General features: G+C 57.2%; 34 protein-coding genes, 4 tRNA genes and 1 riboswitch. Of the genes, 27 read left to right on the top strand and 11 right to left on the bottom strand.

The genetic code is table 11. The features are described 5' to 3' along the window. From VGC62_RS14335 to VGC62_RS14365, 7 genes are all read left to right on the top strand, one after another. Positions 1–429, top strand: a 429-nt coding sequence (locus tag VGC62_RS14335; protein ID WP_331187746.1) for a LysR substrate-binding domain-containing protein, incomplete at its 5' end; no start/stop codon positions are given. Between the two features lie 282 nt (positions 430–711). Continuing rightward, positions 712–2,247 carry an ABC transporter substrate-binding protein gene (locus tag VGC62_RS14340; RefSeq protein WP_331187747.1) on the top strand — a complete coding sequence of 512 codons (1,536 nt, stop codon included), beginning with the start codon at positions 712–714 and terminating at the stop codon, positions 2,245–2,247. Between the two features lie 98 nt (positions 2,248–2,345). Beyond that, a complete protein-coding gene (locus tag VGC62_RS14345; protein WP_331187748.1) occupies positions 2,346–3,287 on the top strand; it encodes an ABC transporter permease in 942 nt (313 codons plus the stop codon). Beyond that, positions 3,284–4,159 (top strand): ABC transporter permease, encoded by an 876-nt coding sequence (locus VGC62_RS14350; RefSeq protein ID WP_331187749.1) that lies wholly within the window; start codon positions 3,284–3,286, stop codon positions 4,157–4,159. Before VGC62_RS14345 ends, VGC62_RS14350 begins: the two co-directional genes overlap by 4 nt. Continuing rightward, the gene (locus VGC62_RS14355) at positions 4,156–5,160 is read left to right on the top strand and encodes an ABC transporter ATP-binding protein (RefSeq protein ID WP_331187750.1); all 1,005 of its coding nucleotides are present in this window, start codon (positions 4,156–4,158) and stop codon (positions 5,158–5,160) included. The genes VGC62_RS14350 and VGC62_RS14355 overlap by 4 nt, the downstream gene beginning before the upstream one ends. An 11-nt stretch (positions 5,161–5,171) precedes the next feature. Continuing rightward, entirely contained in the window at positions 5,172–6,185 is a 1,014-nt protein-coding gene (locus VGC62_RS14360; protein WP_414705802.1) for an ABC transporter ATP-binding protein, read from the top strand. 1 nt (position 6,186) lies between these two features. Then, a complete protein-coding gene (locus tag VGC62_RS14365) occupies positions 6,187–7,143 on the top strand; it encodes a serine hydrolase (RefSeq protein ID WP_331187752.1) in 957 nt (318 codons plus the stop codon). 309 nt (positions 7,144–7,452) lie between these two features. On the opposite strand, the gene dsbG is transcribed toward VGC62_RS14365, so the two are convergent. Both dsbG and VGC62_RS14375 read right to left on the bottom strand, forming a co-directional pair. Continuing rightward, on the bottom strand, positions 7,453–8,220 hold the full coding sequence (dsbG, locus tag VGC62_RS14370) for a thiol:disulfide interchange protein DsbG (protein ID WP_331187753.1): 768 nt from the start codon (positions 8,218–8,220) through the stop codon (positions 7,453–7,455). Next, positions 8,217–9,056 (bottom strand): TlpA disulfide reductase family protein, encoded by an 840-nt coding sequence (locus VGC62_RS14375; RefSeq protein WP_331187754.1) that lies wholly within the window; start codon positions 9,054–9,056, stop codon positions 8,217–8,219. The genes dsbG and VGC62_RS14375 overlap by 4 nt, the downstream gene beginning before the upstream one ends. Before the next feature lie 323 nt (positions 9,057–9,379). On the opposite strand from VGC62_RS14375, the gene VGC62_RS14380 reads away from it, so the two are divergent. Together VGC62_RS14380 and VGC62_RS14385 are read left to right on the top strand one after the other, a co-directional pair. Then, positions 9,380–10,066, top strand: coding sequence for a response regulator (locus VGC62_RS14380; protein WP_331187755.1), 687 nt, complete (start codon positions 9,380–9,382; stop codon positions 10,064–10,066). Next, on the top strand, positions 10,063–11,418 hold the full coding sequence (locus VGC62_RS14385; protein WP_331187756.1) for an ATP-binding protein: 1,356 nt from the start codon (positions 10,063–10,065) through the stop codon (positions 11,416–11,418). Before VGC62_RS14380 ends, VGC62_RS14385 begins: the two co-directional genes overlap by 4 nt. A gap of 93 nt (positions 11,419–11,511) precedes the next feature. Here the strand turns inward: VGC62_RS14385 and VGC62_RS14390 are convergent, their stop codons facing one another. Then, entirely contained in the window at positions 11,512–14,640 is a 3,129-nt protein-coding gene (locus tag VGC62_RS14390) for a multidrug efflux RND transporter permease subunit (protein WP_331187757.1), read from the bottom strand. 8 nt (positions 14,641–14,648) lie between these two features. After that, complete coding sequence (locus VGC62_RS14395; protein ID WP_331187758.1) at positions 14,649–15,797, bottom strand: efflux RND transporter periplasmic adaptor subunit; 1,149 nt, start codon at positions 15,795–15,797, stop codon at positions 14,649–14,651. Positions 15,798–16,332: 535 nt separating this feature from the next. Here VGC62_RS14395 and VGC62_RS14400 point away from each other — a divergent pair. Continuing rightward, positions 16,333–17,004: an ATPase gene (locus tag VGC62_RS14400; protein WP_331187759.1), complete on the top strand. Its 672-nt coding sequence runs from the start codon at positions 16,333–16,335 to the stop codon at positions 17,002–17,004. Between the two features lie 124 nt (positions 17,005–17,128). On the opposite strand, the gene VGC62_RS14405 is transcribed toward VGC62_RS14400, so the two are convergent. Both VGC62_RS14405 and VGC62_RS14410 read right to left on the bottom strand, forming a co-directional pair. Beyond that, complete coding sequence (locus VGC62_RS14405; protein WP_331187760.1) at positions 17,129–17,266, bottom strand: hypothetical protein; 138 nt, start codon at positions 17,264–17,266, stop codon at positions 17,129–17,131. A gap of 27 nt (positions 17,267–17,293) precedes the next feature. Then, complete coding sequence (locus VGC62_RS14410; protein WP_331187761.1) at positions 17,294–18,769, bottom strand: sensor domain-containing diguanylate cyclase; 1,476 nt, start codon at positions 18,767–18,769, stop codon at positions 17,294–17,296. A gap of 421 nt (positions 18,770–19,190) precedes the next feature. Here VGC62_RS14410 and VGC62_RS14415 point away from each other — a divergent pair, with 421 nt between their 5' ends. From VGC62_RS14415 to astE, 7 genes are all read left to right on the top strand, one after another. Then, positions 19,191–20,411: an aspartate aminotransferase family protein gene (locus VGC62_RS14415; RefSeq protein ID WP_331187762.1), complete on the top strand. Its 1,221-nt coding sequence runs from the start codon at positions 19,191–19,193 to the stop codon at positions 20,409–20,411. A 195-nt stretch (positions 20,412–20,606) separates the two neighbouring features. Beyond that, on the top strand, positions 20,607–21,638 hold the full coding sequence (aruF, locus tag VGC62_RS14420; RefSeq protein ID WP_331187763.1) for an arginine/ornithine succinyltransferase subunit alpha: 1,032 nt from the start codon (positions 20,607–20,609) through the stop codon (positions 21,636–21,638). A gap of 104 nt (positions 21,639–21,742) precedes the next feature. Next, complete coding sequence (gene astA / locus VGC62_RS14425; protein WP_331187764.1) at positions 21,743–22,768, top strand: arginine N-succinyltransferase; 1,026 nt, start codon at positions 21,743–21,745, stop codon at positions 22,766–22,768. Continuing rightward, the gene (gene astD, locus VGC62_RS14430) at positions 22,765–24,231 is read left to right on the top strand and encodes a succinylglutamate-semialdehyde dehydrogenase (protein WP_331187765.1); all 1,467 of its coding nucleotides are present in this window, start codon (positions 22,765–22,767) and stop codon (positions 24,229–24,231) included. Before astA ends, astD begins: the two co-directional genes overlap by 4 nt. 216 nt (positions 24,232–24,447) lie before the next feature. Further along, complete coding sequence (gene astB / locus VGC62_RS14435; protein WP_331187766.1) at positions 24,448–25,794, top strand: N-succinylarginine dihydrolase; 1,347 nt, start codon at positions 24,448–24,450, stop codon at positions 25,792–25,794. A gap of 56 nt (positions 25,795–25,850) precedes the next feature. Next, complete coding sequence (locus VGC62_RS14440; RefSeq protein ID WP_331187767.1) at positions 25,851–26,138, top strand: topoisomerase II; 288 nt, start codon at positions 25,851–25,853, stop codon at positions 26,136–26,138. 14 nt (positions 26,139–26,152) lie between these two features. Continuing rightward, positions 26,153–27,160 carry a succinylglutamate desuccinylase gene (gene astE / locus VGC62_RS14445; RefSeq protein WP_331187768.1) on the top strand — a complete coding sequence of 336 codons (1,008 nt, stop codon included), beginning with the start codon at positions 26,153–26,155 and terminating at the stop codon, positions 27,158–27,160. A gap of 151 nt (positions 27,161–27,311) precedes the next feature. On the opposite strand, the gene VGC62_RS14450 is transcribed toward astE, so the two are convergent. Then, on the bottom strand, positions 27,312–27,824 hold the full coding sequence (locus VGC62_RS14450) for a 6,7-dimethyl-8-ribityllumazine synthase (RefSeq protein WP_331187769.1): 513 nt from the start codon (positions 27,822–27,824) through the stop codon (positions 27,312–27,314). A 130-nt stretch (positions 27,825–27,954) separates the two neighbouring features. After that, positions 27,955–28,112: riboswitch (FMN riboswitch) on the bottom strand. Between the two features lie 183 nt (positions 28,113–28,295). On the opposite strand from VGC62_RS14450, the gene ltaE reads away from it, so the two are divergent. The 7 genes from ltaE (at position 28,296) to VGC62_RS14485 (ending at position 34,294) form a co-directional block, all read left to right on the top strand. Continuing rightward, entirely contained in the window at positions 28,296–29,300 is a 1,005-nt protein-coding gene (gene ltaE / locus VGC62_RS14455) for a low-specificity L-threonine aldolase (protein WP_331187770.1), read from the top strand. 149 nt (positions 29,301–29,449) lie between these two features. Next, the gene (gene alaS / locus VGC62_RS14460; protein ID WP_331187771.1) at positions 29,450–32,071 is read left to right on the top strand and encodes an alanine--tRNA ligase; all 2,622 of its coding nucleotides are present in this window, start codon (positions 29,450–29,452) and stop codon (positions 32,069–32,071) included. A 92-nt stretch (positions 32,072–32,163) separates the two neighbouring features. Beyond that, the gene (locus VGC62_RS14465) at positions 32,164–33,396 is read left to right on the top strand and encodes an aspartate kinase (protein ID WP_331187772.1); all 1,233 of its coding nucleotides are present in this window, start codon (positions 32,164–32,166) and stop codon (positions 33,394–33,396) included. 179 nt (positions 33,397–33,575) lie between these two features. Next, the gene (gene csrA / locus VGC62_RS14470; RefSeq protein ID WP_020290522.1) at positions 33,576–33,764 is read left to right on the top strand and encodes a carbon storage regulator CsrA; all 189 of its coding nucleotides are present in this window, start codon (positions 33,576–33,578) and stop codon (positions 33,762–33,764) included. Between the two features lie 62 nt (positions 33,765–33,826). Next, positions 33,827–33,917: transfer RNA gene (locus tag VGC62_RS14475), tRNA-Ser, on the top strand. Positions 33,918–34,023: 106 nt separating this feature from the next. Next, positions 34,024–34,100 (top strand) — tRNA-Arg (locus VGC62_RS14480). A 117-nt stretch (positions 34,101–34,217) separates the two neighbouring features. Further along, positions 34,218–34,294, top strand: a tRNA-Arg gene (locus VGC62_RS14485). A 41-nt stretch (positions 34,295–34,335) separates the two neighbouring features. On the opposite strand, the gene VGC62_RS14490 is transcribed toward VGC62_RS14485, so the two are convergent. Continuing rightward, positions 34,336–34,830: a cell envelope protein SmpA gene (locus VGC62_RS14490; protein ID WP_331187773.1), complete on the bottom strand. Its 495-nt coding sequence runs from the start codon at positions 34,828–34,830 to the stop codon at positions 34,336–34,338. A gap of 321 nt (positions 34,831–35,151) precedes the next feature. On the opposite strand from VGC62_RS14490, the gene mgtE reads away from it, so the two are divergent. Beyond that, positions 35,152–36,594, top strand: a complete 1,443-nt coding sequence (gene mgtE / locus VGC62_RS14495; protein WP_331187774.1) for a magnesium transporter — start codon at positions 35,152–35,154, stop codon at positions 36,592–36,594. A gap of 129 nt (positions 36,595–36,723) precedes the next feature. On the opposite strand, the gene VGC62_RS14500 is transcribed toward mgtE, so the two are convergent. The 3 genes from VGC62_RS14500 to VGC62_RS14510 form a co-directional block, all read right to left on the bottom strand. After that, positions 36,724–37,050, bottom strand: coding sequence for an Arc family DNA-binding protein (locus tag VGC62_RS14500; RefSeq protein WP_093464019.1), 327 nt, complete (start codon positions 37,048–37,050; stop codon positions 36,724–36,726). 434 nt (positions 37,051–37,484) lie between these two features. Further along, on the bottom strand, positions 37,485–37,670 hold the full coding sequence (locus VGC62_RS14505; protein WP_331187775.1) for a PA3371 family protein: 186 nt from the start codon (positions 37,668–37,670) through the stop codon (positions 37,485–37,487). Between the two features lie 43 nt (positions 37,671–37,713). Next, on the bottom strand, positions 37,714–37,941 hold the full coding sequence (locus VGC62_RS14510) for a hypothetical protein (RefSeq protein WP_331187776.1): 228 nt from the start codon (positions 37,939–37,941) through the stop codon (positions 37,714–37,716). Between the two features lie 317 nt (positions 37,942–38,258). On the opposite strand from VGC62_RS14510, the gene VGC62_RS14515 reads away from it, so the two are divergent. Beyond that, positions 38,259–38,335 (top strand) — tRNA-Arg (locus VGC62_RS14515). A gap of 268 nt (positions 38,336–38,603) precedes the next feature. Further along, the gene (locus VGC62_RS14520; RefSeq protein ID WP_331187777.1) at positions 38,604–39,164 is read left to right on the top strand and encodes a hypothetical protein; all 561 of its coding nucleotides are present in this window, start codon (positions 38,604–38,606) and stop codon (positions 39,162–39,164) included. Positions 39,165–40,389: the final 1,225 nt, after the last annotated feature.

The raw sequence follows: 40,389 nt of genomic DNA on the forward strand, positions 1-40,389 counted from the left end.
CATGAAGCGATGCGTCACTCCTTGTCGATGGCAGAGTTGAGCGATGTTTCCCTGATAGGCCTAGACAGTCGCGACGCCCTTGGCGGGCTGTTGACGCATCATCTGTCGGAAGCCAGCGCGGCGCCGAATATCGATATCAGCGTGCAAACCTACCATTTGGCACGTTCGCTGGTGGAGGCAGGGCTGGGACTGGCGATTGTCGATCCTTTCACTGCGTATTCGGCGATTGGCGGGGCGTTGCAGGTACGCGAGTTGCACCCGGCGGTATCGGTAACGTTGTTCGCCCTGTCGCGCATCGATGATCAGTTGTCGGCCTCGGCAAAGTGGCTGTTGCGTCAGGCCACGTTGTGCGCAGAGGGCTTCGTCGAGCAGCACCGCGCTCGTATGGCCCACACCGCAGGGCCGCAACAGGCGATGGAAACGCCATAACCTTTGGTTATCCATGATGTCGTTATAACTATTGGCGAGGACAAGCAGCCTGACCCATAAATAACCGAACTCCTCAGTCGAGGCGATGATTCTTCTGATACGCCAATAATTAAGTTGCCGGCTCTCCGGTTACCGGGGAATCGGCCAAAAAAAGCAAGAATACCGTTAGGGTCTGTACGAAAAGTCGGCGAGCCTGTTTTTAAACCAGCATGACCGAGCGCAGCCACTTTACGTACAGAACCCAGATTGCATCTGCCGTCAAAAAAACTGGAGAGAGCCTTTATGACATCCCATCACTGTCGACGCTTGGGCGTGCCGACCTTGTTGCGTACCACGTTGTTGGCCAGCGCTATTGCTTCTTTGTTTTCAGCGGGATTGGTCGACGCAGCCACTCTGCGTTTGGGGATCGCTACCGATGCCCTGACCCTTGACCCCATCGCATCGAGCGACAACCCATCGATCTGGACTGAGCTGCTGATTTTCGATCAACTGGTCAGGCCAAGCACCGATGGTCTCAAATTGGAACCGGGAATCGCGCAAAAGTGGGAAGTCGCCGCCGATGGCAAGACCTACACCTTCCACTTGCGGGAAAACGCGCAATTCTCTAACGGCGATCCAGTGACCGCCGACGATGTTGTGTTTTCACTGAAGCGGGCGGCCGGCGAGAAATCCGATTGGGCGCGTTTCTTCAAGCCGATCACGGGGTTTGAAGTCATCGATAGCCATACGGTCAAGATGACCCTGGATACGCCTTTCACGCCGTTGCTCAATAATCTGGCGCTGTTCAGCGCCTCTATCGTCCCGCAAAAAGCGTTGACTGCCCAAGGCGACGATTTCTTCAAGAAACCCATCGGCAGCGGCCCGTTCGTGCTTGAACAGTGGAACCGTGGCGAAAAAATGCTGTTGGGCAAGAACCCGCATTACTGGCAAAGCGGCAAGCCAATGATCGACAAGGCCGAGATCCAGATCATCGGCGAAGACAACTCTCGCGTGCTGAAACTCAAGGCGGGCGAACTGGATGCGATTGTCGGTCTGCCCTTCAACCAGATCGCTGCGCTCAAGGCTGATGCGAACTTCCGGGTCGGTGTCGCCAAGGTGTTTCGCAGCGAACTGGTGCAGTTGAATACGCGGGTCAAGGCGCTTAGCGATGTGCGGGTGCGTCAGGCCCTGAACTATGCCATCGATAAAGAGGGCATCATTAAAAGCGTGCTGCGTGGCAATGGCGAAGCGGCGGCCTCGTCACTGCCGATCATGGCCTACCACAACACCAGCATCAGCCCGTATCCGCTGGACATCGCTAAAGCCAAGGCGTTGCTGGCCGAAGCAGGTGTGTCGGGGTTGCAGTTGAAAATGCTGGTGCCGTCGGGCGACATGACGTTGCGTCAGGTGGCTAGCGTGATCCAGAGCAACCTGACGAAAGTCGGGGTCAAGCTCGAGTTGCAAACCATCGAAGACAGCTCCCAATACAGCACCACCAAGGCCGGCAATTACGAGATGTCGCTGAGCTACACCACCAGCGACACTATCGACCCCGATCAACTGGTCGGCTTTACCGCGATCAACCCGGAGCGGGCCAACGCCTTTCACACTGAATGGAAGGACGAACGCGTCAACGAGCTGTATGCGCTGGAACGCCAGACCCTCGACGGGCCGGAGCGTGGCAAGCAATTCCAGGAGATCGAAGCGCGTGTGCATGATGGCGCGCCGTTCATCTTCCTGTATCACCAGGGCTCGCCGTATGCATCGAGCAAGAAGGTCGAAGGCTTCAGCGTGTTGCCGACGTCCAACTACCGTCTGGAAGACGTCAAGATGAACTGATCCACGCGGCACTCGAGCCTTTTATTCACCTGGGGCGCAGACCGTTTGACCGGCGATGCCAGGTCCAGCGGTCTGCCGGGATGCTTTGTGGAGTGTGCATGCAGATCTTGCGTTTTTGCCTGTCGCGGCTGATTCAACTGATCCCGGTATTACTCGGGATCACTTTGATCGCCTTTTTGTTATTGCGGGTCATGCCGGGCGATCCGGCGACCCTGATTCTCGGTAATCGTGGTACGGCTGATGATATCGCCCGCCTGACCACGCAGTTAGGGCTGGACCTGCCGCTGTGGCAGCAATATTTGATCTTCCTCGGTGACAGCGTGCGTGGCAGTTTCGGCCATTCAATCGCCTACAAAACCGATGTCGGCCCGCTGATCTGGGAACGTTTGTGGGCGACGCTCAGCCTCGTGGGTTTGAGTACCGTGCTGGCGGTGCTGATGACGGTCCCGCTGGCGATGCTATCGGCGCTGCGTCGAGGCAAGGCCACGGACCAAGGCATCAAGTTGTTGTTCATCGTTGCCATGTCGATGCCGGCGTTCTGGCTGGGCGTCTTGCTGGTGTTGCTGCTGAGCATCTGGTGGCCGATCTTTCCGGTGTCGGGTTATGGCGACGGCTTCTTCGAGCGCCTTCATCACCTGTTTCTACCGGCATTGGTCATCGCGCTGGGCACCTCGGCGGTGACTATCCGCTCGATGCGCAGCTCGGTGATTTCGGTGCTCAGCGCAGAATACATCGACACCGCTCTGGCCAAGGGTTTGCGCCGTGGCGCGGTGTTGCGTCGGCATGTGCTGCGCAACTCGTTGCTGTCGACGATCTCGGTGCTGGGCGTACACACCAGTTGGGTGATCGGCAGCACGGTGGTCATCGAATCGGTATTCGCCATTCCGGGGCTCGGCAACCTGTTGGTGTCGTCCATCAGCGCTCGCGATTACCCGATGGTCCAGGGCTTGACCGTGACCTTCGCGGTGTTGGTGGTGTTTATCAACCTGTTGACCGACCTGGCCTACCAGCTCGCCGACCCGCGGATGAAACTGTCATGAGCCTGAACTTGAACCCGCATTTGAAACTGAGCCTGGCGATGCTATTCACCCACGAAACCCGCCAGCGTTTGGCGCGCAATCGGTCGCTGCAAACGGGTGTGGTGCTGCTGTGCATTTTGTTGGTGGCGGCTTATCTCGGGCCGTTGCTGATCACGGTCGATCCGCTGGTGGTGGATTTCGATCAGATCCTGCTACCACCTGGTCCGGGCCATTGGTTCGGCACCGACGATCTGGGCCGCGACGTGTTGGCGCGGGTCATCAGCTCGGCTGCGCTGGACCTGCAAATCGCTGTGGTCTGTGTGGTACTGCCGTTTTTGATCGGCACCAGTGTTGGCCTGTTGTCGGGATACATCGGTGGTTGGGTGGATGCGCTGCTGATGCGTCTGGTGGACATTCTTTGGGCGTTCCCGTTTTACGTGCTGGTGATCGCTATCGTCGGTTCGATGGGGCCGAGCGTCGGCAACATGTACCTGGCGTTCACCCTGGTGATTTGGATTTCCTTTGCGCGTATCGTCCGTGGCGAGGTGTTGCTGGTGAAGAACGCCGAGTACGTTCAGGCCGCCAGAGTGCTGGGTTACAGCCACCTGCGCATCGTCTTGCGCCATGTGCTGCCCAACGTCATCACCCCGGCCATCGTGTTCATGATGGCTGACGTTGTGTTGACGATTCTGGCGGTGACCTCGCTGGGCTTTCTCGGTCTGGGCATCCAGCCGCCTACGCCTGAGTGGGGCGTGATGATTTCCGAGGGGCGTAATTTCATTCTCGACGGCTGGTGGATTTCGTTGTTTCCCGGCCTCGCTATCGTGTACGTCGGCGTGACGTTTGCCTTGCTGGGTGACGGGCTGGACGACTTTCTGAGGCCCAAATCATGAATATGCCGATGTCTCAGGTCAGCGCCCGAGTGCTGCTGGAAGTCCGCGGCCTGCGCACGCAGTTTCACAGTCAGCAGCAGCCGGTGACGGCTGTGGATAACGTCAGTTTCGAGATTCGTCAGGGCGAGGTGTTTGGCCTGGTCGGCGAGTCCGGTTGTGGTAAGAGCGCCACCTGTCGCTCGTTGCTGCGCTTATTCGGCGGCGCCACGGCGAAGGTGAGTGCCGAGCGCATGCAATTCGATGGTCTGGAACTGGCGGGGCTCAGCGAGGCGCAGTTGAGCGAGGTACGTGGCCGGCAGATTTCCATGGTGTTTCAGGACCCGATGACCTCGCTCAATCCGACCATGCGCATCGGTGAACAGATCGCCGAGGGCTTGCGTCGGCATGACAATCTGTCTGGTGCTGCGTTGCGTGAGGCGACCATTGCGATGCTCAAGTCGGTTGGCGTGACGTCGCCCGAACAACGCCTGCGCGCCTGGCCCCACGAGTTTAGCGGCGGCATGCGCCAACGTGTACTGATCGCTATCGCCCTGGCCTGCAAACCGCGGCTGTTGATCGCTGATGAACCGACCACTGCGTTGGATGTGACAATTCAGGATCAGATTCTCAAATTGTTGTTGCGCTTGCGTCGCGAGAACGGTTTGAGCGTGTTGTTGGTGACCCACGATCTGGGCGTGGTGGCGCAAACTTGTGATCGGGTGGCGGTGATGTATGCCGGGCGCATTGTCGAAAGTGGCGACACCCGACAGTTGTTTCGTCGCCCATCGCACCCCTACACCCGCGCATTGCTCAATGCTCTGCCCAGTCTGACTGGTCCGCGTCAGACCCTGAGACCCATTGGCGGCGAGCCGCCGAATCTCGCCAATCCGCCCGGTGGCTGTCGCTTCCATCCACGCTGTCCGAACGCCATTGAGCGCTGTCGGCAGATTGATCCGCAATTGCGCGAAGTCGAGCCGGGGCATTTCAGCGCCTGCATTCGACTGGAGGAATTGGCATGTTGAACGAGTGCGATTTGACCGAGCCGCCGTTGCTGGAAGTGCGCAATCTGTCGATGACGTTTGCTGCACCGCGCAGTCTGTTCGAATGGACAACCGGTGCGCCGCGTCGTGAGTTGAGGGCCGTGCGTGACGTATCGTTCAGCATTGGTGCGGGCGAAACGTTGGGCGTTGTGGGTGAGTCGGGATGCGGCAAGAGTACGCTGGGCCGCTGTCTGGTCGGGCTTTACGAACCGGCCGCCGGCGAGATTCTTTGGCGTGGCAAACCTCTCCATGAATTAGGCGATCGACAAGCCATCAGTCGCAAGATCCAGATGATCTTTCAGGACCCGTATTCCTCGCTTAACCCTCGCATGACGCTGGCGCAAACCCTGGACGAAACCTTGCGCGTGCATGGCATTGGCAGCACTCGCGCCGAACGCCATGAGCGGATCGACGAGCTATTGCTTACGGTTGGCCTGGCGCCGCGCCTCAAAGATCGCTTGCCCCACGCGTTCAGCGGCGGACAGCGCCAGCGTATCTCCATCGCTCGCGCCCTGGCGGTCGGCCCGGAACTGATCGTTGCCGACGAGCCGGTGTCAGCGCTGGATGCCTCGGTGCAGGCACAGATCATCAACCTGTTCGAAGACATTCGCGAAAAACTCGGCGTGGCATTTTTATTCATCGCCCATGACTTGAGTGTGGTCCGCCACATCAGTCAGCGCATTGCGGTGATGTACCTGGGGCAAAGCATGGAGCTGGCCGACGCCGACACGTTGTTTGCCACGCCGCGCCATCCTTACACCCGAGCCTTGCTCTCGGCGATTCCGCTGCCGGACCCCGACCAGCGCAACACCCATGAGAGCCTCGACGGCGAGTTGCCCGACCCGTTCAATCCGCCACAGGGCTGCGCATTTTCGACCCGCTGCCCATGGGTGACTGAGGACTGCCTTCAGGCGATTCCGCCGCTGTACCAACTGGAAGCAGGGCATCAGGCGCGCTGCCTGCCGTCGCTTCTGCAACGCTCTGAATCCGATCATCAAAGGAGCTGACATGTTTTATCAGTCCACCGAAACAGCGAAACGCATCGGTTCACAGGTGCTGGCCGAGGTGCAGCGGCAATTGACGCAGGTCGGCGTGGCGAACGAGGACATGGCGTTGACCTTGTTATTGCATCCATCACGTTTGACCGACAGCGAGGGTGTCGGCACGGATTGGCCAGAGGGCTTCAGTTATCAAGGCAGCAAGCCGTTTTACCCGGCCAGCGTGGTCAAGAGTTTTTACCTGGCCGCCGTCGAAGACGCGCTCGATGCCGGGCGAGTGACGATGCACGAAGAGCTTGAGCGAGCGATGCGCGACATGATCCTTTGGTCGAGCAACAACGCCACCAACTACATCATCGATCTGATCAGCGAAACCACCGGTGACACGTTGTTGCAGGGGGCAGAGTTGACCGAGTGGCAGACGCGACGGCAGGTCGCCAACCGTTATTTCCAAGGCTTGGGTTGGCCGCAAACACAGGGTATTAATGTCTGCCAGAAGCTCATGGATGATGACCGCTACGGGCGCGAAAGGCTGTTCGCGACGCTGGGCGGCAACAACCACAATCGCCTGACCAGCGACGCCACGGCGCGCCTTTTTTTCGAGATATTCAACGCAAGTCTGGGCAGCCCAGCGCGCAGCAAACGCATGCAGAACCGCTTTCATCGGCCCTTGACGCCTGAGTTTGCCGAACAGGAGCATGCGCAAGTTCGCTCGTTTCTGGGCGGCGGATTGCCACAGGCCGCGACGCTGTACTCCAAAGCCGGCTGGAACGGTTGGACCGGCGATCCACTGTCCAGCTACAACCGCCACGACGCGGCGTATGTCGAGATGGCCCAGGATTCGTCGAGTGTTTATGGCGCGTTCACCCTGGTGCTGTTCAGTCACGGGAAGGCGGTTTCGACCGATGAGCAGGTATTTCCCGAAATCGGCCGCGCGGCGTATGGGTTGATTGATGGGGCGCGCTGACAGTCGCCATGCTTTTGATTCTTAGGCTTGCCCCGCGATCTGGCGCGCCCTGTAGCGAACTTGTTCGCGAGGCGGTGTCTCAGGAGCATCGTGTTGGTCGCCTCGCCAACAAGTTGGCTCCTACAGATTGAACGGCGTTCTGTAGTAAACCCGGTGTGCGCGGCCTGTCTGTCACACCCTGTGCGCAGGTTTACGACGGGTTCCTCGCCGGTCGTGGGACAAGCCAGACTCCTACATAAAATTCATTTTATTCAGATAGTTACAGTGTATTTGATAAGAGCGGATACAGAGTGTGCCCGCTTTACAGTGTCACTTAGCCCCCATCATTTTTGCCAACGCCTCGGGCCTTGGCGCGCCTTGTTGCTGTTGGATATTTCCGTCGTCGTCCTTGTAGAAGATCGACGGCGTGGCTGAAAGCCCCATGTCTTCCATCAGTTTCATGTTGGCGTCGAGTTTGGCCTGGATGTCTTTAGGGATGCTGTCCAACGGTTTCAGGGTGCTGCTTTTGCCCGCTTGCTCGTGCTTTTGCAGGGCCAGTTCCGGGTTTTTGTCTGTCAGCAATGCGGCAGCCTTGGCGGCGCTGTCTTCGCGGATGATGCCGACCATGATGTGCCGCAATTGCACTTTGCCGGACGTAACCCAAGGCCGCGCCTGTTCCCAGAACAGGTTGCAATACGGGCAGTTGGCGTCGCTGAACAGATAGATCACCTTCGGTGCAGTCTTGGCCCCGTCGGCAATCCAGGTGCTGCTTTGCATCTGGTTCCACATGGCTTTGGTCATCGGTTCGTAGACCAGTTTTTGCAGTGGCGCCTGGCTGAGGTCCTGGCCTTTTTCATCGAACAGATTGCCCGCCAGCACATGCTTGCCATCGGCAGTCAGGTACAGCGCCATGCCTTGATTCTGATATTGCGCGGCATACCCTTTAAGGCCACCGGGCGCGTCGAAGCTGCCTTTGATGGTTGCGCCTTTGGCCTCCAGCGCTTTGATCGCGGCCGGTAACTCTTCGGCCCGCAGCAATGCGCTCTGCAAGGACAGCAGACTGACTGCTGCCACTAACGAATAACGGGTCAGGCTCATTGAGCGCTCCTTGAAAGCGAAATAGATGAGGGCGCCGCTGGACTGAAGCTGTCGAGCGTGTGCTTGAGGCTGGCGGCGGAAAGCTCGCCAAGATGAGTGGCCAACAGACGACCCTCCTGGGTATAGAAAAGGGTGGTGGGCAAGGCGGCAGATCCGACCTGTTGCGCCAATTGCCCGCTACTATCGAACAGCAGGTTGTTCAGATGCAGACCTTGCGCCGCAAGAAAAGTCGCGACGGTACGCGGGCTTTCGGCCTGATTGACGAACAGAAACACCACATCCTCATGGGCCTGCTGCGCCGCTTGCAGCACTGGCATTTCGCGACGGCAGGGCGGGCACCAGGTTGCCCACAGGTTGATCACCAGCTTTTTGCCCTGATAGTCGCTCAAGCGTACTGGCTCACCGGACACATTGCGCAAGGTCGGGTCCGGTAATCGTGCATCCTCCTGATAGCTGATGCCGATGTTCGCCAATAGCCAGAACGCCAGACCCAAGCCGACGCCCGACCCCAATGGCCCGCGTAGCGACGGACGTTTCCAGCCATACAGCGCGCCCCCCAACAGCACCGTGATCACGCCCGGCCAGGTCAAAAAGCCGCCGTCGCGGATGTCGATGATGGCAGTCAGGTTATCGTGATACTGCGCCCAGTAAACGATCACAAAACTCAGTCGGGCGATCAGTACGCCTGACAGAAACAGACTGAAAATGACCTTCTCTGGATTGATCTTCTGTTTACGCCCAACCAGCCAACCCACCAGCGTTGCCAGTACCAGCGCGATCAACAGCAGTAGATGAGTGATCGACAGCGCCAACGGCCCGAGGGAAAAGCTCAGCATCGGCTGCGCTCCCGTGTAGCTTGCAGATTGAGCCCAGGCTCGGCGTGGACCAGGACCAGCATAATCAACAGCAGCACACACTTATGCATACACCATCCTTGTGGGTTAACGGCTGCGGGCAGGGTGTGAGGTAGTGATTAAGGCGGTGTTAACGAAAATACATGCGGTAGAAATACCAACAAATGCTGGCGCTGACGAAGGGCGCGATTGTGGTGTGTCAGACCCATTGCATTGCAGCCTTCGGCAGCTATTGTCTGAAACCCGGTGGCATAATCGCGCCTTAATCCACCCGCGTTTCAATAGCCCTTTTTTCGAGCCCGGCCATGCATGTATTGCTTTGCGAAGACGATGATCTGATTGCCAGCGGTATTGTCGCGGGCCTTGAGGCGCAGGGGCTCACGGTTGATCGGGTGGCGACTGCGTCGGCGGCGCGGGCGATGTTGTCGGCAGCGCATTTCGATGTGATGGTGCTGGACCTCGGCCTGCCGGATGAAGATGGCCTCAAATTGCTTCGCCAACAGCGTCAGCAAGGCATTGAATTGCCAGTGCTGATTCTCACTGCCCGCGACAGCGTGACAGATCGTGTCGAGGGGCTGCAGGCGGGCGCCGATGATTATCTGCTCAAGCCGTTCGATCTGCGCGAACTCAGTGCGCGCCTGCACACACTGATCCGGCGCATGGCCGGGCGCAGCGTCAATGTCATCGAACACGGTTGTCTGACCTACGACCCCAGCAGTCGCGAGACTCGCCTCGCCGGTCAAACCGTCGATCTGTCCCGCCGCGAGCAGGCTTTGCTGCATGCCCTGCTGCATAACCACGGCCGGGTATTGTCCGGCGAGCAACTGAAGGATTGTGTCTACGGCTTTGGCGATGAAGTCGAAAGCAACGCCCTCAATGTCCACATTCACCATCTGCGACGCAAACTGGGTGGCGGCATCATCGAGACGGTGCGCGGTTCGGGTTATCGTCTTGGCCCGGCCGGGTGCGCCACGCAGGGCGAAACACCATGATGAGCCTGAGAGTGCGACTGAGCCTGACCCTGGGTGGCGCGTTCGTGTTGATTTGGCTACTTGCAGCCGCCTGGATGCTCTGCGACCTGCGCATGCAGATGATGGACTCTCTCGACCAGCGTCTGGCGGCGTCGGCGCGGATGGTGGCGGGCTTGATGGACCAGATGCAGATGCGCGAACAGCAAGACGGCAGCGTCGACGCAGAGCGTTTGTTGGTCTCCAGCCCCATGGCCTGTCAGGTCAGTTCCCTGCGAGGTGAGGTCCTCGCCCGCAGCCACAACACGCCGGATGGCGCGCTGACCGCAGACGAAAGCGGCTATCGCGACCAGCTCATCAATGGCGAGCGCTGGCGCAGTTTCACCCTGACCCACAGTGACGTACGCATCACCACCGCTGACCGCCAGGAGGAGCGTGATGTACTCAGCCATTCGGTGTTGCTCGCCGCGTCGGTGCCGGTAGTGGTGGCGTTGTTGGGTAGTCTGGCCTTGCTCTGGGTGGTCATCGGTCGGGGGCTGGCGCCGCTGCATCGAATGCGCGATGCATTGAAGCGCCGCAGTGCCGACTCGGTCGAGCCGCTGGATGTACCCGGCTTGCCCAACGAGTTGCAGCCGCTGCTGAAAACCCAGAATCAACTGTTCCAGCGCATCGCCCAGACCTTGGAGCGCGAGCGTCGGCTGACCGGCGATGCCGCGCACGAACTGCGCAGCCCATTGACTGCGATCAAGACCCACCTGCAAGTGGCCCAAATGACGGGTGGCGAGGTTCGAGACAAGGCGCTGGCCCATGCCGAAGAGGGCGCCGACCGCATGCACCACACGCTTGAGCAGTTGCTGTTGTTGGCGCGGGTTGAAGGCAGCCTGTCGTTTGATGATGGTGTGCAGTGCGACGCCGAGAAAGTGGCCCGGCTGGCGATCCACGATGCGGTCAGTGGCAATGAACAGCGTATTGAGCTGATCATCGCCCCAGAGGTGTCTGCTGCGCCTGTGCAGATGCCTGCTGTGCTGGCCATTGCCGCGCTGCGCAATCTGTTGGACAACGCTTTGCGTCACACCGCAGTCAATACGCAGGTCGAACTGACCTTGCTGACCACCTCAGGCCAGGCGCACTTTCACGTGCGCGATTATGGCCCGGGCATTCCCGAGCCGGATCTAGACAAACTCACTCAACGCTTCTGGCGCAACGGCAAAAGCCCCGGCGCCGGTCTTGGCTTGGCCATCGTGCAGGCCATTGTCCAGCGGTGTGCCTGTTCGTTGCGTTTCGACAGCCAGCCCGATGGTTTGCGAGTCGAGCTGCACATGCCCTTGCGAAGCACCACTTCGACTTCCCCCGACATCGGATTTAACGGTCTATGAGTTCTTGCTTCTGTCCGCAGGGCAAGGAGCGCGGCTTGTCCAGCGATGGGGGCGAAGCTGCCCTGAATAAGCACTGCGATCAAATGACCGCCGTTATCCTTCGGTGGCCTTGGGCTCCAGTGACGGTTCGACAATCACCTTGTGTCGGCGTAAACGCATCACCAGCCCATAAAGCAGCGGTACGAAAAACAAGGTCAGTACCGTAGCGCTTAACATGCCGCCAAACACGCTGGTGCCAATCGCCCGCTGGCTGGCGGAGCCGGGCCCGCTGGCGAGCATCAAGGGCAGTACGCCAAAAATAAACGCCAGTGAGGTCATGACGATTGGACGCAAGCGCATGCGCGCCGCCTCAAGCGCCGAATGCAGCACCGAAGCCCCTTGCCGGTGAAGGGTTTCGGCCACTTCGATGATCAAAATGGCGTTCTTGGCTGACAGTCCGATCACTGTGATCAGGCCAACTTTGAAGTACAGGTCATCCGGTAGGCCGCGCACAGTGGTCGCCAGTAATGCACCGATGGCGCCCAGCGGGATCGCCAGGATCACCGCCAGTGGGATTGACCAGCTTTCATACAGCGCCGCCAGACAGAAGAAAATCGCCAGGATCGACAGACCGAACAGCAACGGCATCTGATTACTCGACACCCGCTCCTGATAGGACTGCCCCGACCACTCCAGGCCGAAGCCGCCGGGCAGTTGTTCGACCAGCCGGGTCAAGGCGTCCATCGCTTGTCGGGTGCTGTAACCCTTGGCCGGCGCGCCGCTGATCTGGAGCGCCGCGAAGCCGTTGAAGTGCTCGATCTCCAGCGCATCGACGGTCCAGCGCATGCTGACGAAGGCGCTCAGAGGCACCATGTCGCCAGCCTTGTTGCGTACGCGCGCCTGAAGCAGGCTCTCCGGTTGTTGGCGGTCCTTGCCCTCTGCCTGGACGATGATCCGCCGTACCTGGTTGTTGTAGATGAAATCCCCGAGGTAGTCCGAACCATACAAGGTGGCCATGGTTTCGTTGATCTCGCTCAGCGACACGCCCATGCTCTGGGCCTTGAGGCGGTCTATAGACACCCGCAGTTGCGGCGCGTCGTCTTGGCCCGAAAAGGACAGGTCGACCAGGGCCGGGTCTTTGGCCGCCATCGCCAGCAGTTGATTCTTGGCGTCGATCAACGCGTCGTGCCCCAGTCCGCTGCGATCCTGCAACCGCAGATCAATGCCTTCGATGCGCCCCATTGACGGCAGCGGCGGTGTATTGAGCGCTTTGATCTGCGCCTTGGGGTGGCGTGCGGTGCCTTGTTCAAAGCGCTGATTGACCCTGGCGAGGATAGCGTCTAGCTGTTGGTCGGGCTGTTTGCGCAACGACCAGTCGATCAGTGTCGGCCAGATCATCCCGGCGTTCTGCCCGTCACCGAAATAGCTGAAACCCTGCATGGCGAACAGGCTGGAAACGTTCGGGTCGGTCCTCATGAAGGCCTGCACCTCGTCCAGTACTTCCCGGGTATCGGCTTGGGTAGAACCTGTGGGGAGCAAGACTACAGTGGCGAAACCGCCTTTGTCTTCGCTCGGCAAAAATGCGCCGGGCAGACGCGCCATCAACAAGGCCATGACCGCGAACAGCGCGATGTACAACAGCAGGAAACGGACCGGGCGACGTAGAAAACCGGTCAGGCTGTGGGAATAGAGCCGAGCCAGTACCGGGCTGAGCCTGGCCAGATGGCCTTGGCTTCCCTTGTGGCCCACAGGTTTGAGCAAGGTGGCGCACAGCGCGGGGGTGAAGGTCAGCGCAAGAAACGCCGACAACACCATGGGCACCGCCAGGGCCACCGAGAATTGGCGATAGATTTGCCCGACCGCCCCCTGAAACAGCGCCATGGGGATGAACACGGCGGTTAGCACCAGCGTGATCGCGACAATCGCGCCGCTGATCTGGCCCATCGCCTTGAGTGTTGCCTGGCGTGCGGGTAATCCTTCCTCGCGCATGATGCGCTCGACGTTTTCCACGACCACGATGGCATCGTCCACCAGAATACCGATGGCCAGGACCATGCCGAACAACGTCAGCACGTTTAGAGAAAACCCCAGCATCCACATCACGGCGCAGGTCCCGGCCAGGGCGACCGGCACTACCAGCCCCGGAATCAAGGTCGCGCGCCAACTGCCGAGAAAGGCCCACATCACCAGGAACACCAGAACCATGGCCTCGATCAGTGTGTAACCGACCTTGATGATGGACAGTTGTACAAACACCGATGTATCGAACGCGGTCTGGTAGTGCATGCCCGGTGGGAACTGCGCGGACAGTGTTTGCAGGGTCTGCTTGACCGCTTGGGCAGTGCTCAGCGCGTTGGCGCCGGCTGCCAGTTTGATCGAGAGTGCGCCCGCGTATTTGCCGTCGACGAAGGCCGGGTAGTCGTAATTGTTGCCGCCCAGTTCAACCCGTGCGACGTCTGCCACACGTAGCGCCGAGCCGTCGTTGTTGACCCGCAAGGCAATCGCGCCGAAGGCATGGGGTGTATCGAGGTCTTCCTGAACGGTCAGTGGTGCGGTAATGGCGGTGTCACTGGGGGAGGGCGACGCGCCGATGGCACCCAGTGTGATGCGCTGGTTTTGCAGGCTGATCGCACTGACCAACTCGTTGGTGGTAATGCCGGTAGCTGTGAGCTTATGCACATCGGGCCAGATGCGCATGGCGTATTCGGGGCTGTAGGCTTCGACCTGGCCTACGCCGGGCAACCGCAACAGCGCCGGACGCACGATGCTGGTAGCGAAATCGCCGAGTTGGATGTCATCGACGCTGGTGTTGTCGGCGGTGAGAGTGACGAACAACAGCTGGTTTTCACCGCTTTGTTCCACCTCGATCCCTTGGCGACGCACGCTTTCAGGCAGCCGTTGCTCGACCCGACGAATACGATTTTGCACTTCTACCGCAGCCAGTTTGGTGTTGGTGCCGGTTTCGAAATACAGGCTCAGTTCCACCAGGCCTTCGGAGCTGGTCGAGTTGAAATAGAGCAGGCCGGGAATGCCGTTGAGCTCGCGCTCGATTACCGAGGTCACTGTGCGTTCGGCGACTTCCGGCGAGGCGCCAGGGTAGCTGGCGGAGATGCTGACCCGAGGTGGCGCAACGTTGGGGTATTGCTCGACCGACAATTTTGATGCGGCAAAGCCGCCGCCAAGGAAGATGAAAATCGCGATCACCCAGGCCATGACTGGGCGATCGATGAAGAACGTGGACATGAATTTCCCTATTGGCGATCGGCCACATTGCTGTTGCTGGTTATCGGCTTCGCTTGCACTGCTTGTCCATTACTCAACGCGCCACCATCCAGAATCACCCGTTCACCGCCAGACAAGCCGGAGGTAACACGCCATTGCTTGCCTTCCAGGGTGTCGGCGGTGATCGCTACCTGCCGCGCATGACCGTTATCCTCAAGCATGACGAACGTGCCAGTGCGGGTTCGGGTCAGCGCATGTTGCGGAATCAGCACCGCCGCCTTGGCCTGGGGATGTTCGAACTCCACTTGCACATACATGCCGGGCAGCAGCAAATGATCGGGATTGTTGAACAGTGCGCGCATGGCAACGGTGTCGGTCATCGGATCGACGGCGGTGTCGGAAAACAACAGCTGGCCCGGCATGTCATACAGCGAGCCATCGCTCAAACGCACGTTCACCGGCATCGGTTCGTGGCTTTTTTCCTGTGCGACGGTGGCCTTGCGCAGTGCCAGAAACTCAGCAGCCGGTTGCGAGAAATTGACGTAGATCGGATCGATCTGTTCCACCGTGGTCAGTTTCGTGCCCTCGTCCTGGCCGACCATTGCGCCTTCAGTAATCATTGCCCGACGCGCGCGTCCGGCAATGGGCGACGTGACGCTGGCGTAATCGAGTTGCAGTCGGGCGCTGCGCACCTTGGCGGCCGCCAGTTTCTCGGCGGCACGCAGCTGTTTCTCCAGAAACAGGTCCTTGCGGTACTGCTGAATACTGATCGAATCGTAGTCGCGCAACTGTTTGGAGCGCTGTGCCACATCGGTCGCGGCATCTGCAGTGGCGCCTGCCTGGGCAAGTTCCGCCTCAGCGGCGGCAAGACTGGCTTTGAGCGGGGCCGGGTCGATCAGGAACAACAGTGCCCCGGCTTTGACTTCTGCGCCTTCTATATAGGTGCGCTTTTCGACGATCCCCGCCACCCGTGCGCGGATTTCCGCGGTGCGATAGGCCTCAAGACGCCCCGTCAGTACCGTTGTCGGCGCATGACTGGAACGCGCGGCGATAACCACATCGACCCACGTCTTTTGCTCGGCAAGCGCGACGGGCGCAGCCTTGTCACAGCCGCTCAACAACGTGCTGGCCACGATCAGAAGGGCGAGGGTGATGCGCAAAAACTTGAAGCCGGGCATTCGCCAACTCGGATGAATAAGAAGGGTTCTCAATCGTACACGTCCATGTAGAGGATGTAGGAATATTTATTGGCCAAGCGTGTCATGTGAGCAAATGTCGGGCCACGTTAAGAGTGCCATTGAGTTCAGTCGCTCACTCTGAGTGTTACTGCACACCATCGCTGTAGGTTTGGTGCAGTGTTGCCGTCAGATTACTCTGCAATTGTCAGCTCCGATGGACTACATTCTGGCTCTAATTCCTTGCCCCCGACTTTCAGCTATTGTGCTGACTATCATCCCTGGCGAAGACGCTGTGCGATTGCCCTTCGTCGAGCAAGTTGACGGCTTGCTGTATCAAGCACCGTCGCAATCTAAGGTTTTGGCAGCTTATCGACGCGCCAAGCGGGCGATGGATCGATTGTGCAGTGGCTTGATCGATAACGGCTTGCCACTATTCATTTAGTCGATAGTTACCATCATAAATCGCAAGTTCTGTTTTCCTGCCAAAGGAGGAGGATGGCCCCCATACCGAACTGGCTCCACGAGGAGATACGCGATGAGAATTTCTGTGCTGTTGGCTCTTGTCGCCGTATTGACCGGCGGCGTCGGCGCCACTGCGTCAGCCTCAGCCGCCGACGAACAGGCGTGTCACTTGGCTCCCGTTGCCGACAGCGACATCAGCTTGCAGCCTACTCAGTCAGTCGGTGTGATCTACAGTGAAAATACGGTCAGCAACCTTCAATACCTTGAGCGTTACCATTCTGTCGCTCTCAAAGGTGTAAAGAACGGCGCTCTCGATTCGCGCATCCGTGAAGCTTTCATCAACAGTTCAGACCCTAAATTGGCCATCGACTGGTTGAAGGGGTCGCTGGAAAAACAATTCGCATCGGTCACTGTGTACGACAACCTGGATGCTGTGGTGCAAGCGCATCCTGACGTGGTGGTCATGCTCGACACCTATAACCGCTTGGTCACTCAACGTAATACTCAGGTCGAAGCACGCTTTGTCGCCAAGTTTTACGACGCCAACCTGCAATACATCGGTAAGGCCGAAGGTTATGGCGGCAAGGAAATGTCTTCGGTGTGGGTACATGACAAAGCAGCCCCTGAAATTGCCGCGCAAATCGACCAGCAACGTGAGCTGCAACTGAACGCGCTGAAACAATTCGATGCATCACTCAAAGCGCTGGTGACTGCAGGTGAAGTAGCACAGGTGGCCGGGAACTGATTTCATCGCAGCAAACTTCATCTGCTCATTTCCCGATCCCTCCATCTAGCCAACGCCAAATACCAGATGCTGATGCTGGGCGCTTATGCACTGCATCCAGAATCCTTGACCTGCAGCACTGGCATCAAGCAATGGTATCGACCACGCCGCCATCCACCCGCAGTGCCGCGGACATTACGGTGACGTCGAAAAAGTGCTGCCAGACGTCGTCCGGGGTGTCGAAGAAATCCTGCGGGCCATAGATGCCGACGTTGTTGATCAAAAAGCCTCGTCGGCTCCCCTCATTGCGTTACCGAACCACCGTCCTGTTGCGACCTTGGTGCTTGGCGGTGTACAGGGCTGTATCGGCGCGTTCGATGAAGGCGTCCAGGGTGGGGCATTCATGGGGCAGGCAGGCATACACGCCCAGGCTGATGCTGACGATCCCCAGGGGGTTGCCCATGTGTTCGAGGTCGAGTGCGAGAACGGCCAGACGGATTTTTTCCGCCAGGGCAAACGCGCCCCGTGCATCGTTGTACGGCAGGAAAATCGCCATTTCCTCCCCTCCATAACGCACCGCGAGATCACCTGTTCGGTTCAGGCTGTTGCGGATACAGAGCGCGACCGCAATGATGCATTTATCGCCGGAGACATGCCCGTAGGCGTCGTTGTAGCTTTTGAAGAGGTCGATGTCGATCATGATTAGGCTCAGTGGATGCAGGTTTGCACCACCGTCATTGAATTCAAGACTTAGGATTTTCTGAAAGTGACGACGGTTGGCGAGCCCCGTCAGGCTGTCTTGCAGTGCGAGCTTTTCCAACGAGTGGCTGGCGATGCGCAGTTGCGACTCGGCCTTGAGCCCGAAACGGATTTGTTGAAACAACAACAATCCGAACAGCAGGTTGGCGATCAACACGCAGATGATCACCAATAGCGAGCGCCAGGCATTTTGCCGCCAACTGTCCAGCACCTCATACTCTGACAATCCCACCAGCACTACCAGCGGGTAGCTGTCCAGACGCTTATAGCCATAGATACGCTTGATTTGGTCGAGCATCGAAATTACCGTTGCGGTGCCTTCGTAGCGCTCCTTCAAGTAGCGGCTGAACAACTCGCCTTCAGCGAGTGAGGTACCGGTGGTGGTTGTGATCTCAGGGCGACGTGCGAGTAGCGTACCGTCGGCCAGTGCCAGCGAAATAACGCCCTGATTGCCAATGTCGAAACGGTCGAAGAAGCGGTCGAAGTACGCCAGTTCGATGGTGGCCAGGACCACCCCTGAAAAGTTGCCATCGGCATCATTGATGCGGCGTGACAGCGGAATGACCTGGTCGCCAGTGGTTCGGCTGCGAATAGCGCTGCCAATGCGCGGCAGAGAGCTGTCGATAGCTTTGTGAAACTGAAAGTATTCGCGATCGGCGTTATTCGCGTTGTCTGGCGTATGGCCCAGTGAGGTCGCGACCCAGTTGCCGTCCTTGTCGTAAATGAACAGGCCCTGGATTTGTTCAACGCTGGCGGCGACCGCTCTCAGGTAATCATGCATACGTGGGCTGCGCGCCGACTCGAAACCGTCATAGGCCAATCGTTCGATAATGCCAGCCACTGGAATATCGGCCTGGTCGAAGGCGTCATCGGCTTGTTGCGCCATCGAGCGTGACAGGTTGGCGACAGAGGTATTGGCCATTGCCAGTTCGTGGGTGCGCTCCTCCCGTAGTTGCCAAAGTGTGATACTGATAATCGACACGCACACCAAGACGGTGAAGACACCGGCAAGCCACAGAACAGGCATGCGCTTCAATCGCCGGTGTCGTGGGTTGAAATACAGACCATCGTTTCGATTCAAACCCCATTACCTTCACATCTACTGGTGCAATAAGAGTAAGACAACTCATGCGCAAGAAATACAAAAAAAGGTAGTGGCCTGAAGTTCTCGGTAAAACGGGTGCATGGGGTCAGCCACACGGGACCCAGGCGTCTGGTTTCAAGACCGTGCGCAAATCAAATCAACCCGCCCCTGCTACAACCTTGCTGCAATCTATAAACTGCGCCATTGCGATGCTATTTGTCGCATTACCGAAAACTGTGGAAAAAGCCGGGTTGGCGCTATAAGAAGTTGTCGCTTGGCGGCAAGGCTCGGCTGAAAACTGTCCTTACAATCCATTCCATCGCCTCGCCAGTTCCAGGCAGGCGTTCCTCTTCAGGAGACTCCGATGTCCGTTGAGCAAGCCCCGGTGCAACGCGCCGATTTCGACCAAGTGATGGTCCCCAACTACGCCCCGGCTGCTTTCATTCCTGTGCGCGGTGCAGGTTCCCGAGTCTGGGATCAATCGGGTCGTGAACTGGTCGATTTCTCCGGTGGTATCGCAGTCAACGTGTTGGGCCACTGCCATCCAGCTTTGGTCAACGCCTTGACCGAGCAGGGCAACAAGCTGTGGCACGTGTCCAATGTCTTCACCAATGAGCCCGCGTTGCAACTGGCGCGCAAGTTGGTCGACTCGACTTTTGCCGAACGCGTATTCTTTTGTAACTCCGGTGCCGAAGCCAACGAAGCCGCTTTCAAACTCGCACGTCGCGTCTCCTACGACCTGTACGGCTCGGAAAAGTACGAGATCGTCGCCGCGCTCAACAGCTTCCACGGTCGTACACTGTTCACGGTCAGCGTCGGTGGTCAGCCGAAGTACTCCGACGGCTTCGGCCCGAAAATCACCGGCATCTCGCACGTTCCTTACAACGACCTTGAAGCATTGAAGGCCGCTGTGACCGACAAAACCTGCGCGGTGGTGCTTGAGCCGATCCAGGGCGAAGGCGGCGTATTGCCTGCGGACCTGTCTTACCTGCAAGGCGCCCGCGAACTGTGCGACAAACACAACGCGCTGCTGGTTTTCGACGAAGTGCAGAGTGGCATGGGCCGCAGCGGTCATCTGTTCGCTTACATGCATTACGGCGTGACCCCGGACATCCTTTCCAGCGCCAAGAGCATTGGCGGCGGTTTCCCGATGGCGGCGATGCTGACTACTGAGAAACTCGCCAAACACCTGTCAGTCGGCGTTCACGGCACCACTTACGGCGGCAACCCGTTGGCGTGCGCGGTCGGTAATGCGGTAATGGATGTGGTCAACACCCCAGAAGTGCTGGCAGGTGTGAACACCAAACACCAGCAATTCAAGACGCGCCTGGACAAAATCGGCCAGCAATACGGCATCTTCAGCGAAGTTCGTGGCTTGGGCCTACTGATTGGCTGCGTGTTGACCGACGCCTGGAAAGGCAAGGCCAAAGACATCTTCAACGCTGCTGAACATGAAGGCTTGATGATTCTTCAGGCCGGCCCCGATGTGATTCGTTTCGCGCCGAGTCTGGTGATTGAAGACGCCGACATCGAAGAAGGACTGAACCGCTTCGAGCGCGCCATTGCCAAGTTGACTCAAGCCTGAGAAACCTGATGGCCTGTCTCAGGCCGCGAGTATGGCCGTCTGTAGGAGTGAACGTGTTCGCGAGACAGCGTAACTGAGTCGCCGCGTGGAGCCTCCTCGCCAACAAGTGGGCTCCTACAGGTGGTATGTGTTTTAGCTGATTTACTTTTTTCGTGTGCCGGTTTCATATCGGCCCGTTTTTCAAGGAGTGACACCATGTTGGTGATGCGCCCCGCGCAAATGGCTGATCTGGCCGAGGTTCAACGCCTCGCCGCCGACAGCCCGATTGGTGTCACGTCCTTGCCGGATGACGCTGGCCGTTTGAGCGACAAGATTGCCGCTTCGCAAGCATCATTTGCAGCAGAAGTCAGTTTCAATGGCGAGGAAACCTATTTCTTCGTGCTGGAGGATCTGGACACAGGTCGTCTGGTGGGGTGTTCCGGGATCGTCGCATCGGCGGGCTACTCCGAACCCTTTTATAGCTTTCGCAACGAAACCTTCGTTCATGCCTCCCGCGAGCTGAAGATCCACAACAAGATTCACGTCTTGTCGCAGTGTCATGACCTGACCGGCAACAGCCTGCTGACCAGTTTCTACGTGGTGCGTGAGTTGGTGGGCACCGTCTGGTCGGAGCTTAATTCCCGTGGTCGTCTGTTGTTCGTCGCCAATCATCCAGAGCGTTTTGCCGATTCGGTGGTGACCGAAATCGTGGGTTACAGCGACGAAAACGGCGATTCACCGTTCTGGGATGCCATCGGTCGTAATTTCTTCGACCTGAACTATGCCGAAGCCGAGCGCTTGTGCGGGCTGAAGAGCCGGACTTTTCTCGCCGAACTGATGCCGCATTACCCGATTTACGTGCCGTTGCTGCCCGACACTGCGCAGGAAGCCATGGGCCAGGTACACCCTCGGGCGCAAATTACCTTCGACATCCTGATGCGCGAAGGCTTCGAGACCGATCACTACATCGACATCTTCGACGGTGGCCCGACCTTGCATGCGCGTGTTTCGAGTATTCGTTCGATCTCTCAGAGCCGCGTTGTGCCGGTCAAAATCGACACCGTGAACAACGGTGATGCGGTCAAAGGCGGGCGTCCTTATCTGGTAGCCAACGGGCAGTTACAGGACTACCGCGCGGTGTTGCTGGAACTCGATTGGGTTCCTGGCAAACCGGTGACGTTGAGTGTGGCGGCCGCAGCAGCGCTGGAGGTCGGTGAGGGCGTCAGCGTACGCATCGTCGCAGTTTGACAGGTTCGTTTTCGCTGTTGGTGGCTCAATGATTAGCATCGGCTGCGGATCGCAGGTTAGTGAGTTTCGCCGGTTTCCAAAGGAAACCGGGTTGAGGAGAAAGCATGATCGTTCGTCCCGTACGCATCAGTGATCTGACGGCACTGATTGAGCTGGCGCACAGCACAGGCCCAGGCCTGACCACCTTGCCCGCCAATGAAGAGCGTCTGGCGCATCGCGTGGGGTGGGCCGAGAAGACCTTCCGTGGCGAAGCCGGTCGCGGCGATGCGGATTACCTGTTCGTGCTCGAAGACGATGCTGAACGCGTTGTCGGCATTTCGGCCATTGCCGGCGCAGTCGGTCTGCGCGAGCCCTGGTACAACTACCGGGTAGGCTTGACCGTCAGCGCATCGCAAGAGCTGAACATCTACCGCGAGATACCGACACTGTTTCTCGCCAACGACCTGACCGGCAATTCGGAACTGTGCTCGCTGTTTCTGCGCGACGATGCCCGCACCGGCTTGAATGGGCGCTTGTTGTCCAAGGCGCGTCTGCTGTTCATCGCCGAGTTCCCGGAGCTGTTCGGCAACAAGATCATTGCCGAGATGCGTGGCATGTCTGACGAGCATGGTCATTCGCCGTTCTGGGAAAGCCTGGGCCGGCATTTCTTCAAAATGGAATTCAGCCAGGCTGATTACCTGACTGGGGTGGGCAACAAAGCCTTCATCGCCGAACTGATGCCGAAGTTTCCGTTGTACTCCTGCTTCCTTTCGGAAGCGGCGCGCAACGTCATCGGCCGCGTGCATCCAAGCACTGAGCCTGCGCTGACCATGCTCAAAGCCGAGGGCTTCAGTTATCAGGGCTACGTCGATATTTTCGATGCGGGGCCGGCCATCGAATGTGAGACCAGCAAGATCCGTGCGGTACGCGACAGCCAGCCGTTGGTGCTGGCGGTAGGCACGCCGGGTGACGACGCCACGCCGTTCCTGATTCACAACCGCAAACGCGAAGACTGTCGGGTGACCGCCGCGCCTGCGCGGTTTGCCGCTGGCACGCTGGTGGTCGATCCACAGACGGCCAAACGCTTGCGTTTGAGCGCGGGTGATCACGTGCGCGCGGTGCCACTGTCTCCGGCTCGGGAGGGCATTTGATGAACACGCTTTATATCGCGGGGGCCTGGCAGGGCGGGCAGGGTGAGTCGTTTGAATCGTTGAACCCGGTCACGCAACAGGTGATCTGGTCGGGTCAGGGAGCAAGCGCCGCTCAAGTCGACGCCGCCGTAGCTGCTGCGCGTCACGCGTTCGTATCATGGGCCACACGTCCGTTGGACCAGCGCATTGGCATCCTGCAAGCCTTTGCTGTCAGCCTGAGGAATCACGCTGACGAACTGGCGTATTGCATCGGTGAGGAAACTGGCAAACCGTTGTGGGAATCGGCGACGGAAGTGACCAGCATGGTCAACAAAGTCGCGATTTCGATTCAAAGCTACCGCGAGCGCACGGGCGAGAAGAGTGGCCCATTGGGTGACGCCACCGCTGTGTTGCGGCACAAGCCGCATGGTGTGGTCGCGGTATTTGGTCCGTACAACTTTCCGGGGCACTTGCCCAACGGGCATATCGTTCCGGCGTTGCTGGCAGGTAACGCCGTGGTGTTCAAGCCCAGCGAACTGACGCCCAAAGTCGCCGAGTTGACTGTGAAGTGCTGGATCGAAGCGGGCCTGCCAGTGGGGGTGCTCAACCTGCTGCAAGGCGCGCGTGAGACCGGCATCGAGCTGGCGGCTCACACGGGCATCGACGGTCTGTTTTTCACTGGGTCCAGTCGCACCGGTAACTCGCTGCATCAGCAGTTCGCGGGGCGGCCGGACAAGATCCTCGCGCTGGAAATGGGCGGCAACAATCCCCTGATCGTCGATCAGGTGCGGGACGTCGAGGCCGCGGTGTATACGGTTATTCAGTCGGCGTTCATCTCAGCAGGTCAGCGCTGTACCTGTGCTCGTCGTTTGCTGGTGCCGGAAGGTGCTTGGGGCGATGCGTTCATGGCGCGGCTGGTTGAGGTAGCAACGACGATTCAAGTGGGTGCTTTCGACCAACAGCCCGCGCCATTCATGGGCTCGGTGATTTCCCTTGGCGCTGCGCGCGCATTGCTCGATGCTCAGCAGCAGTTACTGGCCAATGGCGCGGTGGCGTTGCTGGAGATGACTCAGCCTCAGGGGCAGTCCGCGTTGCTCACGCCGGGTATTCTGGATGTCAGCGACGTCAGTGAGCGCGCCGATGAAGAGCTGTTCGGGCCGTTGTTGCAGGTTATCCGCTACGCTGATTTCGATGCCGCCATCGCCGAGGCCAACGCCACGCAATACGGGCTAGCGGCAGGTTTGCTGTCTGATTCGCAGGCGCGTTATCAGGCGTTCTGGCTGCAAAGCCGGGCCGGGATTGTCAACTGGAACAAGCAACTGACCGGGGCTGCCAGCAGCGCACCGTTCGGTGGTGTGGGGGCCTCGGGCAATCACCGGGCAAGTGCCTATTACGCCGCGGATTACTGCGCGTATCCGGTGGCTTCGCTGGAGGCTGAGCAGTTGACGTTGCCCGCGAGCTTGACGCCGGGCATCACGCTGTAGGTCCTGCATGGCAAGCGCGCTGATCAAACATGGGTAAATTGTTGACTCAAGACCCCGATGGATCATCTGTAGGAGCGAATTCATTCGCGAGCGGCCGGTACAGTCGATACACCTTCATCACCTGGAGAACTGCATCGCGAATGAATTCGCTCCTACAGGTGGTTATGTTTGCCCAAATATTGATGTTTATAAAAACAGATCCACGGAGCCTTTCCGATGAAATCCTGCGAAGTCAACTTTGACGGTCTAGTGGGCCCGACCCATAACTACGGCGGGCTGTCCTACGGCAACGTCGCTTCCCAAAGCAACTGCCAACAATCGTCCAACCCGCGCGAAGCTGCCTTGCAAGGCCTGGCAAAAATGAAGGCGTTGATGGACCTGGGTTTCACTCAAGGCGTGCTCGCACCACAGGAACGCCCAGATGTCGCCGGCCTGCGCAAACTGGGTTTCAGCGGCACCGACGCGCAAGTCATCGAAGGGGCCGCCAGGCAAGACATGCCCCTGCTGGTCGCCAGTTGCTCGGCATCGAGCATGTGGGTGGCCAATGCGGCCACCGTCAGCCCGAGCGCTGACACTGCAGATGGCCGCGTGCATTTCACTGCCGCCAACCTCAACTGCAAATGCCACCGCAGCATCGAACACCCAACCACTAGCCGTGTTTTAGGCGCGATGTTCGCTGATCCGCAGCATTTCGCTCATCACGCAGCCTTGCCCGCCGTTGCCCAGTTCGGTGACGAAGGCGCCGCCAATCACACGCGTTTGTGCCGTGACTACGGTGAAGCGGGCGTGGAGTTTTTCGTCTTTGGTCGTAGTGCGTTCCACACCCATTACCCGGCGCCGCAGAAATACCCGGCGCGCCAGACGCTGGAAGCCTCTCAGGCGGTTGCGCGTTTGCACGGCTTGAGCGACGACGGTGTGGTGTACGCGCAGCAGAATCCGGCCATGATTGATCAGGGCGTGTTCCATAACGATGTGATTGCAGTGGGTAATGGCGAGGTGCTGTTCTATCACGAGGATGCGTTTCTCAACACCGAGCACATGCTGGCTCAATTGCACGACAAGCTCGGTCGTCGTGGCGGGCGTTTTCAAGCGATTTGTGTGCCGCGCAGCGAAGTCGGCGTGGAGGATGCGGTACGTTCCTACTTGTTCAATAGCCAGTTGCTGTCGCGCAAGGACGGTTCGATGCTGCTGATCGTGCCGGAAGAATGCCGTGGCAATGCACGCGTCTGGAGTTTTCTACAGCGCTTGATCGCTGACGAAAGCCCCATTCGCGAAGTAAAAGTCTTCGACCTCAAGCAGAGCATGCAGAACGGCGGTGGTCCGGCTTGCCTGCGACTGCGCGTCGCACTGAATGAAACTGAACTGGCGGCGGTCAATCCAGGCGTTATCATGACGGCCCCGTTGTACGGCACTCTGACGCAGTGGGTGGACAAGCACTATCGCGATCGCATGAGCGAGAGCGATCTGGCCGACCCGCAACTGCTGCTCGAATGCCGCACGGCGCTGGATGAACTGACGCAGCACCTGAAGCTGGGCGCTGTCTATCCTTTCCAAATCAATTGAAAGACCGCAGACATCGCGCAGGCCGTTGATGTCCTGGATTAAAGAGAGAGTAAAAAATGACTGACGTCCTGCGTTTGATCCTTGAAGACACTGATGGCACCCAACTGGAAACTTCCTGCACGCGCGTTGCCGTGATCTGGCAGGGCAAGGAGCTGTGGATTCAGCAAGACGGTCGTGGACAGCTGTTGATCGGTGTCGATGTCGAGGAGGGCGACGCTGAGTACGCCAACCTGTTGTTGCGCCCATTGGCCACTAACCTGGTCAGCCTGCAGCTGGAAATGGAACCGGCGGACATCGGCGACGACGAGGACCACGTTCACGGCCCTGATTGCAACCACGACTAAGCAGGAATTAGCCAATGCTTGCCCTCGGCAAACTGCTTGAACTGACGCTCGCGGGTCGTGAACCCGCCGAGAAAACTCAACTGACCGTCGAAGGCGTGCGCATGCGTTGGCTGGCTGAAGGCGCGCTGGAAGTAAAACCGTCCGACGCCCGTGACAACGGCATTGATCTGTTGTTGTCGGCCGGTATCCATGGCAACGAAACAGCCCCTATCGAGTTGCTGGACGAATTGATCCAGGCCATTGCCCGCGGCGAACTCAAACCGCGCGCACGTATTCTGTTCCTGTTCGGCAACCCCGAGGCCATGCGCCGTGGCGAGCGTTATATCGAGCAAGATCTAAACCGTTTTTTTAACGGAGGACATGAGCAAAGCAGCGGCGCGGAAGCCCTGCGTGCTTGCGAATTGGAGCGGCTGGCAGCCACGTTTTTCAGCCTGCCGGATCGCGATCGCCTACATTACGACCTGCACACGGCCATCCGTGGTTCGAAGATCGAGCAGTTTGCGCTGTATCCCTGGAAAGAAGGCCGTCAGCATTCGCGCCGCGAACTGGTTCGGTTGCATGGCGCCGGGATGGAGGCGGTGTTGTTGCAGAACAAGCCCTCCATTGTTTTCAGCGCTTACACCTACGACAAGCTGGGGGCGGAATCCTTCACGCTTGAATTGGGCAAGGCGCGACCGTTTGGGCAGAACCAGCAGGTCAATCTCTCGCCTCTTAAAGCGTGTCTGAAAAACTTGATCCAGGGCACTGAGTCATTGGTGGGAGATCAACTCGACGGTCTGAAGCTGTTCAGCGTGGCCCGGGAAATCATCAAGCAAAGCGATTCCTTCAAGCTCAATCTGCCTGACGATACCGAGAACTTCACGGTGTTGGAGAAGGGCTTTGTACTGGCCGAAGATGTGGCCAGTTCACGCTGGATTGTCGAAGAGGAAGGTGCGCGAATCATCTTCCCCAATCCCAGGGTCAAGAACGGGCTGCGGGCAGGGATAGTGATTGTGCCGACGACGGATGAGCAGTTGGCCTGAGCTGCCAATTTTACTGGCCAGACCGGGGGCTTTGTGTGGGGCCGCCGAGGCACGAAGGCTGCGATTACGGTTTGCCTGGCACACCGCTATCGCAGCTTTCATGAACTTGTTAGCACCTAAAAATGACTGCATGCATCTATGGGGAGCTGTTTCAGCTCGCCACTTTCTTCTGCACTTCCTGCCGACGGATACTGCGCAACGTGTTCAGAGTGTCAGCGCAGGTTTTTGCCGCTTCTTGCCCCTTGACCACGAAATGGTCGTAGAAGAATTTCTGATGCTCTTCACCTGCATGGAAGTGGTGCGGGGTCAGGACGACCGAGAATACGGGCACTTCAGTTTCCAGTTGAACTTGCATAAGCGCGCTGACTACTGACTGTGCGACGAAGTCGTGACGATAGATGCCGCCATCTACCACCAGACCGGCAGCGACGATGCCAGCATAATGGCCGGTGTTTGCCAGTAGCTTGGCGTGCAGAGGGATTTCAAAAGCGCCGCCGACTTCAAAAAAGTCGATGTCGCTCTCGGCATAACCATGTTTGGTGATTTCAGCGATGAACCCTTTGCGGCTCTGATCGACAATATCCTTGTGCCAGCAGGCCTGGATAAAGGCGATACGTTCGTTGGGATGACTTTTGCTCTTGCTATCGATTGCGGTGGGTTGCATCTGTTCTGACTCCTGTTTAATAAAAAAACAGGGCGCTTTGGATCGAAGGGGATGCCAGGGTACGGTCGAACCCACCGTGCGAACATCTTGCACTCGTGGCTGTGCTTTCGACACGATCCTGTGGTGCCAATCCCGTTCTCTCTTCATCCGGACTATGACCGTCGGCCTCGGGATCACACCGAGTCTGCTGACCTTGCCTGGGCACTGAACCCTGCAAGCGCTCGCGGGCTAGACGCGTTGTGCGTCATTACCGCCGGTGGGGAATCGCACCCCGCCCTGAGAACGTCGCCGACGCTAATCGTCGTCGGCGGGCAGTTTTTATCACAGTTTTTGCGAATGTGCATGGACACTTTCATGCTGTGATCCTGACTTTTTCTTATAAGGAATCCTTGGAATTGCCGGGCGAAGCCTTGATTATTCCTATCTGCGGCCTCAAAACTGAGGTTCGTATTTTTTCAACGGAGCTTCATCGTGACGGTTATCGATCTGCGCAGTGACACAGTGACCCAGCCCACCGTCGCCATGCGTGAAGCCATGGCGCGCGCGCCACTGGGCGACGACGTCTATGGTGAGGACCCGACGGTCAACCGTCTGGAGTCCTGGCTGGCTGCGCGATTGGGTTTTTGCGCGGCGCTGTTCGTACCTTCCGGCACGATGAGCAATCTGTTGGGCTTGATGGCGCATTGCGAGCGCGGCGACGAGTACATCGTCGGTCAGCAGGCCCACACCTACAAATATGAAGGTGGTGGCGCGGCGGTGCTGGGTTCGGTTCAGCCACAGCCGCTGGATAATCAGGCCGATGGCTCGCTGGACCTGGATCAGGTGGTGGCGGCGATCAAAGCCGACGATTTCCACTTCGCCCGCACCCGGCTGCTGGCATTGGAAAATACGATGCAGGGCAAAGTGCTGTCGCTGGAATACCTGGCGGCGGCACGCAAACTGACCGCTGAAAGGGGGCTGACGCTGCATTTGGACGGTGCTCGCCTGTACAACGCGGCCGTCAAGTTGGGCGTCGATGCTCGTGAGATCACGCAACACTTCGACTCGGTGTCGGTGTGCTTGTCCAAGGGCCTGGGCGCTCCGATTGGCTCGGTGCTGTGCGGTTCTCAGGCGTTGATCGGCAAAGCCCGACGCCTGCGCAAGATGGTGGGTGGCGGCATGCGGCAGGCTGGTTTTTTGGCGGCAGCGGGTCTTTATGCGCTGGAGCACCATGTCGAACGTCTGGTTGAAGATCACGACAATGCCGCTTTCCTGGGCAAAAGCCTGAGTGAGTTGGGGTATGACATTGAGCCGGTGCAAACCAATATGGTTTACGTACACATCGGTGATCGCGCCCAACAGCTCAAGGCGTTCTGCGCCGCGCGTGGTATTACCCTGAGCGCCGCGTCGCGTTTGCGCATGGTCACGCACCTGGATGTCAGTCGTGCTCAGTTGCAGCAGGTTGTCACGGCATTCGCTGAGTTTGGGCGGGCTTGAGCTTTGAGCTACCGATAATCCAATTGCTTGTTTCTATCGAATAAACACGCTGTACCGTTAACCCAACGCCTATATAATGCGGCCCTTTGTCGTCGCTACGTCGATTGACGTTATGCACTTGCCAGGCCGCAGTTCCCGTGGAAGAACCTATGAAAAGCGCAGAAATCCGTGAAGCCTTCCTTCGCTTCTTCGAAGAGCAAGGCCATACCCGTGTAGCCTCCAGCTCATTGATTCCGGGCAATGACCCAACCCTGCTGTTCACCAACGCAGGTATGAACCAGTTCAAGGACTGCTTCCTGGGCCAGGAAAAGCGAGCCTACACCCGTGCCGTCAGCAGTCAGAAGTGCGTGCGCGCCGGTGGTAAGCACAACGACCTCGAAAACGTCGGCTACACCGCTCGCCATCACACCTTCTTTGAAATGCTGGGCAACTTCAGCTTCGGTGACTACTTCAAGCGCGACGCAATCACCTACGCCTGGACCTTCCTGACCTCCGACAAATGGCTGAACCTGCCCAAGGACAAACTCTGGGTCACGGTCTACGCCTCGGACGATGAGGCTTACGATATTTGGACCAAAGAGATCGGTGTCCCGGCCGAACGTATGGTTCGCATCGGCGACAACAAAGGCGCGCCGTATGCCTCCGACAACTTCTGGACCATGGGCGATACAGGCCCATGTGGCCCATGCACCGAGATTTTCTACGATCATGGCGCTGACATTTGGGGTGGCCCGCCGGGCTCGCCGGAAGAAGACGGCGACCGCTACATCGAAATCTGGAACAACGTGTTCATGCAGTTCAATCGCACTGCCGACGGCGTGTTGCACCCGTTGCCTGCGCCTTCGGTAGACACCGGCATGGGCCTGGAGCGGGTCAGCGCCGTATTGCAGCATGTGAACTCGAACTACGAGATTGATCTGTTTCAGAGCCTGCTTGTCGCCTCCGCCAAAGCCATCGGTTGCAGCAACGACAATCAGGCCTCGTTGAAGGTTGTGGCGGACCACATTCGTTCGTGCGGTTTCCTGATCGCCGACGGCGTGTTGCCTTCCAACGAAGGCCGAGGCTACGTGCTGCGGCGCATCATTCGTCGTGCTTGCCGTCACGGTAACAAACTGGGAGCTACCGGCAGTTTCTTCTACCGGATCGTTGCCGCCCTGGTTGCCGAAATGGGCGACGCTTTCCCTGAGTTGAAAACCCAGCAGGCGCACATTGAGCGTGTACTGAAGGGTGAAGAAGAGCAATTTGCCAAGACCCTGGAGCAGGGCCTGAAAATCCTCGAGCAGGATCTGGCTGAGCTCAAAGGCACCGTGGTGCCGGGCGATGTGGTGTTCAAACTCTACGACACCTACGGTTTCCCGATGGACCTGACCGGCGACATTGCCCGCGAGCGCAACCTGACCCTCGACGAGGAAGGTTTTGAGCGTGAAATGGATGCACAACGTGTTCGCGCCCGTTCCGCCAGCGCGTTTGGCATGGACTACAACAGCCTGGTTAAGGTCGACGTTGCAACCGAGTTCACCGGCTACACCGCGACCAGTGGCGAGGCTAAAATCGTTGCGCTCTATAAAGAAGGCGTTTCGGTCGAGCATCTGAACGAAGGCGAGGAGGGTGTAGTCGTCCTTGATCGGACCCCGTTCTATGCTGAATCTGGTGGACAGATTGGCGACAGCGGTTATCTCTCTGCGGGCAATATCCGTTTTGACGTAAGCGACACCACCAAAACCGGTGGTGCTTTCTTGCACCATGGCATTCAGGTGTCAGGCAGCTTGAAAGTCGGCGCAGAGGTGACGACTCAGGTTGCCGCTGAGGTGCGTCAAGCCACTTCGTTGAACCACTCGGCCACGCACTTGCTGCATGCTGCATTGCGCCAGGTGCTGGGTGAGCACGTCCAGCAGAAGGGCTCGTTGGTCGACAGTCAGCGCCTGCGTTTTGACTTTAGCCATTTTGAAGCGATCAAGCCTGAGCAGATCAAGGCTCTGGAAGAGATCGTCAACGCCCAAGTGCGCAAGAACACTCCAGTCGAAACCGAAGAAACCGACATCGAGACCGCTAAAAAGAAAGGCGCCATGGCGCTGTTTGGCGAGAAGTACGGTGACAGCGTTCGTGTGCTGAGCATGGGCGGTGGTTTTTCCGTCGAACTGTGTGGCGGTATTCATGCCAGCCGCACTGGCGATATCGCACTGTTCAAAATCATCAGCGAAAGTGGCGTCGCCGCTGGCGTGCGTCGTATCGAAGCCGTTACGGGCGAGGTGGCATTGGCTTACCTGAACAGCGCCGAAGAACAGCTCAAGGAAGCCGCCACGCTGGTCAAAGGCAATCGCGACAACGTGCTGGACAAGTTGTCGGCGGTACTTGAGCGCAATCGTCTATTGGAAAAACAGCTCGAACAACTACAGGCCAAGGCGGCCAGTGCTGCGGGCGACGATCTGTCGTCGGCAGTGGATGTCAAAGGCGTCAAAGTCCTCGCTGCCCGTCTCGACGGTCAGGATGGCAAGGCGTTGTTGGCTCTCGTCGACCAGTTGAAGAACAAACTCGGCCGCGCAGTGATCCTGCTTGGCAGTGTCCATGAAGATAAGGTCGTCCTCGTTGCCGGGGTAACCAAAGACCTGACTGGCCAACTCAAAGCCGGTGATTTGATGAAGCAAGCGGCCGCCGCCGTGGGTGGTAAAGGTGGCGGTCGTCCTGACATGGCACAAGGTGGTGGCGTCGACGCCACTGCACTGGACGCAGCGCTTGCGTTGGCTGTTCCATTTGCCGAGCAGGGTATTTAAGTCGACCTCCAAAGCCCGCTGCCAGTCGGGGGCTTTGGCGCTTGAGGTTTGAAAGTTAATGGGCGCCCATCATGGGCTGAGGCGGCTTTGAGATGGCTTTGATCGTACAAAAATTTGGCGGCACCTCCGTGGGCTCGATCGAGCGCATCGAGCAGGTGGCCGACAAAGTTAAAAAATTCCGCGAAGCGGGCGATGATCTGGTGGTCGTTTTGTCCGCCATGAGCGGCGAAACCAACCGCCTGATCGACCTGGCGAAACAGATCAGCGATCAACCTGTTCCTCGTGAGTTGGATGTGATCGTATCGACCGGAGAGCAGGTGACCATTGCGCTGCTGGCGATGGCGCTGATCAAGCGTGGTGTGCCGGCGGTTTCCTATACCGGCAATCAGGTTCGTATCCTGACCGACAGCGCGCACAACAAGGCGCGTATTCTGCAGATCGACGATCAGAAAATTCGCGCTGACCTGAAGGCCGGCCGAGTGGTTGTGGTCGCAGGTTTCCAGGGTGTTGACGAAAACGGCAACATCACGACCCTGGGTCGCGGTGGTTCTGACACCACAGGTGTTGCGCTGGCCGCAGCCTTGAAAGCCGACGAATGCCAGATCTACACCGACGTCGATGGTGTTTACACCACCGATCCGCGTGTGGTGTCTCAGGCTCAACGTCTGGACAAGATCACCTTCGAAGAGATGCTGGAAATGGCCAGCCTCGGCTCCAAGGTGCTGCAGATCCGCGCCGTCGAGTTCGCCGGCAAGTACAACGTTCCGCTGCGCGTACTGCACAGCTTCAAGGAGGGTCCAGGCACCCTCATTACCATTGATGAAGAGGAATCCATGGAACAGCCGATCATTTCTGGCATCGCCTTCAACCGCGACGAAGCCAAGCTGACGATCCGTGGCGTGCCAGACACCCCGGGCGTTGCGTTCAAAATCCTCGGGCCCATCAGCGGCGCGAACATCGAAGTCGACATGATCGTGCAAAACGTTGCGCACGATAACACCACTGATTTCACCTTCACCGTGCATCGCAATGACTACCAGGCTGCCTTGCAGGTACTGGAAAATACGGCCAAAGACATTGGTGCGCGAGAGGTCAAGGGCGACACCAAGATTGCCAAGGTGTCCATAGTGGGTGTCGGTATGCGTTCTCATGCAGGTGTTGCCAGCCGTATGTTCGAAGCGCTGGCCAAGGAAAGCATCAATATTCAGATGATCTCGACCTCCGAAATCAAGGTGTCGGTGGTGATCGAAGAGAAGTATCTCGAGTTGGCTGTCCGTGCCTTGCACACGGCTTTTGAACTGGATGCTCCTCGCCAAGGCGAGTGATAGATGAACCAAGGGCGCGGCTCAAGCACGCCCTTGGTGTTTTCTGATGTGCGCAAGAAATCTGTTTTTTCCCGGCGCTCGTCAATACTCAGGCGTGACCTCTGCTGTTACTGGCTTGGGCCAATGCCTTTTCGTTATGCAGACTGTTGTCCCTGAATGTTAGGCGTGAGGAGAAAGGTATGCTGATTCTGACTCGTCGGTGCGCTGAGAGCTTGATCATTGGTGATGGTGAAATCACAGTGACCGTGCTGGGCGTAAAAGGTAATCAAGTGCGAATCGGTGTCAATGCGCCCAAGGAAGTGGCTGTCCACCGGGAAGAGATCTACCTGCGTATAAAGAAAGAGAAGGATCAGGAACCAAGCCATTAATTTTTATTGAATTTTCGGTTTGCAAACGGGGAAAAGGGTGGTTATTATACGCCCCGTGTTGCGGAGAGCTGGCCGAGTGGCCGAAGGCGCTCCCCTGCTAAGGGAGTACACCTCAAAAGGGTGTCGGGGGTTCGAATCCCCCGTTCTCCGCCATTATTTGCGTAGTACGTTGTATCTGGCTTGATCCGTAAGTGTTTGAATTTACTGGAAAAAGTTCTTGACCAAAAGATCCGACGGCCTATAATGCGCGGCAACAAATGCACTCGTAGCTCAGCTGGATAGAGTACTCGGCTACGAACCGAGCGGTCACAGGTTCGAATCCTGTCGAGTGCACCATTTGAAGGTTGTTTATAGCGATATAAGCAACTACTTTGAAAGAGCCTGGCTTCAACAGGTATTAGCTTAAACGCTAATGTTACAACCAGTGGCGATCTGGTTTATCAAGCACCATTTGCACTCGTAGCTCAGCTGGATAGAGTACTCGGCTACGAACCGAGCGGTCACAGGTTCGAATCCTGTCGAGTGCACCATAAAATGAAAAGCCCGCATGAAGATGCGGGCTTTTTACTTTCTAGCGTTTGCCTTTCACGCAGCCAACCTCATCAAATGTCACCTGGCTGCTGCGGCCTTTCTTCTCCTTGTACACATAGCGCACCTCTCCGTTTCGACTGACGATTTTGTCGGGCTTGCCGAGCATGCTTTCCACGTCCCGTTTTGTCATGCCGGCAGGTGTTTGCAGATTGATGATTGCCCGTCGTCTTTGATCGGCACTCAAGCGATTGCCACACCCGTCATCGTGTTGGCCCACCACAACCGGTTCCTTTGGCGTGTTGTTCGGTGCTCCAGTGCTGCGAATCGATACCTCGGCCGGCGGCAGGAAGCTCGCCTGTGTGCCCGGTGGGGCGTTGAACGCATCCTGCAAATGCAGCATGTGTCCATGCGGGCAGCCGAGCGTAGTGAAGGTGATGTTTCCTGCGCCATCCTCGCAACGATGCACAGTGGTCGCAAGCGTGTGGATGGGCAGAAACAACAGAGTGCTGAAAAGTAGCGGGCGAGTAAGTCGCATGTCGGCGTCCTCCGTGACTGGCGTCTGAGCAGACTAGTCAGAGGATATTTTTGGCGCGAGCGTGTTTTCTTCTCGGGATGTAACGTCGTAGCAATATCGACTCGCAGGCTCGTTAACATTGTCTTGCAAGCGATTGTTCCAAGGTGAATTTTTAATATGCAGTGCCAGCAAGCGGTGTATGATTGCGCGCGTCAGCCCCGCCGGGGCTTGTGGAATACCTCCATGGACTTACCCAGTAGCTACTCAGAATTAAGCTGCACCAATCAAGAATCGACTGATTGATCTCTCGGCGTGTTCCACTGCTGGGAGTGGAGTTCGCCTATGACCGAAATAGAAGTAAAAAAAACGCAGGAAAGCCTTCAGGATCGTCTCGCTCAAGTCATCGATTTGCTGCAGCGCCAGCGTATCGTCGAGGACCTGACGCATCGCCAGGAAGGCCAGCATCAGAACCGTGTTGAAAACCTTGTTCATCGGCAGAATCTCGTCGAGCTGCAACGCAAGCTTGAGGATCTTCACTCTGCCGACGTCGCCTATATTCTCGAAGCCCTGCCCCTTGAAGACCGCCTGACGGTCTGGCAGTTGGTCAAGGCTGATCGAGACGGCGACATCCTTCTCGAAGTATCCGATTCTGTCCGTGAAACCCTGATCGCCGACATGGACGATCACGAGTTGCTGGCTGCTGCCAGGGAAATGGACGCGGATGAACTGGCTGACCTTGCGCCTGAGCTGCCGCGCGATGTCGTCCATGAATTGATGGAGGCCCTGGACAGCCAGCAGCGCGAGCGTGTGCGTTCGGCTCTGTCTTATAACGAAGACCAGGTTGGCGCGCTCATGGACTTCGAGATGGTGACGATCCGTGAGGATGTCAGTCTTGAGGTGGTTCTGCGTTACCTGCGTCGTCTCAAGGAGCTGCCAGGCCACACCGACAAACTGTTTGTCGTTGATTATGACGGCGTGCTCAAGGGGGTGTTGCCGATCAAGCGCCTGCTGGTCAACGACCCCGAAAAGCAGGTTGCCGAGGTTATGGCCAACGACCCGGTAAGTTTTCATCCGGACGGCGATGCCTATGAGGCTGCTCAAGCGTTCGAGCGTTACGACCTTATTTCCTCGCCGGTGGTCGACAAGAACGGCAAGCTGATCGGTCGTTTGACCATCGACGAAATGGTTGACTTGATCCGTGAAGAAAGTGAGACCGAAGTACTCAACATGGCCGGTCTGCGCGAAGAGGAAGATATCTTTGCGTCGGTCTGGCGATCTCTTCGTAACCGCTGGGCATGGCTGGCAGTCAACCTGATTACAGCTTTTATCGCCTCACGCGTGATCGGCCTGTTCGAAGGCTCCATTGAGAAGCTGGTTGCGCTGGCGGCGTTGATGCCCATCGTCGCGGGGATTGGTGGTAACTCGGGCAATCAGACCATTACCATGATCGTTCGAGCGATGGCGCTCGATCAGGTCAGCACCGGAAATACGTCGCGCCTGATGCGTAAAGAGCTTGCCGTTGGCTTGATCAACGGTTTGGTCTGGGGTGGGGTGATAGGTGTCGTCGCATATTTGCTGTATGGCAGTTGGTCGTTGGGCGTGGTGATGACGGCGGCGATGACGTTGAATTTGTTACTTGCGGCGCTGATGGGTGTGTTGATCCCAATGACCTTGGCGCGCCTTGGACGCGATCCTGCGATGGGTGCCAGTGTGATGATCACAGCCATGACTGATAGCGGCGGCTTTTTTATCTTTCTTGGGCTGGCGACTATTTTTCTACTTTGAATGTAACGGACAAAAAACCGCCTCAGCAGGCGGTTTTTTGTTATGTGCGATTCTGTGTTTGAGTTTAAAAACGATCGACCACAAAAAAGCCAGCTTGATGCTGGCCTTTAAGTCTCTGGGAGCGTCGATTTACTCGTCGTCGTTCGCCAGGCTGGTGTCATGAGCAATCAGCGAAACCAAAGCATTTTGCTGGCGGTGTGCGAGCTGCCGGAAACGCTGCAGCAGCTCACGCTCATGCAATGAAAGCTCTGGACTGTCCAGACGCAGGCTTGGCTCATCGCCCAGCGCGCCTTCTTGAATCAGGCTCTGCTCAAGACGAGCAATGATTTCCGAATTCATACTGCGATGATGCTGTTTGGCGACTTCCGCAATACGCTCGCGCATGCCCTCGGGGAGACGGACAACGAACTTGTCAGCTGTGCGACTGGAATAATTGGCCTGTTTCATAGGGCTCATATATTTAACCGATTTAGTTCAAAGGGGGAGGCAGTTCGTACACTGGCCGCGAGATGTCACTGTGTGACTATCAATTTGGCGAAATGTTCAACCAGCCAACAAATGGGGACGCCATCATGCATCAATACGTCGGATCGTTGGCGTCAAATCTGTGACAAATATTGAACCAGATAAAGGCGTTTAGCCAGCACCAATTATCAGGAATGCGGTCCAGTTTGCAAAATTCTCAAGCACCGTTCGTCGAATGTCCCAATCATGAGTGCCGCAAATTTGCGCCATGATGGCTATCTGTCTTCATCAGCGTAGGTGGGGACGGGGAAAATATCGACAAGACAGGCAAGAAAGAGACGAAGGGTCTTTCAAGGTAGAGGCGGGGATTAGAGATGAGTGCTGAGATGCGTACCCTCTGTAAGAGGCTAATTGGCCGGTCTCGCCTAACGCAGCACCGGGTCAAATTTGATTTTACGACCGATGACCAAGCCAATGACAAACAGACCAGCGAAGAGAGCGGCAGCCGACTTAGCGATCGTACCCATCGTTTCCATGGTGGTTGGCAGCAGTTGATCCACTGCAAGGGCCATGACGGTCAGAATGAAAAATGACAGTGCTGCTTTAGACATGGCGTCTCTCTTTTAATGTGAAGAAAACTCGTGATACCCCTGTTTAAAAAATCCAGCGTTGCGAGTGATCTTCGCTGATCGATTCGCTGACGTCTTTAGCCAGCAAAGCGCCGGAGCGTTGCGCGGGTATCATCGCGATTCGCGGGGTCTCTTTCAGCAGGTAGTGAGGTTGGGCCTGAACAGCGACATTCTCGGGTTTACTGCCATCGCCATGGAAATGGAAAACCACCAGAGTCACCAGTGCTGCGACGTTCAGTAGAGAGAGTGCCATGTTCATCTCGGAGTACCTTCGCTTGGAGTTTGTTCTGAGGGGAATTTCACATAAGGAGATAGTGCATGCTGCATGCCACATTTATTTCAATAAAAATTCGTTAAAAATCAATAGGATGTCGTTAAATACGAGGCAGTCAATATTGCACTTTGCAATGATGTCATTGTGAGGCGTTGCAAAATGCACGATGCCTCGACAATCCCGCCATTTCGTCCGGCGTACTACAAGCTCAAACGCCAATGACGACATGACAAAACAATGACTTGCCGTTAATATGCACGCCGTTCCGTTGGTGCCAATCAGAGCGCTAGCATTTTGTCCCAGTAGCTCAATTGGATAGAGCATCCCCCTCCTAAGGGGAAGGCTGGCAGTTCGAACCTGCCCTGGGACACCATATAGTTCAAGACTTTCAGCCCCTTTCCTGAATTTAGAAAAAGGTCCATGGGCCGCAAGGCTGGTGCAAGACCTCTGCTTAAAAAATTGCCTCCCCAGGTACGAAAACCGAATTCCTGTAAGAATGGCTGGGATTTCAAAACACGCCCCGAATCCGCATATCAAAATACTGCCGAGATTTGAAAATGCTCTATGCTTTCGGTGTGTGTTCGGATGTGACATGGCCGGCAGGCCTCGATATAACTGAACGTTATGTTTTGAGGTGAGAAATGCGAGAAAGACATCATCCGGTGTGGGACGTCTACGACCAACTTCGGACTGCCCGCCTCAACGAAAAATACTATGGCTGCCGCCTGCAAAAATTCGAAAGGGTTAATTTCTGGTCCGAGATACTCGTGGCGGCTACTGCCTCCTCATCCGCATTAGCAGGGCTAGCATTTTGGGATACCCAGGCGGGCAACTCGATCTGGAAAGTCTTGCTTGCCCTAGCGGCAATAGTGACTATTTCCAAGCCACTCCTCAATCTGACAAAAAAAATACGGTCCTACGAGGAGTTACTCGCGGCCTATCGTTTACTTACCCATGATCTGAAAAATCTTCGCACCGATATCAACCAAGCTCAGCTATACAACCGCGCTCATCAAGCGCGTCTAAAGAGTATCAACGAAAAGCAGCGCTTGTTAGCGGACAAATCACCTGAGCGCATAGAGAACCGAAAGGTTAAACGTTGGTGTTCAAAGGAGGTAATCCTAGAATTGCCGTCCGAGGCATTCTTCGTACCGGAGGTGGAAAATGGCAGGCAAAGAAAGAGATCCACAACCGCCACATGAGCATGAGCATGAGCATGAGCATGAGGATCATCCGTCGCCCGTATCGCACCATGATAATGAACCTGGGAATTACTGCCCGGATGACGTCGAGCAGATCGGCCCTGATCAAGTTCCCGGCAACGTAGAGCCTGATGACCCTTGGCCTAGAGACTGAAAGGCTCAGGCCGATGCTTCTCGGATGCGCAGACCGAATCCAAAACTCACAAAATCGGAGACGCGCTCCTAACCTTCTTCGAAGACCAAGGGAAGATAAATGAGATGTCAAAGGCTCAGGGCAGAGCCCTCCAAACTGATATCGATATGGCTAAGGTGATACAAAGATCGTTCGATCCGTTCCCCTAATGGGTGCAAAGACTTGCAGTCCCGATGATAACCAAGGCGAGTACAAATCCTCATGTGGGCTATTTGATTCCGCTGCGTTTTTTTGGTGGCAGTGTGGCGCGCTTGCTTTTCAAGTCTTTTCACTGATTGCAGCGGCAACCACCGCCTTTGTTTATGCGCGTAGCTTGTAAGGCTCAGCGGACCGGATACTGTTCGGCTAAGCTGTTATAGCTAAATCGAGGACGAGCGAATGTCTGACCCGGAGTTCGTGCCCTCAATTCGGAATCGCTTAATTAGCCATCCTTGAGAGTCCCCTCCTGCTCTTCAGGTAGCCTCTCCAATCGCACATCCCTTTGCCCTGCTGATCAGCGCCAAGTCCAATCAGGTGATCACCTGCCAGGACGGAAATATCGACCCCCTCGCCCGTGTCGATTCGTGCCGCTGGCTTACCGTCGACGTGGACTGCGACGAAATTCCGCATAAATACTCGCACTGATAATCGCCCCAGCGCCGCTTACCGATGCAGATCGGGACCGGGTTGCCGCTGGCAGTGGTGTTCTTCGCGCTGCCGAATGCATAACTTGGCAAATTTTCAGGGGTCGCGCTTTGCGCTACTGCCCAGTGCGAGCGAATAACTTGAGCTTTTGCTGTCAGCACATAGGTTCTACAACTTGTTGTAATTCTCGAAACCCATTCAAGTGGGTACAAGACGGCTGGAACCATTATCAGCTTGGTGCATAAAGCAACATGGGCTGCAATTAAGAATAGATTATTTAGTTAACCGCTCATGCCACTACGTCATTAATGCATTCTCATATATTCTTCCGGTTTAAATCCTATAGCACGATACCCGAACGCCATAGGCCGCGGGAAAACCTGGGTCAAGGTCACGCCCGAGCTGGAG

Source organism: Pseudomonas sp., from assembly GCF_036404235.1.
GTDB lineage: Bacteria > Pseudomonadota > Gammaproteobacteria > Pseudomonadales > Pseudomonadaceae > Aquipseudomonas.

Bases quoted from the DNA above. Each gene is read 5' to 3' on its own strand.
- dsbG (WP_331187753.1), bottom strand. From the start codon at position 8,220: ATGAGCCTGACCCGTTATTCGTTAGTGGCAGCAGTCAGTCTGCTGTCC.
- csrA (WP_020290522.1), top strand. From the start codon at position 33,576: ATGCTGATTCTGACTCGTCGGTGCGCTGAGAGCTTGATCATTGGTGAT.
- VGC62_RS14490 (WP_331187773.1), bottom strand. From the start codon at position 34,830: ATGCGACTTACTCGCCCGCTACTTTTCAGCACTCTGTTGTTTCTGCCC.
- VGC62_RS14400 (WP_331187759.1), top strand. From the start codon at position 16,333: ATGAGAATTTCTGTGCTGTTGGCTCTTGTCGCCGTATTGACCGGCGGC.
- VGC62_RS14355 (WP_331187750.1), top strand. From the start codon at position 4,156: ATGAATATGCCGATGTCTCAGGTCAGCGCCCGAGTGCTGCTGGAAGTC.
- VGC62_RS14380 (WP_331187755.1), top strand. From the start codon at position 9,380: ATGCATGTATTGCTTTGCGAAGACGATGATCTGATTGCCAGCGGTATT.
- VGC62_RS14385 (WP_331187756.1), top strand. From the start codon at position 10,063: ATGATGAGCCTGAGAGTGCGACTGAGCCTGACCCTGGGTGGCGCGTTC.
- VGC62_RS14450 (WP_331187769.1), bottom strand. From the start codon at position 27,824: ATGCAACCCACCGCAATCGATAGCAAGAGCAAAAGTCATCCCAACGAA.
- VGC62_RS14395 (WP_331187758.1), bottom strand. From the start codon at position 15,797: ATGCCCGGCTTCAAGTTTTTGCGCATCACCCTCGCCCTTCTGATCGTG.
- astE (WP_331187768.1), top strand. From the start codon at position 26,153: ATGCTTGCCCTCGGCAAACTGCTTGAACTGACGCTCGCGGGTCGTGAA.
- VGC62_RS14375 (WP_331187754.1), bottom strand. From the start codon at position 9,056: ATGCTGAGCTTTTCCCTCGGGCCGTTGGCGCTGTCGATCACTCATCTA.
- VGC62_RS14465 (WP_331187772.1), top strand. From the start codon at position 32,164: ATGGCTTTGATCGTACAAAAATTTGGCGGCACCTCCGTGGGCTCGATC.
- astB (WP_331187766.1), top strand. From the start codon at position 24,448: ATGAAATCCTGCGAAGTCAACTTTGACGGTCTAGTGGGCCCGACCCAT.
- VGC62_RS14520 (WP_331187777.1), top strand. From the start codon at position 38,604: ATGCGAGAAAGACATCATCCGGTGTGGGACGTCTACGACCAACTTCGG.
- VGC62_RS14440 (WP_331187767.1), top strand. From the start codon at position 25,851: ATGACTGACGTCCTGCGTTTGATCCTTGAAGACACTGATGGCACCCAA.
- VGC62_RS14340 (WP_331187747.1), top strand. From the start codon at position 712: ATGACATCCCATCACTGTCGACGCTTGGGCGTGCCGACCTTGTTGCGT.
- aruF (WP_331187763.1), top strand. From the start codon at position 20,607: ATGTTGGTGATGCGCCCCGCGCAAATGGCTGATCTGGCCGAGGTTCAA.
- VGC62_RS14345 (WP_331187748.1), top strand. From the start codon at position 2,346: ATGCAGATCTTGCGTTTTTGCCTGTCGCGGCTGATTCAACTGATCCCG.
- VGC62_RS14510 (WP_331187776.1), bottom strand. From the start codon at position 37,941: ATGGCACTCTCTCTACTGAACGTCGCAGCACTGGTGACTCTGGTGGTT.
- VGC62_RS14390 (WP_331187757.1), bottom strand. From the start codon at position 14,640: ATGTCCACGTTCTTCATCGATCGCCCAGTCATGGCCTGGGTGATCGCG.
- mgtE (WP_331187774.1), top strand. From the start codon at position 35,152: ATGACCGAAATAGAAGTAAAAAAAACGCAGGAAAGCCTTCAGGATCGT.
- VGC62_RS14410 (WP_331187761.1), bottom strand. From the start codon at position 18,769: ATGCCTGTTCTGTGGCTTGCCGGTGTCTTCACCGTCTTGGTGTGCGTG.
- VGC62_RS14350 (WP_331187749.1), top strand. From the start codon at position 3,284: ATGAGCCTGAACTTGAACCCGCATTTGAAACTGAGCCTGGCGATGCTA.
- VGC62_RS14505 (WP_331187775.1), bottom strand. From the start codon at position 37,670: ATGTCTAAAGCAGCACTGTCATTTTTCATTCTGACCGTCATGGCCCTT.
- alaS (WP_331187771.1), top strand. From the start codon at position 29,450: ATGAAAAGCGCAGAAATCCGTGAAGCCTTCCTTCGCTTCTTCGAAGAG.
- VGC62_RS14365 (WP_331187752.1), top strand. From the start codon at position 6,187: ATGTTTTATCAGTCCACCGAAACAGCGAAACGCATCGGTTCACAGGTG.
- VGC62_RS14415 (WP_331187762.1), top strand. From the start codon at position 19,191: ATGTCCGTTGAGCAAGCCCCGGTGCAACGCGCCGATTTCGACCAAGTG.
- VGC62_RS14500 (WP_093464019.1), bottom strand. From the start codon at position 37,050: ATGAGCCCTATGAAACAGGCCAATTATTCCAGTCGCACAGCTGACAAG.
- astA (WP_331187764.1), top strand. From the start codon at position 21,743: ATGATCGTTCGTCCCGTACGCATCAGTGATCTGACGGCACTGATTGAG.